The following is a 55693-nucleotide window of genomic DNA, read 5'->3' as shown; positions in this document are numbered from 1 at the left end:
TGGGCAGCGCCCTGGTCGGCCTCGCCGCGGGCTTCCTGATCGGTGCCGTGGTCGGGATCGGCCTGATGGCTGCCGGGCGGGCCGGGCGGGGCGCCAAGGTGCCGCACGGGCCGTTCATGCTGGCCGGGGCGGCCGTCGGCATGTTCGCCGGGACCGCGATCGCGGACGGCTACCTGGGGCTGGTCGGGCTGGGGTAGCCGGGGTGCTGCGGGTGCGGCGCCTTCGCGCGCCCCATTCGGATTGGTCGGGTTTCGGGCGAATTCACGACCAATCCGAATGGGGCGCGCAAAAGCCTCAGCCCGCCGGCGGCTCGTCCCGCTCCAGCCAGCCCCGGAACGCCTCCAGGTTCTTGGTCGACTCGCCCCGCTCGATCCGCCACTCCCACTCCTTGCGGATCGAGGAGGCGAAACCGAGCTCGAGGATCGCGTTGAACGACTCGTCGGCGTAGGTGAGCACCGACCCGAGCAGCCGGTCGAGGTCCTCGGCGTTCACCGAGGAGAGCGGCATCCGGGCATCGAGATAGATGTCGCCGTGGTGATCCAGGGCGAACGCGACGCCGTACATCTTCAGGTTCCGCTCGAGCAGCCAGCGGTAGACCCGCTCATGCTCCTCGTCGGGGCGGCGGCAGACGAAGGCGTGCACCCCGAGGGCGTGTGGCCCGAGGTCGAGCCGGACCGGGGTCTGCAGCTTCCGCTCGCCCGGGAGGGAGAAGGTGAACAGGCCGGGACCGGGCTCGTCGTACTCGATGCCGGCGTCGGTCAGGTGGTCCCGGATCACCTGGGCGGGGCCCTCGGGGACGGTGCGCTCGGGGGTGCCGGTGCTGGAGCTCATGGGACGAGCCTGCCACCCGATCGGTGATCCGCGGACCCGCCGCGCGTCACGCCGCGTTCAGCCCACGAGCTCGCGCATCAGCGCGCCGGCCCTGCTGTAGACCTCGAGGGTGCGGGCGGCGGTCGCCTCCCAGGTGAACTCCTCGGCCTGCCGCACGGCTCCGTCGGCCAGCGTCGCGGCCAGCGCGGGATCGGCCAGCACCCGCTCCAGCGCGTGCGCCCACTCGCGCGGCTCGTGGCCGTCGACCAGCAGCCCGCTGCGACCGTCCGCGACGACCGTGGTCAACCCACCGACCGCGGCGGCCACGACGGGGGTCCCGCACGCCTGCGCCTCCGCGGCGACCAGGCCGAACGACTCGTTGTAGGACGGTACGGCGACCAGCGTTGCCGCCGCGTACCAGCCGGCCAGGTCGCTCTGCTTGACCGGCGGCACGAACCGCACCAGGTCGGCGACGCCGAGCTCGTCGGCCAGCGCGGCCAGCGCGGTCGGCCGCTCCAGGCCGCTGCCCGAGGGCCCACCCACGATCGGCACCACCAGCCGCGAACGCAGGTCGGGCCGTCGCCCGACCAGCTCGGCGATCGCCTTCAGCAGCACGTCGGGGGCCTTCAACGGCTGGATCCGGCCCGCGAAGAGCACCACCAGGGCGTCGTCGGACAGGTCGCGCTCGGCGCGCGCCGCCGCCCGGTCCTGCGGCCGGAAGACCGTGGTGTCGACGCCCGGCAGCACGACCTCCACGCGGCCGGCCTCGGCGTCGTACAGGTTGATCAGCTGCTTGGCCTCGAGGTCGGTGTTGGCGATCAGCAGGTCCGCCGCCTCGACCACCTGCTGCTCCCCGATCTCCCGGGCGGCCGGCTCCGGGCTGTCGCCCTCGGCCAGCGCCAGGTTCTTCACCTTGGCCATCGTGTGCATCGAGTGCACCAGCGGGACGCCCCAGCGGTCGCGGGCGAGTGCGCCGACCTGGCCGGACAGCCAGTAGTGCGAGTGCACCAGGTCGTAGTAGCCGGCCGGGTGGGCGGCCTCGGTGCGCAACACCTCGCGTGCGAAGGCGCACAGCTGCCCGGGCAGCTCGTTCTTGGTGAGTCCCTCGAACGGGCCGGCGTGCACGTGGTGCACCCGCACCCCGTCCTCGCACGCGCCGGTGACCGGGTCGAGCAGCGGCACCACCGGCTCGAGCGCGGAGCCGGTGGCGCGGGTGAAGATGTCGACCTCGACGCCGCGGCGGGCCAGCCGGCGCGCGACCTCGACGACGTAGACGTTCATGCCGCCGGCGTCCCCGGTGCCCGGCTGGTCCAGCGGCGAGGTGTGCAGACAGATCATGGCGAGCCGACGGACCGGCGTCGACAGCGTCATCCGCGTTCCTCACTTCCTGCACGGGGCCGGGCACCACGTGTCCGCCATCGTCAACGACCTGCCGACGGCCGGCATTCCCCGACCGGTGAGAATGGTGGCATGACCTCACGCACCGCCGTCGTGACCGGAGCCTCCAGCGGGATCGGCGAGGCGACCGCCCGCCAGCTCGCCGACCAGGGTTTCAAGGTGTTCTGCGCAGCTCGTCGCGTCGACCGGATCGAGGCGCTCGCCGCCGAGATCGGCGGCGTCGCGGTGGCCTGCGACGTGACCTCCGCCGAGGACGTGGACCGCCTTGCCGAGGTGGTCGGCGAGCGCCTCGACGTGCTGGTCAACAACGCCGGCGGCGCGTTCGGAATGTCCCCGGTCGCCGAGTCCGACAGCGACCAGTGGCGTCGGATGTACGACGTCAACGTGATCGGCCTGATGCAGGTCACCCGTGCCCTGCTGCCGGCCCTCGTCGCCTCCGGCGCCGGGGTGATCGTGAACGTCGGCTCCACCGCCGGCCGGATCGCCTACGAGGGCGGTGCGGGCTACACGGCCGCCAAGCACGGCACCAAGGTGGTCACCGAGACGCTGCGGCTGGAGCTCTTCGACCAGCCGGTCCGGGTCTGCGAGGTGGCGCCCGGGATGGTGGCGACCGAGGAGTTCTCCGTGGTTCGGTTCGGCGGGGACCGGAGCAAGGCCGATGCGGTCTACGCCGGGGTGGAGAACCCGCTGGTCGCCGACGACGTCGCCGATGCGATCACCTGGGTGGCCACCCGACCCGCGCACGTGAACATCGACTCGCTGGTGATCAAGCCGCGGGCGCAGGCGGCGCAGCACAAGGTGCACCGGGTGTGACGACGTACCTGCGCTGATGCGCGGGGGTGCGTCCGGGTGCTCGGGGTGCTCGGGGTGCTCGGGGTGGGAGCGGGCTCGGGCGAGGTCGGGCGGCGGAACCTGTCGGCGTAAACCCGCACGACACGCCGAGGCCCACCGGCGTGTCGTGCGGGTTTCCCCGGCTGACCGGTGAAACCCGCACCCCCTCACACGTGGTGACAGGCCACGAACCGCCCCTCACCCACCTCCCGCAGCACGGGCTCCTCACCCGCACAGCGGTCCGTGGCGAGGGGGCAGCGGGTGCGGAAACGACATCCCGACGGCGGGTCCAGGGGCGACGGGAGCTCCCCGGGGGCACCGGCCCCCGGCACCTCGGCGACGCCGGCCCCGCCGACGCCGGCCCCGCCCACCTGCTCCCCCGCCGCCGGCACCTCGGGCACCGAGGCCAGCAACAGCCGGGTGTAGGGATGCCGGGCACCGTCGGCGAGGTCGTCGGCGCCGATCACCTCGCACACCTTGCCGAGGTACATCACCATCACCCGGTCGCTGACGTTCTTCACCACCACGACGTCGTGAGCGATGAACACCATCGACAGCGCGTGGCTCTCCTTGGTGTCGGCCAGCAGGTTGAGGATCTGGGCCTGCACGGAGACGTCCAGGCTGGAGACCGGCTCGTCGCAGATCAGCACCTTCGGCTCCAGCATCAGGGCGCGGGCGATGCAGAGCCGTTGGCACTGGCCGCCGGAGAGCTCGTGGGGTCTCCGGTCGCCGACCACCTCCAGGTCGAGCCCGACGGCGGCGAGCGCCTCGCGGATCTGCTGCTCGCTCACCTTCTGCCCCCGCATCCTCGGTCCCTCGGCGACCAGGTCGCGCACCCTGCGCCGCGGGTTCAGCGAGGAGATCGGGTCCTCGAAGATCATCTGCATCGCGGCTCGCGCCTCGCGCACCGCGCGCCGCGGCAGCCCGGTCAGCTCGCGTCCCTCCAGCCGGACCCGGCCGGAGGTGGGCGGCGGCAGTTGCATCAGGGCGCGGCCGGCACTCGACTTGCCGCATCCGGACTCGCCGAGGATGCCGAGGGTCTCGCCGGCCAGCAGGTCGAAGCTGATCCCGGAGACGGCGTGCACCCGGGCGCCGCGGGCGGCCGGGAACTCCACCACCAGGTCGTCGACGGTGAGCAGGGCGGAGTCCTCGTCGCGCAGGTGGTCGTTGCCGGTGCCGGCCATCAGTGTTCCTCCCCATGCGGTGCGGCGTCCCCGAGCGGTGCGCTGTTCGGGTGCAGGCAGGCGGCCCGGTGCTGGGCCCCGGGGTTCGCGGGGGCCGGGCGGCCGAGCGGGAGCAGCGCGGGCTGCGTCGTACGGCAGTCGTCCTGTACGGCGGGGCAGCGCGGCGCGAAGCGACAGCCCGCCGACGGGCGCGCCAGGTCCGGAGGTGCGCCGTCGATGGCGCGCAGGCGCCGGTGCGCCGGGTCGTGCAACCGCGGGATCGCGGAGAGCAGCGCACCGGTGTAGGGGTGCGCCGGTGCCGCGAACACCTCACCCGCGGCCGCCGTCTCCACGACCCGCCCGCCGTACATCACCGCCACCCGCTCGGCCCTTCCGGCCACCACCCCGAGGTTGTGGCTGATCAGCAGGATGGCCAGGCCGAGCTCGGCCTGGAGCCGATCGAGCAGGTCGAGGATCTGCGACTGGACGGTCACGTCGAGCGCCGTGGTCGGCTCGTCGGCGATCACCAACGCCGGGTCGTTGGCCAGCGCCATCGCGATCACCACTCGCTGCCGCATGCCTCCGGAGAGCTCGTGCGGATACTGCTCGGCACGACGACGCGGGTCGGGGATCCCGACCAGGCCCAGCAGGTCCACGGCACGGGTCCGCGCCCACCGGGCGGAGACGTCCTGATGCCGCCGCAACGTCTCGGTGAGGTGCCGGCCGATCCGCTTCACCGGGTTCAGCGCGGTCAGTGGGTCCTGGAAGACCATCCCGATCCCGCTGCCCCACAGCGCTCTCAGGTCGTGGGGCGCCATCGCGTGCACGTCGCGGTCCTCGAAGAGCACCTGGCCCGAGACGGTCATCGCCGACCCGCTGCGATACAGCCCCATGATGCTGCGGCCCAGCACGGACTTGCCCGACCCGGACTCACCCACCAGGCCCAGCGTCTCCCCGCGGCGCAGGGTGAGCGAGACGCCGTCGACCGCCCGCACCGGACCACGTGGGGTGTGGATCACGGTGCGCAGGTCGTCCACCCGCAGCACCGTCGGTCGGTCGGCGTCTGTCGCGACGGTCCGGCCGATCGGCAGCGCGCTCATCGGGACTCCCCCAGCTGGGAGCGGCGGGGGTCGAAGTGGCGCCGGGCCCGCTCCCCGAGGCAGTTGAACGAGAAGACGGTCAGGAAGAGGACGGTGCCGGGCACCAGCACGATGTGCGGGTGGTCGCGGAAGACCGTGCCCTCGCCCTCGGCGATCATGTTGCCCCACGACGGGGCGGGTGCCTGGATGCCCAGCCCGAGGAAGCTCAGCGACGCCTCCGCCACGATCAGCACCGACACCATCACCATCCCGTACGACGCCAGCGGCATCACCACGTTCGGCAGCAGCTCGCGCAGCATCACGTGCGGCCCGCTCGCCCCCATCGACCGGGCGGCGGTGACGAACTCGCGCTGGGCGAGCGCGATCGTGGTGGCCCGCGCCATCCGGATCATGCTCGGGGTGGCCAGGGTGGCCAGCCCGAGCGAGATGTTGCGCAGGTTGGGCTCGAGCACCGTGGCCAGCGCGATCAGCAGGATCAGCGGCGGCACCGCGAGCAGCGCGTTGGTGAGGATCCCGATCACCACGTCCACCGCGCCGCGGAAGTAGCCGGCCAGGATGCCGAGGGTGCCGCCGACCGCCATCCCGATCAGCACGGCGCCGAGGGCGGTGACCAGCGACGCCCGGGCACCGTAGAGGACCCGCGCGAGCAGGTCGAGCCCGAAGTTGTTGGTGCCCAGCGGGTGGTTGGTGACCAGGTCGGGGCGGGCCAGGATCGGCTCCCCGAGCGCACCGGTGAGGTCCTCGTGCTCGGGCAGCGCCAGCAGCGGCGCCAGGACGGCCGCCACCACGAGCAGCAGCAGCCACGCGCCGCACAGCCACAGGGTGAGGTCGAAGCCGGGCCCGAACCGGCGGCGGCCCCAGCGGCTGGCTCCGGCATGGGCGAGCACCAGGCCGGCCAGGGCCACCCCCGCCTGCAGCCAGCCGGCGCCGCGCAGGCCGACGACCGCGGCGACGAGGATGCCGAGACCGGCGAGGAGCAGGCCGGGGCCGAGCAGCGCGCCGGCGGGGCGTCGTACCGGGGTGTCGGGGGTGGGGACGAGGTCGTCGGTGCCTGACCGGGTCGGGGTGATCAGATCGGTCATCGGGCCCTCCGGATGCGGGGGTCGAGGTAGCCGTAGGAGACGTCGATGGCGGCGTTGGTCACCACGTAGATCGCTGCGATCACCAGCACCGCCCCCTGCACCATCACGAAGTCACCGGTCTGCGCGGCGGAGACGGTCAGCGAGCCCATCCCGGGCAGGCCGAAGAGGTATTCGACGACGACGGTGGAGCCGATCAGGCGGCCCATCGAGATCCCCATCAGCGTGACCAGGGAGAGCGAGGACGGACGCAGCGCGTCCCCGACCAGCACCTGGGTCGGGGACATCCCCTTCGCCCGCGCGGCCAGGATGAAGTCCTCCTGCAGTGTGGTGATCAGGTCGTTGCGGAGCACCCGGGTGAACATCGCCGCCTCCGCGAGCGCGATGGTCAGTGCGGGCAGGAACGCGTGGTAGAGGTTCTGGTGGATCCCCTCGTCGCCGATCCGCGCCCACTGAGCCCGCGGGAACCAGCCGAGCTCGTTGGCGAGCACCATGATCACGATCAGGCCGAGCAGGAAGCTGGGCAGCGACAGCACGCCGACGGTCATCGCGCTGATCGCCCGGTCGACCCGGCCGCCGGGACGGTTGGCCGACCACAGGGCCGCCGGGATCGCGATCAGCAGCGCCATCCCCATGCCGAGCAGCGCCAGCTCCACGCTGACCGGCAGCGCGTCGCCGATGCGGTCGGCCACGTCGCTGTAGGGCGGCACCACCGAGGTGCCCAGATCGCCGGTGACGGCGTGGCCGAGCCACTGCGCATAGCGGGTCAGCAGGGGTTGGTCGAGTCCGAGGTCCTGGCGCACCTCGTCGTACTCGGCTTCGGTGTGGCCCTCACCGAGCACGCTGACCGCCGGGTCGACGTCCATCATCGACACCAGCAGGAAGGTGCCGAAGCTGACCAGGGCGAGTACCGCGACGAGCTCGCCGAGGATGCGCGCACCCCGTCGCCAGGTCATCGTGCTCAGCCCTCCCGGTCGTCCCGGTCGGCCCGGTCGTCCCGGTCGGCCCGGTCGTCCCGGTCGACCCGGTCGTCGCGGAAGCGGGCCGGCCGCCCCTCCTGGCGGGCGCGGGTGGCCTCCTCGAAGTTGTCGGTCAGCATCCGCAGGTAGAGCTGCCCGATCCCCTCGACGGGCATGTAGGACTCCAGCGAGCCCGCCGCGATGCCCGCGTGCAGCGACCGTTTGGTCATCTCGATGCCGGGCTGGGAGAGCTCCGCGATCCGGGTGCCGATCGCCACCGCCTCGGTCAGCACCGGGTCCGCGACCCGGGAGACCAGTCCGATCCTCGCGGCCTCGGCGGCGTCCACGTCCCGGCCGGTGAACATCAGGTCCGCCGCGTGGCTGGACCCGACGGCCCGCGGCAGCAGATAGCTCAGCCCCAGCTCGCTGGCGGTCAGACCGTTGTTGATCCCGGCCGCCCGGAAGTAGGCCTGCGTGGATGCGATCCGGATGTCGCAGGCCAGGGCCAGGCAGAGGCCGCCGCCGATCGCCGCCCCGTTGACCGCCGCGATCACCGGCTGGTGCAGGCGACGCAGTGTGGCCACCACGTCCTCCAGCACCTCCAGCGACCGCAACGCGTACGCCGGACGCGGCAACCCGTCCGCATGCGGTGGCCGGCCGGCCGAGCGTTGGTCCGCACCGGAGCAGAACCCGCGTCCGGCCCCGGTGAGGACGATGGCGCGCACGGTGTTGTCACGGCCCACCTCGGCCAGGGCGTCGCGGACCGGCACCATCACGTCGAACGCCATCGCGTTCATCCGCTCCGGTCGGTTCAGGGTGACGACCGCGACACCCTCGACGGGCCTGTCGACGAGGACGAAGGAGGTCACTGCGTCACCCACGCGTCGCCGTACAACACCATCGAGTCGACGTGCGGCTCGATGCCGCCGACCTGGTCGCCCCAGGCGACGAGCTCGGGCTGGGCGCCGAACACGATGGCCGGGATGGACTCGTTCCATTCGGTCTGGATGTCGGTGAGGATCTCCTGCTGCTCCTCCTCGGAGGTGGCGGCGCCGAGGTCGTCGATCAGACCGTCCATGGTGTCGCTGGCGTAGCCACCGGCGTTGGAGCTCGACTCGGAGTGGAAGCTCTCGAAGAGCTCGGGGTAGACGCCGGCGTCCGGGGTGCCGAAGGACCAACCGGCCAGGTCGAAGTCACGATCCACGAAGACCCGCTCGATCACCTCGGCGGCGCCGGGGACGTACTCCGCCTCGACGTCGATGCCGACCTCGCCGAGCATCGCCTCGATGGCCAAGCCGGTGTTCTGGGAGACCTTCTGGATGCCGAGGTAGCCGATGGTGCCGTCGAACCCCTTGTCCTTGGCCTCCTCGACCAGCTCCCTGGCCTCGTCCAGGTCGATGTCGGGGCCGTCGCCGGCGCCGTGCCAGGTCGACTCCTCGGGGAACATCTCGGTGCCGGGCAGCCCCACGCCGTCATAGCTGCGCTGGATGATGGTGTCCGGGTCCAAGGTGTGCGCGATCGCCTGCCGGACCAACTCGTCGGCGGTGTCGCGGCCCTCGCGACTGTTGACGATCAGGCCGACCCCCATGCTGACCACGTTCATCGAACCGGCCAGGTCGGCGTCGACGGCGTCCTTGATCACGTTGGGCTCACGCAGCACGCCCAGGTCCGCATCGCCGGACTGGACGACCTCCAGGGTGCCCTGCGCGGTCTGCACCGTGCGGAACCGGAGCTCGGCGAGGTGCGGGGCGCCCTCGAAGTAGTCGGGGTTGGCCTTCAGCAGCAGCTCCTCGCCGGGGCGGTAGTGCACGAAGGTGAACGGGCCGGCGCCGATCGGGGTGAACTCGCCGCCCTTGTCCACGCCGGGGGCGACGATCATCCCCGGTGCGGTGGCCAGCATGTAGGGGAAGTCCAGCCACGGCTCGGTGAGGGTGAAGGTGACGGTCCGCTCGTCGGTGGCCGTCGTCGTCCCGACCTTGCGGCTCCACAGCGACGCCTGCCCGCCGCCGTTGTCCAGATAGCGCCCGATGCTGGCGACCACCGCGTCGGCGTCCAGCGGGCTGCCGTCGCTGAACGTGACGCCGTCACGGAGCGTGAGCGTCCACTCGGAGGCGTCCTCGTTGCTCTCGACCCCCTCGGCGAGCTGACCCTCGTACTCGCCGGCCTCGGGGTCGTAGCGCAGCAGCACGTCATAGATCGCGGCCAGCTCCGACCCACCGGAGAGGCCGTTGGCGATCACGTCGACGGGGTCCATGCTGCGGACCTCGGTGTAGGCGGAGACGTCCAGCATCCCGCCGTCGACCGGGTCGCCGCCGGTCTCGTCGCCGACCATGCCGATCTGGAAGACGGCGGGGTCCCGGTCGGCCTCGGTGTCGACCCCCTCGCTCTCCGCGCAGCTGGTCAGCAGACCGGCGGAGAGGGCGAGGACGGCCAGGGTGGAGGTACGGAGCAGGCGTGAGGAGGTGCGGATCACGGTGCGAGCTCGCTTTCTCGGGTGGGGGCGTCGAAGGACTCCGAGATCTCCCGGGCCCTGCGGTAGTCCGCCTTGCCGGTGACATGGCGGGGGATGGTGGGGACGGAGTGCAGGGTGCGCGGCACCTTGTAGCCCGACAGCCGGGTGCGGAGGTGGCGTCGTACGTCGTCGAAGTCGAGGTCGGCGCCGGGGCGGGGCTCCACGAGTGCGGCCACCTGCTGGCCGTAGACCGGGTCGGGCAGGCCCAGCACGAGCGTGTCGAAGACGTCGGGGTGCGACTTGAGGGCGACCTCGACCTCCTCCGGGTAGACCTTCTCCCCACCGGTGTTGATGCAGTTGGAGCCGCGCCCGAGCAGGGTCAGCCGGCGACCGGGCTCGATCTGCACGTAGTCGCCGGGGACGGCGTACCGGGTGCCGTCGATGTGCACGAACGTGCGGGCCGTCTTCTCCGGGTCGCCGAAGTAGCCGATCGGGATGCTGCCGCGGCGGGCCATCCGGCCGATCGCGCCGACGTCGGTGTCCGGGTCGAGGACCCGGTCGTCGTCGGAGAGGACGACGGTCTCGGGCCCGATGCCGACCAGGCTGCCCTTGTCCGCGAGGTTCTCGTGCAGGATCCGCCCGTTGCCGGTGAAGCCCGTCTCCGAGGCACCGATGATGTCCATCACCACCACCTGCGGCAGCAGGTCCAGCCAGCGCTGCTTCACCTCGACGGAGAAGATCGCGGCGGCGCTGGTCAGCGTGGTGAGGCCGGAGCCGTCGTAGTCGCCGCGGGCGTACTCCTCGATCAGCGGGCGGGCCATCGCGTCCCCGATCAGCGAGATCGTGTTGACCCGTTCGGACTCGATGGTGCGCCACACCTGGGCCGGGTCGAACTTCGGCAGCAGCACGTTGGTGTGGCCGGTGAAGAAGCGCAGCAGCATCCCCCACTGCCCGTTGGCGTGCATGATCGGGCCGAACTGGAGGCAGGTGAGCGGCTCGATGGTCGCCGCGGTGCGGGACTGGTCGTACTCGGTGAGGTAGTCGCGGGTGGCGAAGTCGATGCCTCCGCCGAGGGTCCGCCAGACGTCCTCGTGCCGCCACATCACGCCCTTGGGATAGCCGGTGGTGCCGCCGGTGTAGACGATGAAGACGTCGTCGGGGCTGCGCTCGCCGAAGCCTCGGGTGCTGGGCTGGTCGGCCAGGACTGCGGCCCAGTCGACGGCGTCGTACGACGTCGGCCGGGCGTCGCTGCCGTCCTCGATCACCACCACGTGCCGGAGCCGGTGGTGGCCGGGCACCACGTCGTCGAGGACGGCCGCGTAGCGGGCCTCGTGGATCAGGGCGACCATCTCGGAGTTGTCGACCAGGTAGTCGAGCTCGGCCTGCACGTAGCGGTAGTTGATGTTGATCGGCACGGCGCGCACCTTGAAGCAGCCCAGCATCGCGGCGACGTGCTCGACGGTGTTGCGCGCCATCAGGCCGACGTGGTCACCGGGAACGATGCCGGCCGCGACCAGGTGGTGGGCGATCCGGTTGGCCTCCGCGTCGAGCTCGGCGTAGGTCAGCCGACGCTCCCCGATCACCAGGGCGGTGCGGTCCGGGACGACGTCGACGACGTGCTCGAAGAGGTCGGCGATGTGGAGTGCCATGCACTCCAGCGTCTTGACGGCGAGTGGGCTGTGTCACACTCGGTTCCGACCAGCGGAACCTGGAGGGACCCCCATGAACGACCCTTCCTCGGCCGGCCCCGCGGCCCGCGCCCGGCGCCCCGGCGTGGTGGAACGCTTCACGCAGATCCTGGACGTCTTCGTGATCGGACCCGACGTCCTGCACCTCGAGGAGATCGCGGCCCTGGCGGAGCTGCCGAAGACGACCGTCTTCCGTCTGCTCACCCAGCTCGTGGACATGGCGTGGCTGGACCACGACCAGCACGGCTACCGGCTCGGTGCGCGGGCCCAGGGCATCGCCCGCCGGGTGGAGAACCACCTGCCGTTGCGAGCAGCCGCGGCCGAGGCGCTGCACGAGCTGCACGCGGCGACGTCGGCGATCATCCACCTCGCGGTGCTCGACGGCGGCACCGTGGAGATGCTGGACAAGGTGGGCGGGGTCAACGCCCGCGAGATCCCCACCACGGTGGGCATCCGCTATCGCGCCGAGTGCGCGGTCGTCGGACGGGCGATGCTGGCCGGCCTGCCGCCGGAGGCGGTCGACGAGCGCCTGGTCGGCAACCGCGCCACCGGTCAGCTGCACGAACGGCTGCACACCATCCGGGGCCGCAAGGGGCTGGCGATCACCACCGACGACATGCCGTGGGACCTGCGGGGTGTGGGCGCGGCGATCATCGGACCCACCGGTCCGGTGGGGGCGATCTCGGTGGGGTTGCCCGGGAAGTCGTCGAACGTGGAGCAGTTCGTGCCGCACCTGGCCCGGGCGGTGCAGTCCACCTCGCGGCGGCTCTTCTCCGGGACGGCCGAGCTCAACCGGGCGGGCTGAGTCGCACGCGGCCCGCGCGGGCCGCGCGGGCGGGTCTCAGCACAGGGCGCGGGGGTCGGGCGGCGGAACCTGTCGGCGTAAACCCGCACGACACGCCGATGGGCTTCGGCGTGTCGTGCGGGTTTCACCGGCTGACCGGTGAAACCCGCACCCCCTCAGCGCAGCGCGCGGTCGAGCGCCGCCTCGACGTGCAGCGTGGTGCACCCGAAGACGGGGATCTCGGAGTCGGCCTGGTGCACCAACAGCTCCAGCTCGCCGCCGGCGAGCACGACGCCGCCGGCGCCGGCGTCCCAGAGCTCGGAGATCATCGAGACCACCGTGCGGCGTGACTGGTCGAGGACCTTCCCGTGCACCAGCTCCTCGTAGATGATCCGGTTGAGCTCGTCGTGGTGCTTCGCGTCGGGCACCAGCACCTTCAGCCCGTGCGAGGCGATCCGGTCGGTGAAGAACGAGCGCGACATCGCGAACGCGGTCCCGAGCAGCGCGACGCTCTCCACACCGGCCGCGCGCGTGGCCTCGGCGACCACGTCGCCCTGGTGCAGCAGCGGGATGTCGACCGCGTCGGCGACCTGGTCGGCGACCCGGTGGAACGTGGTGGTGCAGAGCATCAGGAAGTCGGCGCCGGCCCGCTCCACCGAGCGGCCCGCCTCGGTCAGCACGGCGGCGACCCCGTCCCAGTCCTCGCGCTCCTGCAGGGCGGTGACGTCGGCGAAGTCCACCGACGCCATCACGGTGCGGGCGGAGTGGAGCCCGCCGAGTCGCTCTTCCGTGCCCCGGTTCAACAGCTCGTAGTACGCCGCGCTGCTCTCCCAGGACATCCCGCCGATGAGGCCGATGGTCTGCATCGGGCCAGTCTCCCCGACCGCGGCTGCGGGGCCAACAGCCGTGCCACCATCCGGGCTCGCCGCCCGCGGTGGCCGCGCCGACGTCACTCCGCGGCGAGCACCCGCTCGCTCGGGTCGAGCGCGCCGGTCTGCACGTCCCACAGTGCGGCGTAGGAGCCGCCCGCGGCGACCAGCTCGTCGTGGCTGCCGGCCTCGAGCACGCGTCCGGCGTCGAGCACCCAGATCCGGTCGGCGTGCCGCACGGTGGAGAGCCGGTGGGCGACCACGATCGTGGTGCACCGCTCGCCGGCCTTGCGCAGCGAGGTCTGGATCGCCGCCTCGGTCTCGTTGTCCACCGCGCTGGTGGCCTCGTCGAGCACCAGGATCGCGGGCTCGCGCAGCAGCGCCCGGGCCAGCGCGATCCGCTGACGCTGGCCGCCGGACAGGGTGACGCCGCGCTCCCCCACCCACGTGTCGTAGCCGTCGGCCAACCCCTCGATGAAGTCGCCGACGGCCGCTGCCTCCGCCGCGGCCCGGATCTCCGCCGCGGAAGCCTCTGGGCGACCGTAGGCGATGTTGTCGGCGATCGAGCCGGCGAAGAGGTAGACGTCCTGGGAGACGTAGCCCATCGAGCCGCGCAGCGAGTCCCAGTCGAGGTCGCGGACGTCGGTGCCGTCGAGCAGCACCTGGCCCGAGCGCGGGTCGGCGAAGCGGAGGATCAGGCGCAGCAGGGAGGACTTGCCGGCGCCGGTGGACCCGACGATGGCGTGGGTCTCGCCGGCCGGCACCACGAGGTCGATCCCGTGCAGCACGTCCGGCCCGTCGGCGTACCCGGCCCGGACGCCGGCGAGCTCGACCCGCCCGGAGACCGGACGCTCCAGCGCGACGCTGCCCGCGGGGGTGGTCACCGGCTCGTCGAGCAGCCGCAGGATCCGCCCGGCCGAGGCGCGTCCGCGCTGGTAGAGGTCCAGCACGGTGGCAACATCGGTCAGCGGCCACAGCAGCCGCTGGGTCATGAAGACCAGCACCGAGTAGAGGCCGACCTCGAGCGTGCCGTCGAGGGTGAGCCAGCCGCCGAGCAGCAGGGTGCAGGTGAAGCCGGCCAGGATGGCCATCCGGACCAGCGGCACGAAGGCGGCCGAGGAGCGGATCGCGCTCAGGTTGGCGTCGCGGTAGGCGGCCGACGCCGCCTCCACCCGGTCACGCTCGCGGTCCTCGGCGGTGAACGCCTTGATCGTGCCGATGCCGCCCAGGTTGGCGGCGAGCATCCCGGAGAGCTCGGCGACCGTCGTACGAACCCGCTCGTAGAGCGGCTCGAGCCGGCGCTGGAAGATCAGGGAGCCGGCGATGATCACCGGGATCGGCAGGAACGCGAAGACCAGCAGCTGCCAGGAGGCGACCGCGAAGACCGCGCCGACCAGCACGATGTTGAGCGCGGTCTGCAGGATCCGGCTGGCGCCGATGTCGAGGAACCGCTCGAGCTGGTTGATGTCGTCGTTGAGCGTCGCCAGCGTCGCACCCTGCGGCCGCGCCTCGTGCCAGCTCAGGTCGAGGTGCTGGACGTGGTCGTAGGCCTCGACCCGCAGCGAGTGCTCGACGCCCTGGGCGAGTCCGCGCCAGAGCACGTCGGCGGCGTACTCGGTGGCCGACTCGACCATCCACACCACCACGTTGATCGCCGCCAGCCAGCCGAGCTGCGCGTAGCGGGACTCCACCCCCAGCAGGTCGCCGACGAAGGAGTCCGAGCCTCGGACCACCACGTCGACGGCCGCACCGATCAGCAGCTCGGGGACGATGTCGGCGACCTTGTTGACGGTGGTCACCGCCACCGCGAGCAGGAACCGGGCGCGGAACGCGCGGTAGCGCTGCCACAGCGCGGTCAACGGACGGTCGGCGGCCGTGGCGGCGCTCATCGGGCACTCCTGGCGGTGGAACGGGGAAAGACTCCGCGACTCTAAGCGAGGGTGCCCTAACTTCTCGCTTTCGCACGGATGCGGGTCCGGGGCGCCTGCGCCGATATCCTGGACGACGGCCCTCTCCGGCCGCACGCCCGGCGCCGAGCCGCGGCAGCGCCGGACCACCCACGCACGAGAGCGGACGCCGTACCTCCCATGTCCCAGACTGCAACCACGCAGACCCGACGCAACGACCTGCGCAACGTGGCCATCGTGGCCCACGTCGACCACGGCAAGACCACCCTGGTCGACGCGATGCTGCACCAGGCCGGGGCGTTCAGCGCGCACCAGGCCGAGGGCGTCGCCGAGCGGGTCATGGACTCCGGTGACCTCGAGCGCGAGAAGGGGATCACGATCCTCGCGAAGAACACCGCGATCCGCTACGTCGGCCAGCACGCCCCCGAGGGCGGGATGACCATCAACATCATCGACACCCCGGGCCACGCCGACTTCGGTGGCGAGGTGGAGCGCGGCCTGTCGATGGTGGACGGCATCGTGCTCCTGGTCGACGCCTCCGAGGGCCCGCTGCCGCAGACCCGCTTCGTGCTGCGCAAGGCGCTCAACGCCGACATGCCGGTGATCCTGGTGGTCAACAAGACCGACCGCTCCGACGCCCGGATCGACGAGGTCGTCGACGAGACCTACGAGCTGTTCATGGACCTGCTCGACGACACCCACAGCCAGGACGCGCTCGACTTCCCGGTCGTCTTCGCCTCCGGCAAGGCCGGCATCGCCTCGCTGGAGAAGCCCGAGAACGGCGGCCTGCCCGAGGGCGACAACCTCGAGCCGCTCTTCGAGACGATCCTCAACACCATCCCCGCGCCCGAGTACGACGAGGGCGCGCCGCTGCAGGCCCACGTCACCAACCTCGACGCGTCCCCCTTCCTCGGCCGCCTCGCCCTGCTGCGGATCAAGCAGGGTGAGATCCGCAAGGGTCAGCAGGTCGCCTGGATGCGCCGTGACGGGTCGGTCAAGAACGTGAAGATCACCGAGCTGCTGATCACCCGCGGCCTGGAGCGCCAGCCCGGTGAGAAGGCGGGCCCCGGTGACATCGTCGCCGTGGCCGGCATCCCCGACATCACCATCGGTGAGACCCTGGCCGACCCGGAGAGCCCGGTCGCGCTGCCGCTGATCCACGTCGACGAGCCGGCCATCTCGATGACCATCGGCACCAACACCTCCCCGCTGGTCGGCAAGGGCGGCAAGGGTCACAAGGTGACCGCCCGCCTGGTCAAGGACCGGCTGGACGCCGAGCTGATCGGCAACGTCTCGCTGCGGGTGCTGCCCACCGAGCGTCCCGACGCCTGGGAGGTGCAGGGCCGCGGCGAGCTGGCGCTGGCGATCCTGGTGGAGCAGATGCGGCGCGAGGGCTACGAGCTGACCGTCGGCAAGCCGCAGGTGGTCACCCGTGAGATCGACGGCAAGGTGCACGAGCCGTTCGAGCGCCTGACCATCGACGCCCCGGAGGAGTTCCTCGGCACCATCACCGAGCTGCTCGCCAACCGCAAGGGCCGGATGGAGGGCATGACCAACCACGGCACCGGCTGGGTGCGGATGGAGTTCGTCGTCCCGGCTCGCGGCCTGATCGGCTTCCGCACCGACTTCCTCACCGAGACCCGAGGCACCGGCATCGCCCACCACATCTCCGAGGGCTACTTCCCGTGGGCCGGCGAGATCCGCTCGCGGGCCTCCGGCTCGCTGGTCGCCGACCGCTCCGGTGCCGCGACCGCCTACGCGATGACCTCGCTGCAGGAGCGCGGCGTGATGTTCGTGGAGCCCTCCACCGAGGTCTACGAGGGCATGATCGTCGGCGAGAACTCCCGCGCCGACGACATGGACGTCAACATCACCAAGGAGAAGCAGCAGACCAACATCCGGTCCGCCACCTCCGACAACTTCGAGAAGCTGATCCCGCCGAAGAAGCTCTCCCTCGAGCAGTGCCTGGAGTTCTGCCGCGAGGACGAGTGCGTGGAGATCACCCCGGAGACGGTGCGGATCCGCAAGGTCGTGCTCGACTCAGGAGAGCGCGGGAAGATGGCGAGCCGAGCGCGTAAGGCGAACAAGTAACCCGCCCCCGCGCACATGATGACCCCGCCCACAACATTTGGGCGGGGTCATTCGTTCGTCTTCTGCGAGGCGAACAAGTAGGCGGCGCGGGACCCTCGGGAGCCAGGCACCCGAGGACGTGACCGTCACGAGGGGGGAACCCATCCCATCCGAGCCGAGATACGGTCCGCTGCCGCCACCAAGGCAGTGCTCAACTCGGCCTCCCGTTCCTCCAGCGTGGACTTCAGCGCGCCGAGGCTGATCGCGCCGATTGCAAACCCCTGGGCATTCCGGATAGCGGCGCCGAACGCCCCCACCCCCTGCGTCACGTCCTCCATGCTCCGCGAGTAACCCAGGCTTCTTGTCTCGTCGATCCGGCGCCGGATTTCGTCGTGGGACACGACATGTCCGTCCGGCGCGACGCACGGGCCGGACGCCAGCAGAGCCGGCAACAGGTCGTTCTCCCTTGCTGTCAGGAGTGCGACCGGCCCGCCGCCAACGAAGAGCGGCAGGGACTTCCCGATATCGAGCACCATGACATGCACGGGGGTACGACCTTCGATGCGCTCCAGACACACCGCCCGTGGGCCGTCAGGCACCACCAGGTAGACGTCCTCGCCGTGTTCGGCCGCCAACTCGGACATCACGTGACTCGCTTCGTGCCGCAACTGAATGCCGCTCACCGCAGTGGAGCCCAACCGGAACACCCGGAGCGCCAATCGGTACCGATCTCCAGAACGGTCGACCCAGCCCACGAGTTCCAACGTGCCCAGCAACCGATGGGTCGTTGTACGGGAGAAACCGCTCAGTTCCACGAGTTGCCCGAAGGACAGTGACGGCTCACCGTCCGTGAACAGCTCCAGGAGGCGAACTGCCTTCACCACCGAGGCGACATGGTTCTTCGGATCCACCTCCACACCGGGTTCGAACATCACGCCGCACGACCTTTCGTCCTTGACAACTGGATGTAACCACGGCCACACTCAACCGCATTCCGGATCTTATATCCGGAATCCGGAATACTCGAGACCGGTGGCACCGCTGCCGCCGGCTCGCATCACCCAGGGAGGCACCATGACGACCCGACGGATCTCTCGAAGCACACACGGACGCGCGGTGGCTGCCCTCGCCACCACCTCGGTTCTCGCACTCTCCGCGTGCGGCGCCGAGGCTGAGACCGGCTCCGCAGACTTCCCCGAGGAGACGATCGAGATCATCATCGGCTTCGACGCGGGCGGGTCCACCGACGTCAACACCCGGGCCCTGGCGGCCGCCGCCGAGGAAACCTGCGACACGAACATCATCATCAGCAACCAGCCCGGAGGGTCGGGAGCCATCGCCCTCGACGCCGTACGGCGCGCCGAGCCGGACGGCTACACCCTGGGCACCACACCGACCGAGATCAGCGCCCTCGAGCACATGGGTCTCTCCGACGTCACCTACGAGGACTTCGCCCCGGTGCTGCGTTTCATCCTCGACCCGCACGGGTTCTTCGTCCGCCCGGACTCTCCGTACCAGTCGATGGCTGATGTCATCGAGGCGGCCGAATCCGGCGAGCGGATCAGAATCGCGACATCGGGTCCCGCCAGCCCCTACGCGATCACCTTCCAGGACGTTGCCCGCACCGCCGGCGTTTCCGGCCAGCTCGTGAACGTCCCGTTCACCGGTGACGCCGAGGCCATTCCCGCCGTGCTCGGCGGCGAGGTGGACGTCCTGGTCTCCAACGCGTCGAACGTCATCGGCCAGGTCGAGTCCGGCGACCTGCTCCCCCTCGCTGTGGCCGGCGAAGAGCGCATCGACGCGCTGCCGGACACCCCGACCCTCCAAGAGGAGGGGATCGACGTCGAGGGCGGCTCCATCTACGGACTGGCTGCGCCGGCCGACACCCCCGACGAGGTCGTCGACATCCTCGACGAGTGCTTCGGCAAAGCATACGCGAGCGAGGAGTTCCAGGAGTTCCTCGAGTCGCAGAATAGCAACGGCTCCTACCTCGATGCCGATGACTTCACCGGCTACCTCAAGAGCGAGTACGAGCGCTACGGCGGCCTGCTCGACGAGCTGGGACTCTCGGAAGACTCGTGAGCACCACGACCGATCCGAGCACGGTCGGCGCCCGGGGCTCCTGGGTGCCGCCGCTGCTCACCCTGCTCCTCGGTGTCGCCGCGCTGATCGTGGCTTCCGACATCCCTGCCGGTCGGCTGGACAACGACCCGGGGCCGGCCTTCTTGCCGCAGTTGGCCGGAATCGTGCTCCTGGTCGCCTCGGCGTGGCTGGTCTGGCGGCGCGAGCCGCATGACTCGATGCCCCGGGGAGCAGGATTGACCAGGGTCGCCGTCACCGCCTTGCTGGCCCTCGCCTACGTGCTTGCCATCGAGCCGATGGGCTTTCCGACGGCGACATTCCTCTTCCTCCTGGTCGAGATGTACCTCGTCGGGCTGCGACGACTCGTTCTTCTGGTGCCCGCGGCCCTCCTGCTTGCCGTGGGCGTCTACGCACTGTTCCGCTACGGGCTCGAGGTTCCCTTGCCCGGAATTCAGATCGGAGGGCGGGTCCTGTGAGCGGATGGACTCAAGGCCTGGAGGGCCTTCTCGACGGCAGCGTGCTGATCATGATCCCGCTGGGGGTGCTGATCGGCATCGCTGTGGGCGCCATCCCTGGCCTGTCCGCCACTGTCGGTATGGCGCTCTTCCTCCCCTTCGCTTTCAGCCTCGACCCGTTGACAGGCCTGGTCCTGCTCCTCGGGATCTACAACGGGGCCTGCTACGCCGGAGCGATCCCAGCCGTACTTATCAGAACACCTGGCACGCCCTCGTCGGCCGCCACGTCGCTCGACGGCTTCCCGATGGCACAGTCCGGGCGTGCGGGGCAGGCACTCACGATCTCCCTATTCGCCAGCGTTGTCGGAGGACTGATCGGAACCGTCCTGCTGTCGCTGTTCTCGCCGGTCCTGGCGGACTACGCGCTGAATTTCGGTTCGCCGGAGTACTTCGCAATCGCTGTTCTCGCCCTCACCATCATCGCCTCCATCGGAGGGGACGCCTCCATGGCGCGGGGTTTCGTGAGTGCTGGAATCGGCCTCCTGGTGGTCTCGATTGGGTTCGACCCGATCGCGGGATTCCCCCGACTCACCTTCGGGAACGGTGACCTCGCCGGCGGCGTGCAGGTGATCCCGCTTCTCGTGGGGATGTTCGGTGTCGCGGAGGCCCTGGTCCAGATCGAGAAGCTGCAGATCGGATCGGAGATCAAGCAACGCATCGGCGCGTTCCGCCTCTCCAGGCGGGAGGTCCGGGCTCTGGGTCCCACCACCGCCGGCTCGACCGCTATCGGATTCGTCACCGGGATGCTGCCCGGGGTGGGCGGCGACATCGGTGGCTACATGGCCTACAACGAGACCAGAAGATTCGCGAAGGACCGCTCGCAGTTCGGCAAGGGCGATCCCCGCGGTGTCGCGGCGGCCGAGGCGGCGAACAACGCATCAAACATGGGTTCGCTGGTCCCGACATTCGCTCTGGGCATTCCTGGGAACACCCAGGCTGCGGTGCTGCTCGGCGCCTTGCTCATCGCAGGCGTTCAGCCCGGTCCTGGACTTTTCGACAGCAATCCAGAGCTCGTCTTCGGATCGTTCCTGGCGATGACGCTCGCATATGTCTGCATGCTCGGCATCGGCTTGGTCGGAATCCGCGCGTGGGTGCGCATCATCCAGGTGCCGGCCGCCTATCTGTGGCCCCTCGTCCTGGTGTTCTCCGTGGTCGGCTCCTACGCCGTCCGCACCAGCACCTTCGACGTCGTCGTCACGATCACGGCCGGTGTGGTGGGCTACCTGCTCACCAAGGGCGGCTTCCCGTTGGCCCCGCTTCTCATCGCGGTCATCGTCGGTCCGCTCGCGGAGGAGAACTTCCGCCGAGCGATGATCAACAACGACGGCAGCGCCAGTTGGCTCTTGCAGCCGCTCACCGCAAGCATCCTCGCCCTCGCCGCACTGTCCGTCGTCGTGGCTGTCGTACGCCAGCGCCGGGAACGCCAACGCGCAAACCTGCAGGAAGAACCCACGACCGAGACCCGCGAGGTGCACGATGCCTGACCGAACCGAACGCCTCCGGACTGCCCTGGTGACCGGAGGCGCCCAGGGCCTGGGCCTCTCCATGGCCGCGGCCCTCTCCGACGTCGGCTACCGCGTCTGTCTGAGTGACCTGACCGACGAAGCGTTGACAGAGTCGGGACGGTCGCTGCGCACCACCCGGCCCCAGGCCGACGTGTTGACGGTGGCCTGTGACGTCACCGACGACGGCGCCGTCGACATGCTGATGGGCAAGGTACGCGACTGGGCCGACGGCTCACTGGACGTGCTGGTCAACAACGCAGGCATTATTGCTCGCAGCCCGACCCAGGACCTCGACACCGAGACCTGGGCTCGGACCCTCGACGTGAACCTGAGCGGCAGTTTCCGGTGCGCGCGAGCGGCCCACCCGCTGCTGCGCGGAGGGATCGCTCCGACGGTCATCAACCTTGGCTCGCTGGGCTCGACCCTCGGCATGCCTCAGCGGGCGGCCTACAACGCCGCGAAGACCGGACTGGTCGGACTCACCCGAACTCTCGCAGCGGAGTGGGGGCCTGACGGAATCCGGGTCAATGCCGTCGCACCGGGGTTCATCGAGACCTCAATGATGCGGTCGGGGTTCCAGAAGGGTCTGCTCGACGAGGAGCAGATGAAGAGACGCATCCCGCTGCGCAGACTCGGTGAGCCCGCGGAGATCTCGGCCGCGGTCCTCTTCCTCGCCTCGCCTGCGGCCTCCTACGTCAACGGCGTGGTTCTGCCCGTGGACGGCGGCACCGTCGTCGACGGCACCTTCTTCTGAACGACCAGCCCTACTCCTTCCCGATCACCCACCCTCTCGAAAGGAACCAGATGACCATCAGTGTCGCGACGCAAGTCGAGGTGCGACACCTCGAACAGCGCGCCCACTCGCTCCGACGCCGGATGCTCCGCATGGCCGCCGACAAGGGCGAGGGCTACATCGCCCAGGGCTTGGGCATCGCCGACCTGCTCGCGGTGGTGTATTTCCGCGAACTCCGGCACGACCCGGCACGGCCTGAGGACCCCGGCCGGGACCGATTCGTGATGTCGACCGGCCACTACTCCATCGCTCTCTACTCCGCGCTCGCGGAGTGCGGGGTGCTCGCGGAAGAGGATCTGGCCACCTATGCATTGAACGGCAGCTCCCTCCCGATGAGCACGTTCGACGAGACCCCTGGCGTCGAGATCACGAGCGGGTCCCTCGGCCACGGTCTCGGGCAAGGCGTGGGGATGGCCCTCGGTCTGCGACTGGACCGGTCGGACGCGAAGGTGGTGGTGGAACTCTCCGACGGCGAGCTCCAAGAGGGGTCCACCTGGGAGTCGGCAATGTCGGCATCGAACTTCCGGCTCGACAACCTGTGGGCGATCGTCGATTGCAACGGGATTCAGGCCGATGGGCCGATGGTCCTCGACATCGAACCGGTTGCCGACAAGTGGCAGGCCTTCGGGTGGCAGGTGCGCGAGGTGGACGGCAACGACATCGCGGCACTTGTCGAGGCCTTCGACGAGCTGCGTCCCCTTCCCGGACCCAAGGTCATCGTGATGCGCACCACCCCCGGCAGCGGCGTGCCGACGATCGTCGCGCGCGAACGAGCGCACTTCGTACGGGTCGCCGACGACGAATGGAACCGACTCATCGACGAACTGGAGGAGAACCGACGTGATTGAGACCGGCAACCGCACCGGCAGCATGGGCGAGGTGGCCGAGGTCGTCGGCCCCTATGAGGTCGCGCCGTTCGGTCACACGCTGCGTGAACTCGCCCGAACCGACGATCGGATCGTCGGCATCACCGCCGACATGGGTCGCTACAGCGACATCCTTCCCTTCCGGGACGCCCACCCCGATCGCTACTTCAACGCAGGTGTCGCCGAACAGAACACCATCATGCTCGCGGCGGGGCTCGCGAAGGTCGGCAAGGTCGCCTTCGCTGCGACGTACGCCGCGTTCCTGACCCGTCGCGCGTTGGACTTCATGGCGGTGGCGTGCGCGCACAGCAAGGCGGACGTGAAGGTGATAGGCGGTGCGCCGGGCCTGGTGAACCCCTACGGCGGAACCCACCAGGCTCTGGAGGACCTCGCCGTGATGCGGTCAATACCCGATGTCACGGTGATCGATCCTTGCGACGCCACCGAACTGCGGCAGGTTGTCACTCTGGCAGCGCGCACGGCCGGCACCTTCTACATCCGAAATCTGCGCGGAAAGGTACCGGTGGTCCTCGACGACTCGACATACGACTTCCGAATTGGAAAGGCGCGAGAGGTGCGCGCCGGTTCGGACGTGGGGATCATTAGCACAGGCTTCATGACTGCCCGCGCGCTGGAGGCCGCGGACCGTGCGGCAGAGCACGGGGTGAGTGTCGGTGTCCTGCACGTGCCGACCATCAAGCCGTTCGATCGCGATGGTGTCCTCGAGTTCGCAGCATCGAAGCAGCGTTTGGTCACCGCGGAGAACCACCTGCGCATCGGTGGTCTCGGCTCGCTGGTGCTCGAGGAGCTGTACGACGCGGGAGAGGCTGGTCGACCGACCATCCGGATCGGCCTCCGAGACCGGTTCCACCCCTGCGGTTCCCAGGACTACCTGGACGCCATGTTCGGGCTCGATGTCCCCTCCCTGACGACAGCGGCGGTCGAGGGACGGTGGGAGCACTGACATCGCCTCCACCGGATCCGGGCAGCATCGTAGGACTGCCCGGCCGGACCTTCGTCTCGCCGGCTCGCTACGTCCAGGGTCCCGGCGTGCTCGGACAGTTGGGCGCACACCTGGCGCCCCGGCACTCCCGGGTGACCGTGCTGGTCGATGCTCCGCTCCTCGACCGGCTCGGACCCGGGATCGAGGTGAGCCTCGAAAAGAGCGGAATCGTCCATCAGTTGCGAGCAGTCCAGGGTGAGGTGACTCCGGGCCACATCGAGCACCTGGCGTCAGATGCTGCCTCCGATCGTCCGTCCGCCGTCGTCGGAGTCGGCGGGGGCAAGGTTCTCGACCTGGCCAAGGGCGTATCCCGGGCGCTGCGAACAGCGATGGTTTCCCTGCCGACCATCGCATCCAACGACGGGCCCACGTCCCGCGTCATCGCGATGTACAACGAGGACCACCTGTTGGTCGACACCCCGCACCTCTCGATGAACCCCGAACTCGTTCTGGTGGACACCCAGATCATCTGCTCGGCTCCGCCCAGGTTCCTCCGTTCAGGCATCGGGGATGCCCTCGCGAAGTACTTCGAGGCCAGGGCATGTCGAGTCGCCCAAGGCAAGGCCACCACCGGTCAGGAGCCGCTGGCGGTCGCAGGCATCGTGGCCGCCGGATGCCGCAGCATCCTGGTCGCGGATGCTGAGAAGGCACTCGCGTCTCTGGGGCGGGACACTCCGTCACCCGAACTGGAACGAACGATCGAGGCCGTCGTACTGCTCTCCGGTCTGGCGTTCGAAAACGGCGGTCTGTCAATGGCGCACGCCCTGACGAGGGGCCTGATGATCACCCCTGGGGCCGACCGCCACCTGCACGGATACCACGTGGCGTACGGGTTGCTCGTCCAGTTAGCACACGAGGGAGATACGGAGTCCCTGGCCGAGGTCGCCGCCCTCCTGGGTGCGGTGGAGTTGCCGCAATCTCTCCACGATCTCGACGTCGACCTCTCCCCTGGCCCGGTCGGAGATGAGGTGTTGCAGCGGCTCGCCATGGCCGTCACCAACTCGCCCCACGTCGCCAACTGCGTTCCCGCGCCGACCACGGACTCCGTTGTCCGCGCGCTGACCGCGGTGGAGGCACTTCCGCGCCAGACCCCGAGGAGGGCATCGTGACCACCACCAGCAGACCGCCGACACCGAATGGCGTCGAGCCGTTCCGCGGCAAGCAACCGGCCGACATAGTCGAGGACCTCGTGATCACCGGCGCCCTCGAACTCGATGAGGGCGACGAGCGGCTCTGGGTTCCGCAGACCGAGGGCGTGTCGTTCCGTCCGCTGTTGCTGTCGGTGACCCAGGGATACTTCGTCAACCTTCTCCGTGTCCGTCGTGCCGGCGTCCTCTCCCGCCACCGACACGCCGGCCCGGTGCACGCCTTCCCGCTCCGCGGCCGTTGGTATTACCTCGAGCACGACTGGGTGGCGACGACCTTCGGCTACGCCTTCGAGCCACCCGGCGAGACCCACACCCTGGTGGTGCCCGACGACGTGGACGAGATGATCACGCTCTTCCATGTCACGGGGACCTACGTCTACGTCGACCCGGACGGGAACGCGGTCGGCTACGAGGACGTCTTCACCAAGCTCGAGGCGGCTCGACGCCACTACCAACAGGTCGGACTCGGTGCCGACTACGTTGAACGCTATGTCCGTTGACCAGCCCTCCCTCGTCGACGCCTGGCGGGCCCGGGTCGACCGCGACCCGACCGAGGTGGCGCTCACCTACTTCGACGGCCGGCTGACGGCCGAGCAGCTCGACAGCCACGCCGACGCCCTCGCCGCGGCCCTCCAGGAGCGAGGGGTCGGCAAGGGCGACCGCGTCGGGCTCTACCTGCAGAACGTGCCCGCCTATCCGCTGGCGCTCCTCGCCCTCTGGCGGATCGGTGCGGCGGCGGTGCTGCTCAACCCGATGTACCGGGGTGAGGAGCTGCGCCGCATCCTCGACGACTCGGGGGCGAGCGGGATCGTCTGCGGCGCCCCGTTGGCGACCGAGGCACGGGCCGTGGCGGACGGGAGATGGCTGATCACCGCGGCCGACACCGACTTCCAGACCCGCAACGACGAGCGGGTGCTCAGCGCCGCGGAGGGTGACCTCCGCGGGCTCCTCGAGGAGCACCAGGGCAGCACACCGACGAGCGTCGAGGTGCGGGCCGACGACCTCGCCCTGCTCACCTACACCTCCGGCACGACCGGCCCGCCCAAGGGTGCGATGAACACCCACGCCAACCTGCTGGCCGTGATCGACAGCTACGGCGAGGCGGTCGAGCTGAGCGAGAGGGACGTCGTCCTCGCCATCGCCCCGCTGTTCCACATCACCGGCGTGGTGATCAACGCGACCATCGCGCTGGTCCACGGCGCCCCTCTCGTGCTCACCCACCGGTTCCATCCCGAGGTGGTGCTCGAGGCGTGCGCGGAGCACGGTGTGACGTTCACGATCGGATCGATCACGGCGTTCAACTCTCTGGCCCAGAGCGCCGGCGACGACGCCTCCGCGTTCGCCAGCTCCCGGGCGCTCTACTCCGGCGGAGCCCCGATCCCGCCATCGACCGTGGAGCGATTCGAGGAGCGCTACGGCCTCTACGTCCACAACGTCTACGGCATGACGGAGACCAGCTCCGCGGTGATCGCCGTACCGCTGGGCGAACGGGCTCCGGTCGACGAGGCCAGCGGCACCCTCTCGGTGGGCAAGCCGCTTTCCGGCCTGACCGTCCGCACACTCGGTGCCGACGGGGAGGAGACCGTTCCGGGCGAGCAGGGCGAGCTGGAGATCTGTGGGCCGCAGGTCGTGCCCGGCTACTGGCGCAACGAGGAGGCGACCCGCCAGACGATGCCCGGTGGTCGGCTGCGCACCGGCGACGTCGCCGTCATCGACGCGGACGGCTGGGTCTATCTCGTCGATCGCCTCAAGGACCAGATCAACGTCTCCGGCTATAAGGTGTGGCCGCGCGAGGTCGAGGACGCCCTGGTCAGCCACGACGCCGTCCTCGAGGCAGCGGTCGTGGGGCGACCCGACGACTACCAAGGCGAGTCGGTCGTCGCCTACGTCGCTCTCCGGGACGGTACGACGGCCGAGCCCGACGAGGTCCGCGCCCACGTCAAGGCCCGCCTCGCGGCGTACAAGGTCCCCCGCGAGGTGCACGTCGTCGAGGAGCTCCCCAAGACGCAGACGGGCAAGATCCGCCGCAACGCGCTCCGGGACGGCGACGACGTCAGGGGCTGAGCCAGTCCTCGACCCGGGGGCGAGGACCCCCGAGCCTGCTTCTTCCTTGATGTCTTCCTCGGCATCAGTCATTCTTTACTCATGGCGCTCAACATCAAGGACGCGGAGACCGACCGCCTGGCACGCGAGCTCGCCGAGCTGACCGGGCAGTCGATCACCGTCGCACTGCGCGAAGCACTGCAGGACAAGCTCGCAGTTGCGCGAGCCCGGCGCGCAGTCGCCGGGACCGACGACTTGCAGGCCATCATCGACCGCGGGCGTGCGCGACGCATCCTCGACGACCGCACGAGCGAGGACATCGTCGGGTACGACGAGCACGGCCTGCCCGCATGATCGTCGCGGACACCTCACCCCTGGTGGCCATCGTCCTCGGCGAGAGCGACGCGGAGCGCCATCTCACCGAGCTGGTCCGGGAACGGTGCCTGATCTCGGCGGCTTCGGTGGTCGAGGCGACGATCGTCGTCGAAGCACGACAGGGACCTGACGCCACGCGGGATCTCGAACATCTCATTGGCTCGGTGGCCGATCGCATCGTGCCGGTCGATGCCGACCACGCAGCGGTCGCGGTCGGCGCATGGCGCCGCTTCGGCAAGGGACGTCACCCCGCAGGGCTGAACTATGGCGATTGCTTCTCCTACGCCACCGCCCGAATCGCCGGGCTCCCGCTGCTGTTCAAGGGAGACGACTTCGGCCAGACCGATATCGCGAGCGCGCTATGACCGGCGCACCGGGCGACGAGGCTCAGCCGCGCAGCACCTTCTCCATCGCCTTGCCCTTGGCCAACTCGTCCACGAGCTTGTCCAGGTAGCGGATCTTCTTCATCAGCGGGTCCTCGATCTCCGCGATCCTCACCCCGCAGATGCTGCCGGTGATGAGCTCGGCGGCCGGGTTGAGCTCGGCCGCGTCGAAGAAGTCCGCGAAGGTCGTCTCCTCGGCCAGGTGACGGTCGAGCTCGGTCTGGTCGAACCCGGTGAGCCAGGTGATCACCTCGTCCACCTCCGCCTTGGTGCGCCCCTTGCGCTCCGCCTTCGCGACGTAGTGGGGATACACGGAGGCGACGCTGGTGGTGAAGATGCGGTGCATGGGGAGAGCCTAGGGGTCTGCGGCAGCACGGTCACCGGGTTGCCCCGGCACGGATGATCCGTCATCCTGATATCTAAACGCTCGTTCGGTTTTCTGGCCGGACCGGCCGCCAACCAGCAGCAGGAGGCACCATGCCCACGGTGGATCAGATCGTCAGCGCGACCGAGGAGCTCATCCGCACCCGGGTGCTCCCCGTCGACGACGAGTACGACGGCGACATCGCCGCCGCCGGAGGGGACGCGGCGCGACTGCAGCTGCAGGAGGCCGCGCGCGAGGCCGGCGTCTTCGCCCCGCACGCGTCCCGCGAGCTGGGCGGGCTCGGCCTCGGGATGGTGGACCGCGCCCCGGTCTTCGAGGCGGCCGGCTACTCGCTGTTCGGCCCCGTCGCACTGAACATCAACGCTCCCGACGAGGGCAACGTGCACCTGCTCGACCACCTCGCCACCGCTCAGCAGCGCGATCGCTACCTGGGCCCGCTGGCGCGCGGCGAGGTGCGCTCCGGCTTCGCGATGACCGAGCCCTCCCCCGGTGCCGGCTCGGACCCGGCGGCCCTGGCCACCACCGCGGAGAAGGCGGACGGCGGCTGGGTGATCAACGGGGAGAAGCACTTCATCACCGGCGCCGACGGCGCCGGGTTCTTCATCATCATGGCGCGCACCGGCGAGCACGCGACGATGTTCCTCGCCCCGTCCGACCGCGAGGGCCTCGAGGTCGGGCGGCACCTGAAGAGCCTGGACACCTCGATGCTCGGCGGCCACTGCCAGATGCGGTTCACCGACCTCTTCGTCCCGGACGAGGACGTGCTCGGCGACGTCGACCGCGGCTTCGCCGGAGCCCAGATCCGGCTCGGACCGGCCCGGATGACCCACGTGATGCGCTGGCTCGGCGCCGCCCGCCGCGCCCACGAGGTCGCGGTCACCCACGTCGCCGGCCGCGAGGCGTTCGGGACCCGCCTGGCCGACCTGGGCATGATGCAGCAGATGATCGCGGACAACGAGATCGACATCGCGGCGACCCGGGCGCTGTTGCTGGAGGCGTGCCGGGTGCTCGACGACGGGGGCCGGGCCAGCAAGGAGACCTCGATCGCGAAGACCTTCGCCGGGGAGGCGCTGCACCGGATCGCCGACCGGGCGGTGCAGATGTGCGGCGGCCTGGGCACCACGCACGAGCTGCCGGTGGCCAAGATCGCCCGCGAGATCCGCCCCTTCCGGATCTACGACGGACCGTCCGAGGTGCACCGGTGGTCCCTGGCGAAGCGGGCGGTCCGGGAGATCACCCGATGAGCGGCACGACCGGGGACCTCGGCGACGGCGCGGAGACCGGGGAGCTGCTCAGCACCGAGGAGCTCGCCGCCGTCGCCGGCGTGATGTCCGACGCCGGTACGACGCCGGCCGCGCCGCTCACCGCCCGACTGATCGCCGGCGGCAAGTCGAACCTGACCTTCCGGCTCACCGACGGCGCGTCCTCCTGGGTGATGCGGACCCCGCCCCGCGCCGGCCGCACCCCCTCGGCCCACGACGTGGTGCGTGAGTATCGGGTCGTCGACGCCCTCGGCCCGACCGCCGTGCCGGTCGCGCCGGCGGTGGCGTCGTACGCGGAGGAGGACCTGATCGGCGGCGCGTTCGCGATCTGCGACTTCGTCGAGGGGCGCACCGTGCAGACCGCCGACCAGCTCGCCGACCTCTCCGACGCCCAGGTCACCTCGGCGATCGACGCGCTGACCCGGACCCTGGCCGCCCTGCACGCCGTGGACCACGTCGCCGTGGGTCTCGAGCGGTTCGGCCGGCCCGACGGCTACGCCGCGCGTCAGCTCAAGCGGTGGACCGGCCAGTGGGAGATCGTCGGGGAGCACTTCTCCGGCGACGTCCGCTCCGCCGCAGACCGTCTCGCCGCCCGGCTCGGCGAGGGGCTGCCCACCCAGCACGCCACCGGCATCGTGCACGGCGACTACCGGCTGGACAACACCCTGATCCGCACCGGCGCGGGCCCGGAGGTCACGGTCGCGGCGGTGGTGGACTGGGAGCTCTCCACGATCGGTGACCCGGTCGCGGACGTCGCGATGATGTGCACCTACCGGGACCCGTCCTTCGACCTGATCATCGGCTCCCCCTGCGCGTGGACGAGTCCGCGGTTGCCGGACGCCGAGACGCTGGCGGCGTCGTACGAGAGCGCGGGCGGGGTGCCGCTGCGCGACTTCGACGCGCACCTGGCCCTGGCTCACTACAAGCTCGCCGTGATCGCGGCCGGGATCGACCATCGCTACCGCGCCGGCGCCACCCACGGCGCCGGGTTCGACACCGCCGGGGACGCGGTCGGGCCGCTGCTCGAGGCGGGGCTGCGGCGGCTCTGACCCCCGCCGGCGACCGGGCCCTCAGGCTCCGGCGCGGACGGTGCCGAGCGCGAAGTCGCGGTAGCGCTCGGCCATCTGCTCGGGCGTGACGTCGCCACCGTCGGGGCGATACCAGGTCGAGACGGCCGACCCCATGTTGAGGATCGCCCGCGCCGCCTCCCGGGGGTACGGCGTCGCGAACGCGCCGGACTCGACGCCGTCGGTCACGATGCCGCGGAACAGGTCCTCCTGCTCGTCGCGCATTCCGATCACCAGCGCTCGGCCCTCACCCTCCAGGCTGCGGATCTCCGAGGCACCGATCAGCGCCTCGGGCTGGCGGCTGGTGTGGAAGTGCACCCAGGTGTCGACGACCGCTCCGAGGCGCGCCGCCGGCTCCTCCGCCGCCTCGGCGGCAGCTCGGCGGGTGAGCGCGAGCAGGTCCGCCATGGTGCCGGACATGATGTGCACCAGCACATCCTGCTTGGACGGGAAGTGGTGGTAGATGCTGGCCACCGTCACGCCGGCCGCGGAGGCGATGTCCCGCATCGAGGTGCCGTGATAGCCGCGCTCGGTGAAGTGTCCGATGGCGGCATCCACGATCGGCCCGCGTCCGCTGCGCACCTGCTTCCCCGGATTGGCGCTGCGCACCTGCTTCCCCGGGTTGGCTGCGCTCCTCGTGGTCACCACCGGGACAGTGTGACACTGCGTAGCGGGCTGCGCGGGTCAACGGCTGCACGGGTTCACGGCCGCACGGGCGTCGACCTAGGCGCGGGCCTGCGACAGGTCGGCCGCTGGCTCCGCCGCCGGCGAGCGCCGTAGCTCCGGCACCAGCGCGAACAGCGCGAGCAAGGGCAGCGCGGCGAGCACCAGGAGGCTCCCGTCCACCCCGATCAGCTCACCGAGGCCACCGACCATCGCCGAGCCGACCGAACCACCGGTCATGAACACCAGGGTCGCCACGCCCAGGGCGACCCCGCGGACGTGCACCTGGACGGCGTCCCCGACCGCCGCCCCGAGGGCCGGTTGACCGACGCCGAACGCGACGCAGACCACCAGCAGCGTGAAGGCGAGCATCACCGGCGAGACGAAGTGGGCACCCGCCGCACCGATCAGCATCGCCACCGACGCCACGGAGGCGGCGACGCCGATGGTCCGGGCCGGGCCGAGGGTCGCGATCAGGCGCCCGGCCAACCGCGGCAGGGTCAGCGACAGCAGCGAGGCCGGGAGCAGCAGCAGACCGACCTGATAGGGCTCCCATCCTTCGCCCACGAGCACCGTCGGCACCGCGATCAGCGAAGCGAACCAGGCCGCCGGGATGGCGGCGGCCGCCGCCGCGCACCGCACCACGGAACCATTGCGGATCACGTCGAGCGGCAGGAAGCCGTCAGGCCGGCGGCGCACCCAGAAGGTGACTGCGGGGACCCCGAGGAGGACGAGCAGCGCGCCCGCGACCGCCACGAGCAGACCGCTCGAGGGCGACTGCACCAGCAGCACCACACCGCCGGCGGTGAGAGCGACGAGCAGCGCGCCGAAGACGTCGAGCGCGGCGCCGGTGCCCTGGTCGGTCAGCGCCCGCCAGATGAACGGGACCACCAGCATGCCGAGGACGGGCAGCGCCATCACCGCCCGCCACCCGAAGGCGGCCTCGACGACGCCGCCGACCAGCGGGCCGAGGGCGCTGATCGCGGCGGCCATGCCGGCGAGGCGACCGAGGGCGAGCCCGCGGACCTCGTCCACATAACGAGCGCTGATGATGGCCACGCCCAAGGTCGGGACCGCCGCGGCGCCCGCTCCTTGGAAGAGGCGGGCGAGCAGGAGCACCTCGAAGGTCGGCGCGAGTGCCGCGACCACCGCCCCGGCCGCCATCAGGCTGATCCCGATCAGCAGCGGCAGCTTGATGCCCATCAGGTCCGCCAGCCGGCCGTAGGTCGCGGTGGTGACCGCGAGCATCAGCGCGTAGAGGCTGATCGTCCAGGTGGCGGCGCCCACGGAGACCCCGAGATCCGGGCCGAGCAGCGGCAGCGCGACCGCTGCCGACGACGACCCCATGCCCGCCAGCCCGAAGAGCAGGCCGAGCAGCAGCGCGATGCGGCGGGAGTCGTTGGGCACGCTTGGTGGCAACAGCCGGACCGCCCACCGCATTCCCCCCCGGCCGGCTGCCGGGCCCTCCCCCGCCGACGGGGACGGCATCTGCAGGCGGAGAGAATGACCGCCGTGACGACGACGGAGGACCGCTGGCAGCTGTCCGCGTTGGCCGCCGTCATCACCGTCACGGCGATCGTCAGCAGCCTGGGCGCACCGTTGGTCCCGCAGATCGCGGAGTCCTACGACGTCTCCGTGCTCACCGCCCAGTGGACGTTGACCGCGACGCTGATCACCGGCGCCGTGGCGACCCCGATCCTGGGTCGGCTGGGCAGCGGCCGGCTGCGGCGGCCGGTCATCCTGGGCGGCCTGCTCGTCGTCCTGGCCGGCACCGTGCTCTCGGCGCTGCCGCTCGGCTTCCCGCTGCTCGTCACCGGTCGGACCCTGCAAGGAGTGGGGCTGGCGCTGGTGCCGCTGGCGCTCGCGGTCGCCCGCGACGCGTGGACCGGCCGCACCCTCACCACACGCCTGTCGCTGCTGTCGGTGACGACGGTGGCCGGCGCGGGCCTCGGCTATCCGATCACCTCGACGGTCGCCAGCCTCGCGGGGACCTCCGGCGCGTTCGCCTTCGGAGCGGTGCTGGTGGCGGCGACGTGGGCGCTCGCCGTACGGTTCCTGCCCGGGACGGATGCCGGCGCGCCGCAACCGGTCGACCTGGTCGGCGCGGCCCTGCTGACCGCCGGCACGATCTGCCTGCTGCTCGGCATCACCGAGGGCGAGCACGCAGGATGGGCCAGCGCCGGGACGCTGACGCTCTTCGCCGTCGGTGCGGCACTCATGGCCACCTGGATCGGCTGGACCCTACGGGTGGAGCGGCGCGGCGGCCACCCGCTGGTCGACCTCGCCCTGGCGGCCCGTCCGGGAGTCGTGGGGCCGCACGTGGTCACCTTCGCCCTCGGCTGGGCATGTACGGGATGCTCGCGCTGGTGGTGCTGGTGGTCCAGGCGGACGGGAGCTCCGGCTACGGGCTCGGGTACGGCGTCGCCGTGGCGGGCCTGATCCTGGTGCCGTACTCGCTGCTCAGCGTCAGTGGCAGCCGGCTCGCCCGCGCAGTGGCGTCGCGGTGGTCGCCCGCGTTGCTGCTGCCGACGGGGTGCACCGTCTTCGCGTGCGCGATGGCGTTCCTGGCCCTCCGCCACGACGCGCTGTGGCAGGTGCTGCTGGCGATGGCGGTCGGCGGGCTGGGCAGCGGCTTCACCTTCTCCTCCCTGCCGGGCCTGATCGTGCCGCACGTGCCGCAGGCCGAGACCGGCAGCGTGCTGGCGTTCAACCAGCTGCTCCGCTACCTGGGCTTCTCGCTGGGATCAGCGAGCAGTGTGGCGCTGCTGGAGCTGTTCGGCGGTGACGGGCGCGCCTTCACGCTGGCCGCGATGTCACTGGCGGCGGTGTGTGCCGCGGCGGGAGCGGGAAGTGCAGCGGCCGGAGCACGCCGGGCCGGGTGACGAGGCGGCGGCAACGCTCATCGACTCCCCGCGCCACCACCGACGGCACTCACCCCAACCGCAGACCGGTCTCCCCGTCGAAGACATGCACCCGCTCGGGGTCCGGGACCAGCCGCACGGTGTCCCCCTGCCGCAGCGACGGCCGCCCTTCGAGCCGCACCACCACCTGCGGTACGACGTCCTCGCCGGCCCCGTCCGCGCCGGGGACCCCGACCGGGGTCTCCACGGCGGCCGCGGCGCCGGCCCCGGACGGGGTGGCGTAGAGGTAGCCGTCGGCGCCGAGCTCCTCGACCACCTGCACGGTGACGGGGTAGCCGTCCTCGTCGGCGCCGGCCAGACGCCAGCACTCGGGACGGATCCCGAGGGTCACCTCGCCGGAGGAGGACGCGGCGACCGAGCGCGGGATCGCGACCGCGTGCCCGTCGACGAGGGCCATCCCGTCGCCGGCGGTCTTGGCGCGCAGCAGGTTCATCGCGGGTGAGCCGATGAAGCCGGCGACGAACGCGTTGGCGGGGCGGTCGTAGAGGGCGAGGGGGGTGTCGACCTGCTGCAGCTCGCCGTCCTTCATCACCGCGACCCGGTCCCCCATCGTCATCGCCTCGACCTGGTCGTGGGTGACGTAGACGGTGGTCACCCCCAGCCTCCGCTGCAGCGCGGCGATCTGGGTGCGGGTGGAGACGCGCAGCTTGGCGTCGAGGTTGGAGAGGGGCTCGTCCATCAGGAAGACCTGCGGTTGGCGCACGATCGCGCGGCCCATCGCGACGCGCTGGCGCTGCCCCCCGGAGAGTGCCTTGGGCTTGCGCTCGAGCAGCTCGGTGAGGTCGAGCAGCTTGGCGGCCTCGGCGACCCGTTCGCGCCGCTCGGCCTTGGAGATCCCGGCCACCCGCAGCGCGAAGGCCATGTTCTCGGCGACCGTCATGTGCGGGTAGAGCGCGTAGTTCTGGAAGACCATCGCGATGTCGCGGTCCTTGGGGGCGACCTGGGAGACGTCGTGGTCGCCGATGTGGATCGACCCGGAGGTGGTCTCCTCCAGACCGGCCAGCATCCGCAGCGAGGTCGACTTCCCGCACCCGGACGGGCCGACGAGGACCATGAACTCCCCGTCCTCTATCTCGAGGTCGAGCTCGCAGACCGCAGCACGGTCGGCCCCGGATAGACGTGCGAGGCCTTCTCGAAGCGCACCTGCGCCATGTCCGTTCCCTTTCGCTCCTACGGCGGTGCCGGGCGGTGGGTCGAGGTCGACCGCGACGTGCCGGGCATCGTGACTGCGCTCACAGTACGTCGCCGCCATCGCCCCGTCTAGTGGAAGCGCTCCCATACTTTCCACGGGTGCCTTCCACGGCCACCTGCCGCGGACCACGCTCAGATTTGGTGATTCCTCGCGGAAGCATTGACGACTCATGTGACGCATGTCATGGTGAGCACCGATCAAGAAGTGGAAGCGCTCTCACAACGTTCCATCCGGTTTCACCCGCAGCACCCAGTTCCATCCGGGAGTTCCACCACCTCAGTCCAACGTCGTACGCCAAGGCAGGAGTCCCATCCGTGCGCACCACCAACCACCGGCCCCGGTCCGGGTCGGCCATCACCGGCTCGAGCCGGCGCAACCGTTTCCTGGCGGCCTCGGCCGTCACCGCTCTCGTGCTCGGTGTCACGAGCGCCTGCGGTGGGGGCAGCGACCCCACCGAGTCCGCGGAGCAGGAGGAGCTCTCCGAGGGCGAGACCCTGACCATCACCACCTTCGGTGAGTTCGGCTACGACGCGCTGATCGAGGAGTGGAACAGCGCCAACCCCGACGTCCAGGTCGAGCAGACCAAGGTCTCCCTCTGGGACGACTGGAAGAACGAGCTCAACACCCTGCTCCAGGCCAACGAGGGTCTGCCGGACGTGGTCGCCATCGAGGGCGACTTCATGCCGGCCATCGTCGCCGCGCCCGACCGCTGGGTCGACCTCTCCTCCGACGAGGTCGACGGCCGATGGCTGGAGTTCAAGTCCGAGGCCGCCACCACCTCCGACGGCGCCCTGCTCGGCTACGCGACCGACGCCGGCCCCGAGGCGATCTGCTACCGCGCCGACCTCTTCAAGAAGGCCGGACTGCCCACCGACCGGGAGGAGGTGGCCGGGATGATGACCACCTGGGACGACTACTACGCCCTCGGCGAGAAGTTCGTGAAGGCCGTCCCCGAGACCGCCTGGTACGACGCCTCCGGCTCGATCGCCCAGGCCATGCTGAACCAGGTCGAGTACCCCTTCGAGGAGGCCGACAACACCGTCAACGTCGAGAACCCCGAGCTCGAGGCGGTCTACAAGACGGTCACCTCCCACACCGAGGCGCTCTCCACCAAGAACGCCCAGTGGAGCGACGACTGGAACGCCAGCTACACCAACGACGGCTTCGCCACCATCCCCTGCCCGGGCTGGATGCGCGCCAACATCAAGACCAACACCGGGGAGCCCGCGCCCAAGGGCGTGGTCTGGGACATCGCCGACGCCTTCCCCGGCGGCGGCGGCAACTGGGGCGGCTCCTACCTGACCGTCCCCAAGACCTCCACCCACCAGGACGAGGCCCAGGAGTTCGCCGCCTGGATCACCGCGCCCGAGCAGCAGGCCAAGGTGTTCGAGGTGACCGGCAACTTCCCCTCGCAGGTCGAGGCGCTCGAGGACCCGGTGGTGCTGGAGTCCACGGACGAGTACTTCAACGACGCACCGGCCGGTGAGATCTACAGCAACCGCGCCGACGCGATCGACGTGCAGCCCTACCACGGTCCGCTGTACTCCGACATCCTCGGCAAGTTCCAGGACGCCATCAACCGCGTCGACCAGGGCACCGACCCCGACGAGTCGTGGGACAAGTTCGTCTCCGAGGTCGAAGCACTCCAGTGAGACGAGGGTGAGCCCGGCCTCCCCCGGGCTCACCCCGCTCCACCGCCCACCTGCCAGTGACCCTGTGAGACCCACGAGGACTGACGAGCACCCATGACGCACCACGCCGAACCGCCCGCCGGAGACGTCGCCACCGCGACCGACCCGGCGGGCGGGCCGTCCTCCCCCGGCGGTCGCGGTCGTCGTACCGCCCCCTCCGGCTCCGGTACGACGACAGCGGCCGACACCCGACGGCTGATCCGCCGACAGCGCCGGTCCCGGTGGGACCTCAAGCTGAGCCCCTATCTCTACATCTCGCCGTTCTTCATCCTGTTCGGCCTGGTCGGGCTCTACCCGCTGCTCTACACCGGCTACCTCTCCCTCTTCGACTGGAACCGCGCCTACTACGTGCGCGGCGACTTCATCGGTCTGGAGAACTACCGGTTCGTGCTGGGTGACCCGGTCTTCATCAAGTCGCTGGTCAACACGTTCTCCATCTTCCTGATGTCGTCGGTGCCGCAGGTGATCGTCGCGGTCAGCGTGGCGGCCCTGCTGGACCGCCACCTGCGGGCCAAGACCTTCTGGCGGATGAGCGTGCTGCTCCCGTTCGTGGTCGCGCCGACCGCCGTCGTGCTGATCTTCGGCAGTCTCTTCGCCGACCAGTACGGCCTGATCAACCAGCTGCTGGAGTCGATCGGCCTGGAGCCGATCCGGTGGCACGTGGACCGCTGGTGGAGCCACCTGGCCATCTCCGGGATGGTGAACTGGCGCTGGACGGGCTACAACACCCTGATCTTCCTGGCCGCGATGCAGGCGGTGCCGCGCGAGCTCTACGAGTCCGCGGCGATCGACGGCGCCGGACGGATCCGGCAGTTCTTCTCGGTGACGCTGCCGCTGATCCGGCCGACGATGATCTTCGTCATCATCACCTCCACCATCGGTGGCCTGCAGATCTTCACCGAGCCGCGGCTCTTCGACAACACCCCCAACCGCGAGGGCGGGCCGGACCACCAGTACATGACCTCGACGCTCTACATCTACGTCAAGGGCATCGAGGACCAGTTCTACGGCCGGGCCAGCGCCGCGGCGTGGGTGCTGTTCCTGATCATCGTCGGGATCGCGATCCTCAACTTCGCGATCACCCGGCTGCTCACCCGCAGGAGTGCCTCGTGAACGCCCGCACCCGTTACTCCGACCGTCCCGGCTTCCTCGTCTACGGCCTGCTCACCGCGTTCGTGATCGGCTCCGCGCTGCCGCTGTACTGGTCGTTCGTGATCGGCTCCCACACCAAGCAGGAGGCCGACAGCTTCCCGCCCCCGATCCTGCCCGGGGCCACTTCCTGGAGAACGCCCAGCGGGTGCTGGACACCGTCGACTTCTGGCAGGCGATGCTCAACAGCATCATCGTCTCGACCGTCTGCGCGGTCTCGGTGGTCTTCTTCTCCACCCTCGCCGGCTACGCCTTCGCCAAGCTGCAATTCCGCGGCTCCAACGCGCTGATGGCGTTCGTGGTGCTCACCATGGCGGTGCCGGTGCAGCTGGCGATGGTGCCGCTGTTCATCCTGATGCGCGACTACAACCTGCTCGACACCCTGGCCGCGGTCGCGCTGCCCACCCTGGTCACCGCGTTCGGCGTCTTCTTCATGCGTCAGTACCTCGTCGACGCAGTGCCGACCGAGCTGATCGAGGCCGCCCGGGTCGACGGCTGCACCCAGATCCGCACCTTCTGGACGGTCGCGATGCCGGCCGCCAGGCCCGCGATGGCGATCCTGTTCCTGTTCACCTTCATGCAGGTCTGGACCGACTACATGTGGCCGCTGGTCGCGCTGCAGAAGACCGAGACCCTGCAGCTCGCGCTCGACCGGCTGGCGCTGACCGGCCAGGGGCAGACCACCGACTACGCCCTCGTCCTCGCCGGCACCGGGATGGCCACCATCCCGCTGCTGCTGCTGTTCGTCGTCGCCGGCCGCCAGCTCGTGGCCGGCATCATGCAAGGAGCCGTCAAGGGATGAACCCACCCACCAGCACCTCCACCGGCACCCGCTTTCCGGCCGACTTCGTCTGGGGCGCCGCCACGGCGTCGTACCAGATCGAGGGGGCGGTCGACGCCGACGGACGCACCACCTCCATCTGGGACACCTTCGCCCGCGTGCCGGGCGCGGTCATCGACGGCGACACCGGCGACGTGGCCTGCGACCACTACCACCGCTACCCCACCGACGTGGCGCTGATCAAGGAGCTCGGCTTCGGCGCCTACCGGTTCTCGGTGGCGTGGCCGCGGGTCCGCCCCGACGGCGGGGCGCCGAACCCGGCCGGCATCGCGTTCTACGACCGGCTGGTCGACGAGCTGCTCGGCGCCGGCGTCGCGCCCTGGCTGACCCTCTACCACTGGGACCTGCCCCAGGCCCTCGAGGACGCCGGCGGCTGGACCGACCGCGACACGACGGACCGGTTCGTCGACTACGCGCTCACCCTGTACGACGCCCTCGGCGACCGCGTCGACCGGTGGACCACCCTCAACGAGCCCTGGTGCTCGGCGTTCCTCGGCTACACCGGCGGGCAGCACGCGCCGGGACGCCAGGAGGGGATCGCGGGGATCGTCGCCGCCCACCACCTGATGCTCGCCCACGGCAAGGCCACCGCGGCGCTGCGGGAGCGGATGGGCGCGCGGTCGGCGGGTGCCGGGGGCGACCAGGAGGTGGGGATCACGCTCAACCTGACCGTCCCGGAGCCGTTCGACCCGTCCCGTCCCGGCGACGTCGAGGCGGCCGCCGACGTCGACACGTTCTGGAACCGGATGTTCCTCGACCCGATCTTCACCGGGACCTACGAGCCCCGCCTCGCCGAGCGCACCGAGGGCCGGACCTGGCAGGGCAGCAAGTGGCAGGAGTTCGTGCGCGACGGCGACCTGGAGGTCATCTCCGCCCCGCTGGACTTCCTCGGCGTGAACTACTACCACGGCGACGCGCCCTCCACCGCCGAGCACACCCCGGAGGACCTGGTCGACACGCGGGGCCGGCGCCCCGATCGGCCCACCGTGTCGCCCTACCCGGCGGGCGTGCCGATGTCGTTCCCGCGGCGGGGCCTGCCCACCACCGGTCAGGACTGGGAGATCCAGCCCGACGGGCTGCGGGTGCTGCTGCAGCGGCTGCGCGACGACTACCTGGCGCCGCTGGCGGACAGGCAGCAGGTGCCGCCGATCTACATCACCGAGAACGGCGCGGCCTTCCCCGACGACACCGTGGTGGACGGCCGGGTCGACGACGCGGACCGGTGTGACTTCTTCGAGGGACACCTGCGCGCGACGGCGGCGGCGATCGACGCCGGCGTGGACGTGCGCGGCTACTTCGCGTGGTCGCTGCTGGACAACTTCGAGTGGGCCTACGGCTACGGCCAGCGGTTCGGGATCGTGCACGTCGACTACGAGACGCAGGTGCGCACACCGAAGTCGAGCGCGCTGTGGTTCAGCGCGGTGATCGGCGCGGGTGGGCTGCCCGGGGTCGCTCCAGGGGTGGACTAACGTGCCGCGGGTGACCACACCGCCGTCCGAGGCTCCCGACGGCGGGCACGGCTCCGGCAGCGGCACCGGCAGCACCGGCAGCGGCGGCGGCACCGGCACCGCCGCGAGCAACGGCTCTGGTGCCCCGACCCTGGACGAGGTGGCCCGCCTGGCCGGGGTGTCCCGGGCGACCGCGTCCCGGGCGATCAACGGCGGCAACCGGGTCTCCGCCGCGGCGCAGGCCGCCGTCGACGCCGCGGTGACGACGCTGGGCTACACGCCGAATCCGGCGGCGCGGAGCCTGGTCACGCGTCGTACCGACTCGGTGGCGCTGGTGGTGCCCGAGCCCGACGAGCGGGTCTTCTCCGACCCGTTCTTCATCCACACCCTGCGCTCGGTCAACCGGGTGCTCGCGCCGAAGGACCTGCAGCTGGTGCTGCTGCTCGCCCAGCCGGGCGAGGAGGAGCGGCGGATGCTGCGCTACCTGCGGCGCCGGCACATCGACGGCGCCATCGTGGTCTCCCACCACCGCAGCGACCGGCTCCCCGACCACCTGGCCGCGCTCGGCCTGCCGTGCGTCTTCGTGGGCCGGCCGTGGACCAGCGCCGACAAGGTCGCCTACGTCGACACCGACAACCTCGGCGGTGGCCGCGCGGCCACCGAGCTCCTCGTGGAGCAGGGGTGCGCGCGGATCGCGAACATCGCCGGCCCCGACGACATGGCCGCCGGCCGGGACCGGCTGGACGGGTGGCGCAGCGCGATGCGGGCGGCGGGTCTGGCCGACGACCTGGTCGAGCCGGGCGACTTCACCGAGGCCGGCGGCGGCGCCGCGGCCGAGGCCCTGCTGGAGCGCTGCCCCGACCTGGACGGCATCGTCGCCGCCTCGGACCTGATGGCCGCCGGCGCCCTCCGGGTGCTCGAGGCCGCCGGCCGGAGGGTGCCGCAGGACGTGCGCGTGGTCGGGTACGACGACCTCGGCCTCGCCGAGACCTCATCGCTGACCACCGTGCGCAACCCGATCGGCGAGATGGCCGAGCAGGCCACCCGGATGCTGCTGGAGCAGATCGACGACGAGCGGGTGCCGCGGGCGCTGCGGGTGATCTTCCCGCCGGCGCTGGTGCGGCGCGGCAGCGCGTAGCCGCGTCCGGCCGGTGCGGTGGTTGCGGTGGTGTGGCGCGCCCCATTCGAATTGGCTGGCTTTCGGGCCAATTCCCAGCCAATCCGAATGGTGCGCGCCGCTGTCCGGCCCCGCTGTGGATAGCCGATACCCACGACCTCGATCCGGGCGGACCCTGTGGTCGTGGACCTGCACCTCACCCGCCCCGGCGTGGTCGCGCCCGTCCGGATCGACCCCACCGGCCGGGCCGGACCGCGCCGAGGCGAGGCCCGCGGCCGCCGATGGCGTACGACGTCGCCCCGCCGCGTCGTACCCGCGGAGGTCGACGCCGGCAACGCCCACCAGCGGATCGCGGAGCGCGTGGCCGCGATGCCGGCCGGCTGCGCGGCGACGGGGTGGGCCGCCCTGCACTGGCAGGGCGAGCGCTGGTTCAACGGGATCGACGCGGGTGGTGAGCCGCTCGCAGTGCCGATCGCGACGGGCGACCAGGTCGGACTGCGCCAGCGGGACGGGCTGGAGCTGCTGCACGGGTGGCTCTTCGACGACGACGTGATCGCGGTCGACGGACTCCCGATCACCCGACCCGAGCGGTCGGTGTTCAACGCGGTCACCCGTGCCCCCTGGTTCGAGCTCGGCCTCCAGGTCGCTGCGATGGCGTGCGCGGCCGACCTGGTCTCGCTGCGGGAGCTCGCCCGCTACACCGCGCGCCTGGGATCTCGGCAGCACATCCGACGGATGCGGATGACCGTCGAGCTGGCCGACGAGAACCTGTGGTCGCCGATGGAGGCGACGATGCTGCTGCGATGGATCGAGCGCGGCCACCCCCGCCCCCTCGCCAACCGGCCGGTCTTCGACCGCGACGGCCGCCACCTGCTGACGCCCGACCTGCTCGACCCGGCGGCCGGGGTGGTCGGCCAGTACGACGGCACCGTCCACGATCTTCGCGAGGTGCGCCGCCGTGACCTCGCGAAGGAGGAGACCTGTCGCGAGCTCGGTCTGCAGGTGGTCACCATGATCTCGACGGACCTGCGTGACGAGCAGGCGTTCGGCCGGCGGCTGGATGCGGCGTACCGCCGAGCAGGGGAGGTGCGCGGTCGCCGCCGCGCGTGGACCATCGAGCAGCCACCCCGGTGGGTCGACACCTCCACCGTCGCGCTGCGACGAGGTCTGGACGACGAGCAGCGTCGGCGCTGGCTGGGCTGGCGGGTGGGGTGAGCGGGGTGCGTGGGTGGCGGGCGTTTCGCGCGCCCCATTCCGATGGGCTGGGTTTTCGGCGATCTCCCAGCCAATCCGAATGGGGCGCGCCACACCCCACCCACCCCCACCACCCGCTGTGGTGCGGATCACTAGGCTGCGCCCATGAGCGACGCCACCCTCGTCTCCACGATCGCCAACGCCCGCCAGCACGCCCTCGGCGACCTCCCGCGCCGCACCGCACAGCGGGTCCCCGACAAGCTCGCCATCATCGACGGCGACCAGCGGATCACCTTCGCCGAGCTCGAGGGGTACGTCGACCGCGCGGCCGCCGCGATCACCGCGGCCGGTCTCGGCAAGGGTGACCGGCTGGCGCTGCTGAGCCACAACTGCTGGCAGTTCGCGGTGCTGGACTTCGCGGCCGCGCGCGCCGGCGTCGTACTGGTGCCGGTGAACTTCATGCTGGGCGCGGAGGAGATCGCGTTCATCCTCGACCACTCCGGCGCCACCGGGTTCGTGGTCGAGGACGCGCTGGTCGGGACCGCGGAGGCGGCGATCGCCGCGGCCGAGCGTCCGCAAATCACCACCCGGCAGGTGATCACCTTCCCGGGCGCCGAGCACCCGACCCCCGAGGGCTGGAGCGACCTGACCGGTTGGCTCGAACACGACGGCCCGCGCGGCGAGCCGGTGCCGATGGGTGACGACGACCCGGTCCGGATGATGTTCACCTCCGGCACCGAGTCGCGTCCGAAGGGGCCTTGCTGAGCAGCCGGGCGCTGATGTGGCAGTACGTCTCGTGCGTGATCGACGGCGAGATGTCCGCCGACGACGTCGAGCTGCACACGCTGCCGCTCTACCACTGCGCACAGCTGGACTGCTTCCTCGGCGTCGACGTCTACCTGGGCGCGACCAGCGTCATCCTGCCCGGCCCCGACCCGGCGACGGTGCTGCGCACGATCCAGACCCACCGGATCACCAAGTACTTCGCGCCGCCCACGGTGTGGATCGGACTGCTGCGCCACCCGGACTTCGACTCCACCGACCTCTCCAGCCTGCGCAAGGGCTACTACGGCGCCAGCCCGATGCCGGTGGAGGTGCTCAAGGAGCTGCGCGAGCGACTCCCCGAGGTCAGCCTGTGGAACTTCTACGGGCAGACCGAGATGTCGCCGCTGGCCACGATCCTCGGCCCCGACGAGCAGCTCGCCTACGCCGGCTCCGCGGGCCGCGCCTCCATCAACGTGGAGACCCGGATCGTCGACGACAACGACGAGCCGGTGCCGGCCGGGACGGTCGGGGAGATCGTGCACCGCAGCCCGCACGCGACGCTCGGCTACTACGAGGACGAGGCGAAGACGGCCGAGGCGTTCCGCGGGGGCTGGTTCCACTCCGGCGACCTCGGCTACGTGGACGGGACCGGCCACCTGTTCGTGGTGGACCGGAAGAAGGACATGATCAAGACCGGCGGCGAGAACGTGGCGAGCCGTGAGGTCGAGGAGGCGATCTACACCCTCGACGGGGTGGCGGAGGTCGCCGTCTTCGGGGTGAGTCACCCGCGCTGGGTGGAGGCGGTGGCTGCGGTCGTCGTACCGAAGGAGGGGTGGCGCTGACCTCGGAGGCGGTGCTCGAGCACGCGCGGTCGGTGCTCGCGGGCTACAAGGCGCCGAAGTACGTGGTCGTCGCCGAGGCGCTGCCGAAGAACCCGAGCGGCAAGATCCTCAAGCGGCAGCTGCGCGACGCGCACGCGGACCTGGCTGTGGGCGAGTGAGCCCGGCGAGCCCCATTCGGATTGGCTCGGAAATCGCCGAAAAGTCAGCCAATCCGAATGGGGCGCCGAGCGACCGCAACCACCGAGGAGTCCCACGATGAAGCTCGACCTCCAGCTCGACGGCCGACCCGACGAGGCGCTCGCCCGTGCCCGCGAACTCACCGAGGCCGGGGCCGACGGGCTCTTCACGTTCGAAGGACCGCACGACGTCTTCACCCCCTGGCCGCGATCGCGGGGCAGGTCGACGCCGACCTGATGACCAACGTCGCGATCGCGATGCCGCGCAGCCCGATGCACCTGGCTCACACCGCGTGGGACCTGCAGTTGATGAGCCGTGGCCGGTTCCGGCTGGGGCTCGGCAGCCAGATCCGCCCCCACATCGAGAAGCGGTACGGCGCCACGTGGTCGCCGCCCGCGGCTCGGATGCGGGAGATCGTGGGTGCGGTCAAGGCGATCCTGCGGTCGTGGGAGACCGGTGAGCGACTGGAGTTCCGCGGCAAGCACACCACCCACACGCTGATGCCGCCGACGTTCGTGCCGGGTCCGAACCCCTTCGGCCCTCCCCCGGTGCTGCTCGGTGCGTTGGGGCCCTTGATGACCCGGACCGCCGCCGAGGTGGCCGACGGCGTGCTGGTGATGCCGTTCCACACCGAGCGCCACTTCCGCGAGCGGACGATGCCGGCAGTGGCCGAGGGCCTCGAACGGGCGCAGCGCAGCCCCGACGACCTCGCCGTGCTGCCCGCGGCGATCACCGCGATGTACCGCACCGAGGAGGAGCGGGAGGCCGCGATCACCGGTGTCCGCGGGCTGATCGCCTTCTACGCCTCGACGCCGGCGTACCTCCCGGTGCTGGAGGTGGAGGGATGGGCTCAGATCCAGCCGGAGCTCAACCGGCTCTCCAAGGTCGGGGACGTGGCCAGCATGTTCGGCCTGGTCGACGACGCGATGGTGGCCACGATCGGCGTGGTCGGCACCCCGGAGGAGTGCGCCGCGGAGATCCACCGACGCTTCGGCGAGGAGGCGGACAGGATCTGCTGCTACTTCCCCGGCTACCAACCGCCGGCCGAGCAGATCGCGGCGCTCGCGGCCGCGTTGGACGGTTGAACAGCGTCAGTCCCAGAGCGTGTGCTCCGGAATCGCCGCTCGGATCACCCGATCGCGCGTCGCGAGGTGCGCACCGGCGGCCAGTGCCTGCGCCGCGATCATCCGGTCGAAGACATCCCGGGTCCATCCCACCTGCGCTGCGACGGCCACGACGTCGCTGAACGGGGTCGCGTCCTCGACGACGCCGATCAGCCGCGCCAGCCCGTCGAGCACCCGCTCCGCGGCGTGTGTGCTCCTGCCGACCTCATGAAGGTAGGCGAGTTCGAGGCGCACCATCGGCGAGACCGCGAGATCGTCGGACTCGAGCCGGGACTTGAGGCGCGCGGGCAGCCGATCCAACTCACCGACCCACAGCCACATGGCGACGTGGGTGTCGAGATGGATCACGGGTTGAGGGCCCGATCGGGATCCCAATCGGCCATCCAGTCGATCTCCACGAGATCCTCCGGGTCCCCCACGATGACCTCAGGCTGGGGCCGCAGTCTGGACAACTTGCCCTCCCCGTGGTCTGGCACCAACCGCAACGTCCTTCCCTTCCGCTCGATCACCAAGGGCTCACCGGTCTCGAGCACGGCGTCGATCAGGCGGTAGATGTCTGCCCGCAGCTGCGATGGAGTCACGCTCGTTCCCATACCCACGACGATACGCCGTACGTACGACTCATCCCATCCGGACGTACGTCACCGACCGAAGGCCGGCTTCTCCTTCGCCAGGAACGCCCGCACGCCCTCGGCGAAGTCCGCACCGCCGTAGACCTCGCGCAGGATCGCCTCCTCGTTCGGCATCGACGCCTCCGCGCGGGTGGCCCGCACCCGCAGCTGCGTCTTGGTGGTCTCCAGCGTCGCGGTCGAGGCCTGGCTGATCCCCTCGACCAGCGCCAGCACCTCGGCATCGAGCGCGGCGACGTCGTCCACGGCGGCGACGAGCGCGCCGACGCCGTACGCGCGATCCGCGCCGATCAGCCGCGAGGCGAGCAGCATCTCGCGGGTCAGCGACTCCCCGAAGATCGACTGGCAGCGGTAGAGGACGGTGCCGGAGAGCGCGTTGCCCAAGGTCCGTGCGATCGGGTAGCCGAACCGCGACGCCGTCGTCGCCACCCGCAGGTCGCAGTGGGTCGCCACCGCCAGGCCGCCGCCGACGCAGACCCCGTCGATCGCGGCGATGGTGACCTGGGGCAGGGCCCAGAGCCGCTCGAACATCTCGCGGATCCAGTTCTCGTAGTCCACCGGGTCCGCCGCGAGGAAGTCGGAGATCTCGTTCCCGGCCGCGAACGCCTTGCCGCCGGCGCCACGCAGCACCACCACCCGCACCGAACGGTCCCCGGCGAGGTCGGTGAAGAGGTCGAGCATCTGCTGGTACATCCCCTGCGTGAACGCGTTGCGCCGCTCGGGGCGGTTGAAGGTCACCTCGAGCACCCCGGGCGCCATACGGTCGCGGTGGATCAGCAGGTCGGCGGTCTCGGCGGCGTCGGCGAAGGCGGCGGTCTCGTCAGGCACGGCGACGAGGGTACGGCGAACCCCGCCCGCCTGCTCGACCCGGCGGCCCCGCGAGACGCGTCCAGTGCCCCGCGCCCCGCGCCCCGCGCCCCGCGCCCAGGTGCGGCGTACTGTGGAAAGCAATCAGCCGTCAACCCACGACCCGTCGGGTCGCCAGGACGGCACGGAAGGTGGACGTCATGACGACGTCACCAGCTCAGCCCGTCGCGACCACCCCCACGGACGAGCTCCGGCTCCGGTTCGAGGTGCAGGACCGGATGCCGACCGGTGGCGTCGACGGCGCGTGGTGGCCACGGTCGCGCGACTTCCAGCGTGAGGCGGCCGACCTGGTCGACCACTTCCCGCCGTCCGGCCGCATCGCCCGGCTGCTCTTCTCCCGCCCCGACTGGGACGCCGCGCCGGGCCGGCCGTCGGTCCGCCACGTGCTGACGGCCCGCGGGCCGGTCAAGGTCGGGTCGTTCCCGCGCGACGACACCCACGTGATGTCGGTGAAGATGCTCACCGGGCAGCTGATCGAGCTGTTGGTGATCCCGCCGGAGACCAGCCCGGCCCGCGCCGATCGGCTGATGCGCTGGGCCAGCGACCAGAAGGACTTCCGTACGGCGAACGAGCTGCTCGCCGCGGAGGACCCGGCCGAGGGCCTCGGGCGTGACCTGTGGGACAGCGAGGGTGGGATGGCCGCGCCCTGATCGCGTCGCGACGCCTGGGACGGCTCAGGCGTCGGCCGGCCTGGCCGGCACCCCGAGCACGGTCGATCCGACGGTGACGTCGCGCACGACGGCCGCACCCATCCCCACCGTCGATCCGCGGCCGAGCTGCACACCCTGACGGATCGAGGCACCGGTCCCGACGAACACCTCGTCCTTCATCACCACGTTGCCGGAGACCGCCACCAGCGGACTGACCGTGCTGTGGTCACCGAGGACCGTGTCGTGCCCGACGGTGCTGTTCTGGTTGACGTGCACGTGCCGTCCGACGCGGATGTGGTTCTCCATGCTGACGTGCGAGCAGATCACGCTCCCTGGCCCGAGACGTACGTCGAACCCCCGGTGCACGTTGGGGTGCACCAGCACCGGCGAGGGGCGGCCGATCACGGACAGCCTCTCGTCGAGGCGGCGCTTCACAGCGGTGTTCGCGATCCCGATCAGATAGCCGACCTCGGTCGGGAGATCCTCCAGTGCATTCACCCCGCCGAGGAGGTCGACACCGCGTGCCGCCAGCAGGTCCGGGTCCGGGTCGCCGTCGTCGACGACACCGATCACCTCGTACGCCGGGCTCGGCTGCGCCTCGTTCACCGCATCGATCACGTCGAGGACGCAGCGGCCCATGCCGCCCGCACCGACGACCACCACCGGTTGGGTCATGGGCTCAGCCTAGAGATCGTGCCTAGAGATCGTGCCCAGAGATCGCAAGCGCGGCGGTGGCGACCAGACCGACCAGCGCCGCCGCCAACCGCGACGGTCAGTCGTGTCCGACCTTCCAGAACTTCCTGACCACCCGCCGGTCGCGGAACTCGACCGTCGAGAGGCCCCAGAACGCCATCATCTCGTAGGTGCGCCACATGGTCCCGGCGTACGAAGTGCCCCAGCCGTCGTAGCCGATGATCCTCGTGACCTGCGAGCGGGTCATCCCTCGCTTGATCCGCTTGAACTCGGACCGGGTGACGGTGGTCGCGTGCGTCTTCTCCTTCACTCGAACGGTCTCCACCCGGGTGGCGGTCCGCCGACCACACCTCGCCTTGGTCGCGAGCTCGTAGCGGCCGACCGCGACCCGCGGGAAGAACATGCCCGGCAGCGTGCCGCGGTAGCGCCACACGACGTGGAAATCAGTGTCGAGGCCGGTGACCTCGGTGCGGATGCGCGGCTCCTGACCCGAGGGGCACCACACCACCGGGTTCATCAGCCCACCCTTCTTGCCGATCGGGGCGCGCTCGACCCGGGTGTCGCCGATCTGCGGCTTCGCGCTGGCCGATGCTCCGGCGACCGGCGCGTCGAATCCGGCGATGAGCAACAGCGCTGAGCACAGCACCGCGACGAGACGTGCCATGGAACCTCCTCCGAACCAGGCCTCCAGGCTAAGCAGCACCACCGACGCAATGCAGGACTTCCGACGCATTGGAGATGGTGAGCGGAGAAGGAGAGCCGAAGCCGCTTCCGCCGACGGCGTCAGCGCCAGCCGACGACCCAGTACGCCACCCCGAACGGCGTCGCGTCGTAGAGCATCTCGCCGGCACCGAGCCCGTCGACGGCCGCCAGCGCCCCGACGTCGGCCCACAGCTCGTCGGCCAGGGCGGCGTCCACCGCGACCGTCCCGCCGCGCAGCCCTGCCGCGAGCGCGGCGTCGAACGCCTCGGCCCGCTCGTCGAGGTGACCCGGCGCCTTCTCGGTCCGCTTCGCCGAGCCGTTGCCGACCAGCAGCACGCCGGTCTCCCCGTCGTCGACGACCTGCCCGGCGGATGCTTCGACCAGAGCCGCACCCACCCGCCCGCCTGACGGCGCCGAGGCGACCACCCGCACCCGCGGGCCCAGCCGCTCGACCGCGGTCCGGCACGCCGCTCGCAGGTCGGCCACCGGGTCCTCCAGCGACGCATACTCCGGCAGCAGCGCCGGCACCCCCGGCACCAACACCACCGGCACCACCGACGCCGTCGACCGCGCCGGTGCACCGGTGGGCGGTGGAACCGCGTTCACTGGATCCCCCGGATCGCCCGCAGCGGCGGTCGCCGTCCCGCGATGGAGGCGACCATGTCGACGGTCTGGCGGGTCTCGGTGACCTGGTGCACGCGGTAGATCCGGGCGCCGGCCTGGGCGCACCAGGCGGTCGCCGCCAGCGTCCCGATCAGCCGGTCACCGACCTCCATCCCCAGGGTCTCGCCGACGAAGTCCTTGTTGGACAGCGACACCAGCACCGGCCACCCGGTCTCCACCATCTCGCCGAGGCGGCGGGTCACCTCGAGGGAGTGGAAGGTGTTCTTGCCGAAGTCGTGGGCCGGGTCGATCACGATCGACTCGCGGGCCACGCCCGCCGCCAGCGCGCGCTCCGCATAGCCGAGGCAGTCGGAGAGCACCGAACCCATCAGGTCCGCGTACTCGATCCGGTAGGGGCGGGTCCGCGGGGTCACCCCGCCGGTGTGGGTGCAGATGATGCCGGCGTCGTACTGGGCCGCGACGTCGACGAGCTCGGGGTCCGCGCCGCCCCAGGCGTCGTTGAGGATGTCGGCCCCGGCCTCGCAGACCGCGGCGCCGACCGAGGCGCGCCACGTGTCGACGGAGATCACCAGGTCGGGGAAGGACGCGCGGACCCGGGCGACGAAGTCGACCACCCGCGCCCGCTCCTCCTCGGGCCCGATCTCGACGCCCGGAGCGGCCTTGATGCCGCCGATGTCGACGATCTCCGCGCCCTCGGCCACCACCGACTCGACCCGTGCGAACGCGGCGTCCTCGGCCCAGGTCGCGCCCTTGTCGAAGAAGGAGTCGGGGGTGCGGTTCACGATCGCCATCATCAGGTCGGCGTCGGCGTCGACGTGGTGCCGTCGGAACCTCATCGGGCCGCTCACAGATACTCCTCCGCTGGTGGTCGCTCGTCGGTCGGTACGGCGCGGTCGTGCGGTGTGGGGCCGCCGTCCATCCGGAACTGCCGCAGCGTGGCCGGTGTCGTCGGCGCGCCACCACCAGCACCACCGGACCGCGCCAACCCCGCCGCCAGGATCTGCGTCGCCATCCCACCGAGGTCGTGCAGCGCCTGGTGCTGATGAGCCCGTACGCCGAGATCCACCTGCGCGATCGTCTCGACCCCCCGCAGCCGCACGGTGTCGACCAGTGCGGCGAGCTCCACGGCATAGCCGGTCGGGACGGTCAGGGTGGCGAAGAGCGAGCGTCGTACCGCCCACTCGCCGGCGAGCGGCTGCACCAGCCCGGCCAGGTCGGGGAAGAGCAGCGCGATCAGCGGCCGGGCGACGAGCTCGGTGACCCTGCCACCGTCGAGCGGTCCCCCGACGCCGGGCCGTGCGTAGAAGCCCTTGACCAGCTCGACCGCGGAGCCGGGCTCCAGCAGCGGCCCGAGCAGGCCGGGCACGAAGTGGGTGTCCCAGTCGGTGAGGTCGGCGTCCATGAAGACCAGCACGTCGCCGCTGGTGACGAAGAGCGACTTCCACATCGCCTCGCCCTTGCCGGGGCGGGTGCCGAGGTCGGGGCGGATCTCGGCGGCACGGTGCACCACCGCGCCGGCCGAGGCGGCCACCTCGAACGTGGCGTCGGTGGAGTCGGAGTCGATCACCACGATCTCGTCGAGCAGGTCGACGGTCTCCACCAGCGCGGACCGCACCCGGCTGACCACGTCGCCGACGGTGGCGGCCTCGTTGCGGGCAGGGACCACCAGGCTGACCCGCCGGTCGCCCTTGGCCGCGATCAGCTGTTCGATCGTCCAGTCGTCCCAGTGCGCGGTGCGGACGTCGGACATGGCTGCGACCCTATGCGACCGCTCCGCCGCCTCCGCGGCGACGTCGGCGCAGGACGTTCGTCCCGTTCCGTCCCGCCTCGCCCGCAACCGCCCGCACGCCGTGCCGCCGCGTGCCAGCATGGCGTCCTCGGGAGAACACGTTGCACACCGAGGCGGAGAAGGTCGATGTCAGCACGTTTCCGGCGGTGGCGCCGCAAGGTCCGGTGCCGGCGCAAGTACGGCGACCGGTGCCCGCACCTGGAGCCGCACGGCAGGAGGAGGCGTCCCTGACGCCCCCGGTCTACCCGAGATAGTCCTCGACGGCCGCGGCCACGGCCAGCGCGTAGGTGCGCTGCCCCCGGTCGGAGACCATCCGGGCCGCGTCGGCCGGGTCGCGCATGTTGCCCAGCTCGACCATCACCGACGGGATCCGGGCGAGGTTGAGGGTGCCCAGGTCGTCACGTGTGTGGAGCCCCGCTGGGCGGTGTAGGTCGAGATCGGCAGCTTCGCCGCGGCGAGGGCGTCGCGGACGTCACGGCCCAGCCGCCACGAGCTGCGCGCCACCGCGTCGTCACCGGCCGGCGCGATCACGTGGAACCCGCGCGCGTCGGCGCCGAGGTTGCCGTCGGCGTGCAGGCTGATCTTGAGGTTGGCGGTCGGCCCGGGCTCCCCGGGTTTCCGGCGCGACCTCGTACGTCGATGCACGGCCCCCACTCCTCCGCACTGTTGCGGGCGCGGGTGAGCACCACGGTCGCGCCGCGCTCCTCCAGCCGTGCCCGCACTCGGGCGGCGACCTCCCAGACGAGGGTCGCCTCGGGGTAGCCGTCGTCGGTGGCGGTGCCGGTGGAGTTGCAGGCCTTGCTGAAGCCGCCGGCGTCGACCGGGGCGTTGGTCTCGGTCGGGAAGCGGGCGTTGCCGAGCTGGTGGCCGGGGTCGAGCACGACCACCTTGCCGGCCAGCGGCCGCGCCGGCTCGGCGTGCCGCTCGGCGCGGGCCGCCTCGGGCCCCGCCGGTCCCGCGGCCGCCTCGTCGCCGGAGCCGCGGGTGGGTGCGCCGGTGGCCTCCATGGTCGGCGCCACCGGTTGCGCGCCGCACCCCGTGGAGAGCGCGACCGCCGCCAGGAGCGCGACCATCGGGGTCACCGCGAGTCGGATCCGCGGTCGCCGGGCACGCCCCACCACTGCACTCGATCCCCGTCGCACCGGGCGAAACCTACCGGTCCGTAGGTGGTCGGGGCGAGCCCGCCCCGACCACCTCGCTCATCACCCGCTCCGTCAGCGGCGGACCCGGTAGACCAGCGTCCTGGCGGCCGACCGCTGTGTGCCGTCCGAGCCGAGGTAGGCGACCCGGACGGTCTGCCGGCCCTTGCCGCGGGCGGTGAAGGTGAGGCTGGCGCGCCCGTTGCGCAGCGTTCGGACGACCGGCGTGGCTCCGCTGCGCCGGATCCGCACCTTGCCGTCGGCCTTCACCGGACCGGTGAGGACCCGCACCTTGAGCCGCATTTTCTTCCCGGGCTTGACGATCTTCCGGTTCAGCGTGGCGCGGGTGAGGCTCGCACGCTTGGTGACCCGTGCGGTCGGCTCGGAGGTGGCCATCCCGGCCGCGTCGCCGGCGGTCGCGGTGACCTGCACCGACAGCCGCGCCCGTACGTCGTCCGCGACGACCCGGTAGGTCCGACCGGTGGCCCCGTCGATCGGGGTCCCGTCCCGCAGCCACTGGCGGGTGAGGGTGAGGCCGTCGCGGTCCCACTCCCCGTCGGTGGCCCGCAGCCGGGCGCCGACGGTGGCGTCCCCGCCGATGGTGGGCGGCGCGGTGGCCGCCGGGGTCTCGCCGGCGTCCGGGTCGCAGATCTCGAGCAGCTCGTCGGCGAGCTCGACGTCCTCGACGGTCGAGACCACGTGGCAGCCGGTGGCGACGCCGGGACGGTCAGGTAGCCGCCCTCGGGGGTGACCTGCTGGGCGACGCCGTCGACGTACACGGTGGTCTCGGTCTCGGCGGTGGTCGGCAGCGAGACGGTGCCGACCGCGTTGCCGGGCACCGCAGTGACCACGGTCATCGCACCCTCCGAGCCGCCCGTCGCGCCGCCGTCGGAGCCGCCCTGGCGGGTGTCGAACCCGACGCCGACGTCACCGCGCACCGTGGGCGTGCGGATGGTGGCCCACTCCAGCTCGCCGGGCTGCGGCTTGACCTGGAAGGTGGCGTAGCCGGGCTCGGTGGGCCGGATGCCGAAGGTGCCGGCGGGGATGTTGAACGCCGGCGAGGCGGCCCACGGGTGGGAGTAGGTCAGGTTGCTCTTCAGCGACGGGTCCCAGGCCTCCATCGTGGCGCCGGCGCCGAGCCGGATCATGTTCAGCCAGCTGCGCACCCCGGTGCCGTCGGTGAGCATGTTCAGCGCGTCCTGGCCGCGGTCGCCGTCGTAGAGGCCCTTCACCAGGAACGCCGCGCAGTAAACGCTGCAGGACATCCCGCGCGAGGCCACGTAGGTGGCGACGTCACCGGCGATGTCCGCCGTCGGCACCCCGAAGGCGAGCGCGAACGCGCTGGCGTGCAGCGAGTAGTGGCCGGTCAGGTTCTGCCCGGCGTCCATGCCGTCGTCGTACGCGCCGGTCTCGGTGTTGTAGAAGGTGTCGTTGACGGCGCTGCGCAACCGCTCGGCCCGCTCCGTGTACGACGCAGCGTCGGCGTCCTCGCCGAGCTCGGTGGCGATCTGCGCCATGTCGGTGAACGCGCGGTAGTAGATCGAGTTGATCACCGTGTTGTACGGCCGGAACTGGTAGCCGTCGCGCTCGCTGGTGGGCCAGTCGACGATGTCGTCGTCGGTCTTGCTGTTGCCGCCGTTGGAGCCGCTGTCCTTGCGGATCAGCCCGGTGGACTCCTCCAGCCAGCCGCGCTCGAGCTTGTTCTGCAGCTCGGGGTAGTAGTCGGCGAGCTCGGAGGTGTCACCGGTCTGGCGCCAGGCGTCGGCGACGGCGAGGATCACGTAGATCGGCCACTCGGTGGGCCAGGTCCGGTTGGAACGGAAGTAGTTCATCGAGTACCGGGCCAGCGAGAGGTCGTCCATCAGGTACATCGACGACATCTGCTGCAGGTAGGCGTCGGCCTCGTAGTTGATCCGCTCGCGGGTCCAGGAGTCGGTGTAGAAGTTGAGGTTGAGCGCCTCGATGGAGTGCTTGGAGAGCTCGTAGACGTCGACCAGGTCGCTGTCCGAGGCGGCGAACTCCGAGGCCTCGGCGTCGAACGGGTAGACCATCGCCAGGGCCTGGAGGTTGTCGGCGGTGACCGGCTCGGGGGCACCGACGATCTCGACGTAGCGGAAGACGCGCGCGCCCCAGGTCTCCAGGGCCTGCTCGCCGTCACGCAGGGTGACGATGTCCTGGTAGGTGTTGGTGGTGTTGAGGTTGTAGCGCACGGTGTTCTCGGCGGAGGTGGTCTCGCCGAAGCGGATGTCGACGCGGTCGCCGGCGGTGCCGTCGGCCACGGTGTAGCGCACGCCGCCGATCCAGCTGCGACCGAAGTCGACGAAGTAGTTGCCGTCGCCCTTGTCGACGATCTTCACCGGCTCGTGGAGCTGCTCGACCACCTTGTCGGTCGGGGTGGCCTTCAGCTCCTCGAAGTCGTCCTTCACCTCGACCGGCGACCAGCCCGCCTCGGCGGCGGCGTCGAAGCCGGGCTCGGCGTAGCCGGTGGGCCAGGCGCGGGCGTCGAGGTCCTCCTGGGGCGCCTTGAACGACCAGGTGCCGATGTCGCCGGCCTCCGGGTAGACCGCGCTGCCGGGCATCCCGGTCCACGCCTCGCCGGTGCCGAAGGTCTCCGTGGTGCCGTCGGCGTAGCCGACCACGAGCTCGGCGAGGAACCGCTGGTCGGAGGTGGTGTAGGCGAGGGCCCCGAGGGCGAGGGTCTCCCCGCGACCGACCTGGTCGGTCACGTCGAAGCCGTCGTAGCGGACCTCGCTGCCGATCGGGTTCGTCGGGCCCATGCCGACGAACTCGCCGTCGAGGTAGAGCTTGTAGACGTACTGCTTGGCGGGCTTGGGGCTGGCGCCGGTGGCGTAGACCGACGCCCAGGCGACGTCCTTGTCCGCGACGGTGACCTCGTCGCGGAGGAACGACCAGTCGGCGTTCTCGACGGCCATCTGGCA

55 protein-coding genes and 2 pseudogenes (2 of these 57 cut by a window edge) are annotated in these 55693 nt (G+C 70.9%); 29 read left to right on the top strand and 28 right to left on the bottom strand.

Translation table 11 applies throughout. From position 1 onward, the window contains the following. Nucleotides 1-197, top strand: partial view of a prepilin peptidase gene (locus tag FIV43_RS20470; RefSeq protein ID WP_231123565.1) — the end only. Its footprint begins 616 nt before the window's first position; the window shows 197 of its 813 coding nt (coding positions 617-813); the start codon falls outside the window, past its left edge; its stop codon occupies nt 195-197. Between the two features lie 97 nt (nt 198-294). Here the strand turns inward: FIV43_RS20470 and FIV43_RS20465 are convergent, their stop codons facing one another. Next, entirely contained in the window at nt 295-831 is a 537-nt protein-coding gene (locus tag FIV43_RS20465) for a type III secretion system chaperone family protein (protein ID WP_141015607.1), read from the bottom strand. A gap of 57 nt (nt 832-888) precedes the next feature. Then, nucleotides 889-2181, bottom strand: a complete 1293-nt coding sequence (mshA, locus tag FIV43_RS20460) for a D-inositol-3-phosphate glycosyltransferase (protein ID WP_141015606.1) — start codon at nt 2179-2181, stop codon at nt 889-891. Between the two features lie 99 nt (nt 2182-2280). Between mshA and FIV43_RS20455 the strand changes: the two genes are divergently transcribed. Next, nucleotides 2281-3021 carry an SDR family NAD(P)-dependent oxidoreductase gene (locus FIV43_RS20455; protein ID WP_141015605.1) on the top strand — a complete coding sequence of 247 codons (741 nt, stop codon included), beginning with the start codon at nt 2281-2283 and terminating at the stop codon, nt 3019-3021. 185 nt (nt 3022-3206) lie between these two features. Here FIV43_RS20455 and FIV43_RS20450 read toward each other — a convergent pair whose 3' ends face one another. The 7 genes from FIV43_RS20450 to FIV43_RS20420 are packed head-to-tail and all read right to left on the bottom strand — an operon-like array spanning nt 3207 to nt 11441. Beyond that, nucleotides 3207-4223 (bottom strand): oligopeptide/dipeptide ABC transporter ATP-binding protein, encoded by a 1017-nt coding sequence (locus FIV43_RS20450; protein WP_141015604.1) that lies wholly within the window; start codon nt 4221-4223, stop codon nt 3207-3209. Further along, a complete protein-coding gene (locus tag FIV43_RS20445; RefSeq protein ID WP_141015603.1) occupies nt 4223-5302 on the bottom strand; it encodes an ABC transporter ATP-binding protein in 1080 nt (359 codons plus the stop codon). Before FIV43_RS20445 ends, FIV43_RS20450 begins: the two co-directional genes overlap by 1 nt. After that, nucleotides 5299-6384 (bottom strand): ABC transporter permease, encoded by a 1086-nt coding sequence (locus FIV43_RS20440; protein WP_141015602.1) that lies wholly within the window; start codon nt 6382-6384, stop codon nt 5299-5301. The genes FIV43_RS20445 and FIV43_RS20440 overlap by 4 nt, the downstream gene beginning before the upstream one ends. After that, the gene (locus FIV43_RS20435) at nt 6381-7337 is read right to left on the bottom strand and encodes an ABC transporter permease (RefSeq protein WP_141015601.1); all 957 of its coding nucleotides are present in this window, start codon (nt 7335-7337) and stop codon (nt 6381-6383) included. Before FIV43_RS20435 ends, FIV43_RS20440 begins: the two co-directional genes overlap by 4 nt. A gap of 5 nt (nt 7338-7342) precedes the next feature. Further along, nucleotides 7343-8221, bottom strand: coding sequence for an enoyl-CoA hydratase (locus FIV43_RS20430; RefSeq protein WP_196780914.1), 879 nt, complete (start codon nt 8219-8221; stop codon nt 7343-7345). Continuing rightward, nucleotides 8206-9813 carry an ABC transporter substrate-binding protein gene (locus FIV43_RS21765; RefSeq protein ID WP_141015599.1) on the bottom strand — a complete coding sequence of 536 codons (1608 nt, stop codon included), beginning with the start codon at nt 9811-9813 and terminating at the stop codon, nt 8206-8208. The genes FIV43_RS20430 and FIV43_RS21765 overlap by 16 nt, the downstream gene beginning before the upstream one ends. Further along, entirely contained in the window at nt 9810-11441 is a 1632-nt protein-coding gene (locus tag FIV43_RS20420; protein ID WP_141015598.1) for an acyl-CoA synthetase, read from the bottom strand. Before FIV43_RS20420 ends, FIV43_RS21765 begins: the two co-directional genes overlap by 4 nt. A gap of 73 nt (nt 11442-11514) precedes the next feature. Here FIV43_RS20420 and FIV43_RS20415 point away from each other — a divergent pair, with 73 nt between their 5' ends. Beyond that, nucleotides 11515-12285 carry an IclR family transcriptional regulator gene (locus tag FIV43_RS20415; protein WP_181407620.1) on the top strand — a complete coding sequence of 257 codons (771 nt, stop codon included), beginning with the start codon at nt 11515-11517 and terminating at the stop codon, nt 12283-12285. Between the two features lie 155 nt (nt 12286-12440). On the opposite strand, the gene FIV43_RS20410 is transcribed toward FIV43_RS20415, so the two are convergent. Continuing rightward, entirely contained in the window at nt 12441-13130 is a 690-nt protein-coding gene (locus FIV43_RS20410) for an aspartate/glutamate racemase family protein (protein WP_141015596.1), read from the bottom strand. Between the two features lie 83 nt (nt 13131-13213). Then, the gene (locus tag FIV43_RS20405) at nt 13214-15022 is read right to left on the bottom strand and encodes an ABC transporter ATP-binding protein (RefSeq protein ID WP_141015595.1); all 1809 of its coding nucleotides are present in this window, start codon (nt 15020-15022) and stop codon (nt 13214-13216) included. A gap of 198 nt (nt 15023-15220) precedes the next feature. Between FIV43_RS20405 and typA the strand changes: the two genes are divergently transcribed. Further along, nucleotides 15221-17131, top strand: a complete 1911-nt coding sequence (typA, locus tag FIV43_RS20400; protein ID WP_141015594.1) for a translational GTPase TypA — start codon at nt 15221-15223, stop codon at nt 17129-17131. A gap of 125 nt (nt 17132-17256) precedes the next feature. On the opposite strand, the gene FIV43_RS20395 is transcribed toward typA, so the two are convergent. Beyond that, entirely contained in the window at nt 17257-18042 is a 786-nt protein-coding gene (locus tag FIV43_RS20395; protein WP_141016104.1) for an IclR family transcriptional regulator, read from the bottom strand. A gap of 184 nt (nt 18043-18226) precedes the next feature. On the opposite strand from FIV43_RS20395, the gene FIV43_RS20390 reads away from it, so the two are divergent. The 11 genes from FIV43_RS20390 to FIV43_RS20340 all read left to right on the top strand — a co-directional run bounded on the left by FIV43_RS20390 (nt 18227) and on the right by FIV43_RS20340 (nt 27805). Further along, nucleotides 18227-19192, top strand: a complete 966-nt coding sequence (locus FIV43_RS20390) for a tripartite tricarboxylate transporter substrate binding protein (RefSeq protein WP_181407619.1) — start codon at nt 18227-18229, stop codon at nt 19190-19192. Further along, a complete protein-coding gene (locus FIV43_RS20385) occupies nt 19189-19668 on the top strand; it encodes a tripartite tricarboxylate transporter TctB family protein (RefSeq protein WP_141015592.1) in 480 nt (159 codons plus the stop codon). The genes FIV43_RS20390 and FIV43_RS20385 overlap by 4 nt, the downstream gene beginning before the upstream one ends. After that, nucleotides 19665-21191, top strand: a complete 1527-nt coding sequence (locus FIV43_RS20380; RefSeq protein WP_141015591.1) for a tripartite tricarboxylate transporter permease — start codon at nt 19665-19667, stop codon at nt 21189-21191. The genes FIV43_RS20385 and FIV43_RS20380 overlap by 4 nt, the downstream gene beginning before the upstream one ends. Then, nucleotides 21184-21966 (top strand): SDR family NAD(P)-dependent oxidoreductase, encoded by a 783-nt coding sequence (locus FIV43_RS20375; RefSeq protein ID WP_141015590.1) that lies wholly within the window; start codon nt 21184-21186, stop codon nt 21964-21966. Before FIV43_RS20380 ends, FIV43_RS20375 begins: the two co-directional genes overlap by 8 nt. 50 nt (nt 21967-22016) lie before the next feature. Continuing rightward, nucleotides 22017-22853 (top strand): transketolase, encoded by an 837-nt coding sequence (locus FIV43_RS20370; protein ID WP_141015589.1) that lies wholly within the window; start codon nt 22017-22019, stop codon nt 22851-22853. After that, on the top strand, nt 22846-23835 hold the full coding sequence (locus FIV43_RS20365) for a transketolase family protein (RefSeq protein WP_141015588.1): 990 nt from the start codon (nt 22846-22848) through the stop codon (nt 23833-23835). The genes FIV43_RS20370 and FIV43_RS20365 overlap by 8 nt, the downstream gene beginning before the upstream one ends. Further along, on the top strand, nt 23823-24983 hold the full coding sequence (locus FIV43_RS20360) for an iron-containing alcohol dehydrogenase (protein ID WP_269204046.1): 1161 nt from the start codon (nt 23823-23825) through the stop codon (nt 24981-24983). Before FIV43_RS20365 ends, FIV43_RS20360 begins: the two co-directional genes overlap by 13 nt. Beyond that, complete coding sequence (locus FIV43_RS20355) at nt 24980-25522, top strand: 2,4'-dihydroxyacetophenone dioxygenase family protein (protein WP_141015586.1); 543 nt, start codon at nt 24980-24982, stop codon at nt 25520-25522. Before FIV43_RS20360 ends, FIV43_RS20355 begins: the two co-directional genes overlap by 4 nt. Next, nucleotides 25512-27086, top strand: coding sequence for a class I adenylate-forming enzyme family protein (locus FIV43_RS20350; protein ID WP_141015585.1), 1575 nt, complete (start codon nt 25512-25514; stop codon nt 27084-27086). The genes FIV43_RS20355 and FIV43_RS20350 overlap by 11 nt, the downstream gene beginning before the upstream one ends. Before the next feature lie 81 nt (nt 27087-27167). Continuing rightward, nucleotides 27168-27419, top strand: a complete 252-nt coding sequence (locus FIV43_RS20345) for a type II toxin-antitoxin system VapB family antitoxin (protein WP_141015584.1) — start codon at nt 27168-27170, stop codon at nt 27417-27419. Beyond that, nucleotides 27416-27805: a type II toxin-antitoxin system VapC family toxin gene (locus FIV43_RS20340; protein ID WP_141015583.1), complete on the top strand. Its 390-nt coding sequence runs from the start codon at nt 27416-27418 to the stop codon at nt 27803-27805. The genes FIV43_RS20345 and FIV43_RS20340 overlap by 4 nt, the downstream gene beginning before the upstream one ends. Before the next feature lie 22 nt (nt 27806-27827). Here the strand turns inward: FIV43_RS20340 and FIV43_RS20335 are convergent, their stop codons facing one another. Further along, nucleotides 27828-28169, bottom strand: a complete 342-nt coding sequence (locus tag FIV43_RS20335; RefSeq protein ID WP_141015582.1) for a DUF2200 domain-containing protein — start codon at nt 28167-28169, stop codon at nt 27828-27830. 131 nt (nt 28170-28300) lie between these two features. Between FIV43_RS20335 and FIV43_RS20330 the strand changes: the two genes are divergently transcribed. Both FIV43_RS20330 and FIV43_RS20325 read left to right on the top strand, forming a co-directional pair. Then, a complete protein-coding gene (locus FIV43_RS20330) occupies nt 28301-29452 on the top strand; it encodes an acyl-CoA dehydrogenase family protein (protein WP_141015581.1) in 1152 nt (383 codons plus the stop codon). Beyond that, the gene (locus tag FIV43_RS20325) at nt 29449-30519 is read left to right on the top strand and encodes a phosphotransferase family protein (RefSeq protein ID WP_141015580.1); all 1071 of its coding nucleotides are present in this window, start codon (nt 29449-29451) and stop codon (nt 30517-30519) included. The genes FIV43_RS20330 and FIV43_RS20325 overlap by 4 nt, the downstream gene beginning before the upstream one ends. Nucleotides 30520-30540: 21 nt before the next feature. On the opposite strand, the gene FIV43_RS20320 is transcribed toward FIV43_RS20325, so the two are convergent. Further along, complete coding sequence (locus FIV43_RS20320) at nt 30541-31185, bottom strand: TetR/AcrR family transcriptional regulator (RefSeq protein WP_196780912.1); 645 nt, start codon at nt 31183-31185, stop codon at nt 30541-30543. Nucleotides 31186-31260: 75 nt separating this feature from the next. Further along, entirely contained in the window at nt 31261-32607 is a 1347-nt protein-coding gene (locus FIV43_RS20315; RefSeq protein ID WP_181407617.1) for an MFS transporter, read from the bottom strand. 105 nt (nt 32608-32712) lie between these two features. Here FIV43_RS20315 and FIV43_RS20310 point away from each other — a divergent pair, with 105 nt between their 5' ends. Then, the gene (locus FIV43_RS20310) at nt 32713-33639 is read left to right on the top strand and encodes an MFS transporter (RefSeq protein WP_181407616.1); all 927 of its coding nucleotides are present in this window, start codon (nt 32713-32715) and stop codon (nt 33637-33639) included. Then, nucleotides 33555-34082, top strand: coding sequence for an MFS transporter (locus tag FIV43_RS20305; protein WP_181407615.1), 528 nt, complete (start codon nt 33555-33557; stop codon nt 34080-34082). The genes FIV43_RS20310 and FIV43_RS20305 overlap by 85 nt, the downstream gene beginning before the upstream one ends. Before the next feature lie 49 nt (nt 34083-34131). On the opposite strand, the pseudogene FIV43_RS20300 reads toward FIV43_RS20305, so the two are convergent. Next, nucleotides 34132-35273: pseudogene (locus tag FIV43_RS20300) on the bottom strand (ABC transporter ATP-binding protein). Nucleotides 35274-35627: 354 nt separating this feature from the next. On the opposite strand from FIV43_RS20300, the gene FIV43_RS20295 reads away from it, so the two are divergent. The 9 genes and pseudogenes from FIV43_RS20295 to FIV43_RS20260 all read left to right on the top strand — a co-directional run bounded on the left by FIV43_RS20295 (nt 35628) and on the right by FIV43_RS20260 (nt 45622). Continuing rightward, nucleotides 35628-36965, top strand: a complete 1338-nt coding sequence (locus tag FIV43_RS20295; protein WP_231123564.1) for an ABC transporter substrate-binding protein — start codon at nt 35628-35630, stop codon at nt 36963-36965. A 93-nt stretch (nt 36966-37058) separates the two neighbouring features. Next, the gene (locus FIV43_RS20290) at nt 37059-38117 is read left to right on the top strand and encodes a carbohydrate ABC transporter permease (protein ID WP_141015575.1); all 1059 of its coding nucleotides are present in this window, start codon (nt 37059-37061) and stop codon (nt 38115-38117) included. Nucleotides 38118-38301: 184 nt separating this feature from the next. Beyond that, on the top strand, nt 38302-38955 hold the full coding sequence (locus FIV43_RS20285; protein ID WP_196780911.1) for a carbohydrate ABC transporter permease: 654 nt from the start codon (nt 38302-38304) through the stop codon (nt 38953-38955). Continuing rightward, a complete protein-coding gene (locus FIV43_RS20280; RefSeq protein WP_141015574.1) occupies nt 38952-40463 on the top strand; it encodes a GH1 family beta-glucosidase in 1512 nt (503 codons plus the stop codon). Before FIV43_RS20285 ends, FIV43_RS20280 begins: the two co-directional genes overlap by 4 nt. A 10-nt stretch (nt 40464-40473) precedes the next feature. Further along, nucleotides 40474-41580 (top strand): LacI family DNA-binding transcriptional regulator, encoded by a 1107-nt coding sequence (locus tag FIV43_RS20275; RefSeq protein ID WP_141015573.1) that lies wholly within the window; start codon nt 40474-40476, stop codon nt 41578-41580. A gap of 162 nt (nt 41581-41742) precedes the next feature. After that, nucleotides 41743-42774: a hypothetical protein gene (locus FIV43_RS20270; RefSeq protein WP_231123563.1), complete on the top strand. Its 1032-nt coding sequence runs from the start codon at nt 41743-41745 to the stop codon at nt 42772-42774. Nucleotides 42775-42918: 144 nt separating this feature from the next. Continuing rightward, nucleotides 42919-44518 (top strand): annotated as a pseudogene (locus FIV43_RS24005) (fatty acyl-CoA synthetase). A gap of 97 nt (nt 44519-44615) precedes the next feature. Continuing rightward, nucleotides 44616-44774 carry a hypothetical protein gene (locus tag FIV43_RS21745; RefSeq protein ID WP_196780907.1) on the top strand — a complete coding sequence of 53 codons (159 nt, stop codon included), beginning with the start codon at nt 44616-44618 and terminating at the stop codon, nt 44772-44774. Then, a complete protein-coding gene (locus FIV43_RS20260) occupies nt 44774-45622 on the top strand; it encodes a TIGR03617 family F420-dependent LLM class oxidoreductase (RefSeq protein ID WP_196780906.1) in 849 nt (282 codons plus the stop codon). The genes FIV43_RS21745 and FIV43_RS20260 overlap by 1 nt, the downstream gene beginning before the upstream one ends. 6 nt (nt 45623-45628) lie before the next feature. On the opposite strand, the gene FIV43_RS20255 is transcribed toward FIV43_RS20260, so the two are convergent. Genes FIV43_RS20255 through FIV43_RS20245 form a run of 3 tightly spaced genes read right to left on the bottom strand, consistent with a single transcriptional unit; the run spans nt 45629 to nt 47118 of the window. Then, nucleotides 45629-46009 carry a PIN domain-containing protein gene (locus tag FIV43_RS20255; protein ID WP_141015572.1) on the bottom strand — a complete coding sequence of 127 codons (381 nt, stop codon included), beginning with the start codon at nt 46007-46009 and terminating at the stop codon, nt 45629-45631. Next, nucleotides 46006-46254, bottom strand: coding sequence for a type II toxin-antitoxin system Phd/YefM family antitoxin (locus FIV43_RS20250; RefSeq protein ID WP_141015571.1), 249 nt, complete (start codon nt 46252-46254; stop codon nt 46006-46008). Before FIV43_RS20250 ends, FIV43_RS20255 begins: the two co-directional genes overlap by 4 nt. A 48-nt stretch (nt 46255-46302) precedes the next feature. Next, nucleotides 46303-47118, bottom strand: coding sequence for an enoyl-CoA hydratase-related protein (locus FIV43_RS20245; RefSeq protein WP_231123562.1), 816 nt, complete (start codon nt 47116-47118; stop codon nt 46303-46305). Between the two features lie 179 nt (nt 47119-47297). On the opposite strand from FIV43_RS20245, the gene FIV43_RS20240 reads away from it, so the two are divergent. After that, on the top strand, nt 47298-47807 hold the full coding sequence (locus tag FIV43_RS20240; protein WP_141015570.1) for a DUF5994 family protein: 510 nt from the start codon (nt 47298-47300) through the stop codon (nt 47805-47807). A 24-nt stretch (nt 47808-47831) separates the two neighbouring features. Here FIV43_RS20240 and FIV43_RS20235 read toward each other — a convergent pair whose 3' ends face one another. From FIV43_RS20235 to FIV43_RS20195, 9 genes are all read right to left on the bottom strand, one after another. Then, on the bottom strand, nt 47832-48482 hold the full coding sequence (locus FIV43_RS20235) for a NeuD/PglB/VioB family sugar acetyltransferase (protein ID WP_141015569.1): 651 nt from the start codon (nt 48480-48482) through the stop codon (nt 47832-47834). A 97-nt stretch (nt 48483-48579) separates the two neighbouring features. Further along, nucleotides 48580-49164 (bottom strand): hypothetical protein, encoded by a 585-nt coding sequence (locus FIV43_RS20230; protein ID WP_141015568.1) that lies wholly within the window; start codon nt 49162-49164, stop codon nt 48580-48582. A 119-nt stretch (nt 49165-49283) separates the two neighbouring features. Continuing rightward, the gene (locus tag FIV43_RS20225) at nt 49284-49748 is read right to left on the bottom strand and encodes a class III extradiol ring-cleavage dioxygenase family protein (protein ID WP_231123561.1); all 465 of its coding nucleotides are present in this window, start codon (nt 49746-49748) and stop codon (nt 49284-49286) included. Between the two features lie 56 nt (nt 49749-49804). Further along, complete coding sequence (folP, locus tag FIV43_RS20220; protein WP_407938849.1) at nt 49805-50674, bottom strand: dihydropteroate synthase; 870 nt, start codon at nt 50672-50674, stop codon at nt 49805-49807. Next, a complete protein-coding gene (locus tag FIV43_RS20215; RefSeq protein ID WP_141015566.1) occupies nt 50671-51576 on the bottom strand; it encodes a glucosyl-3-phosphoglycerate synthase in 906 nt (301 codons plus the stop codon). Before FIV43_RS20215 ends, folP begins: the two co-directional genes overlap by 4 nt. 280 nt (nt 51577-51856) lie before the next feature. Then, nucleotides 51857-51973 (bottom strand): hypothetical protein, encoded by a 117-nt coding sequence (locus FIV43_RS20210; RefSeq protein WP_231123993.1) that lies wholly within the window; start codon nt 51971-51973, stop codon nt 51857-51859. A 169-nt stretch (nt 51974-52142) separates the two neighbouring features. Further along, nucleotides 52143-52688 (bottom strand): N-acetylmuramoyl-L-alanine amidase family protein, encoded by a 546-nt coding sequence (locus FIV43_RS20205; protein ID WP_141015564.1) that lies wholly within the window; start codon nt 52686-52688, stop codon nt 52143-52145. 141 nt (nt 52689-52829) lie between these two features. Then, nucleotides 52830-53150, bottom strand: a complete 321-nt coding sequence (locus tag FIV43_RS20200; protein ID WP_141015563.1) for a hypothetical protein — start codon at nt 53148-53150, stop codon at nt 52830-52832. Next, a protein-coding gene (locus FIV43_RS20195; RefSeq protein ID WP_141015562.1) for a family 78 glycoside hydrolase catalytic domain crosses the window boundary here: on the bottom strand, nt 53087-55693 show its 3' portion. 1482 nt of this gene lie beyond the right edge of the window; only the last 2607 of its 4089 coding nucleotides appear in the window; its start codon lies beyond the right edge, outside the window; the stop codon is at nt 53087-53089. Before FIV43_RS20195 ends, FIV43_RS20200 begins: the two co-directional genes overlap by 64 nt.

The organism is Nocardioides sambongensis (assembly GCF_006494815.1).
GTDB classification, from domain to species: Bacteria; Actinomycetota; Actinomycetes; order Propionibacteriales; family Nocardioidaceae; genus Nocardioides; species Nocardioides sambongensis.
This window is presented reverse-complemented; position numbering and strand designations above follow the sequence as displayed.

What these genes read in the sequence shown, in the direction of transcription:
- FIV43_RS20345 (WP_141015584.1), top strand. Translation starts at nt 27,168, where the DNA reads ATGGCGCTCAACATCAAGGACGCGGAGACCGACCGCCTGGCACGCGAG.
- FIV43_RS20305 (WP_181407615.1), top strand. Translation starts at nt 33,555, where the DNA reads ATGCTCGCGCTGGTGGTGCTGGTGGTCCAGGCGGACGGGAGCTCCGGC.
- FIV43_RS20215 (WP_141015566.1), bottom strand. Translation starts at nt 51,576, where the DNA reads ATGTCCGACGTCCGCACCGCGCACTGGGACGACTGGACGATCGAACAG.
- FIV43_RS20440 (WP_141015602.1), bottom strand. Translation starts at nt 6,384, where the DNA reads ATGACCGATCTGATCACCCCGACCCGGTCAGGCACCGACGACCTCGTC.
- FIV43_RS20455 (WP_141015605.1), top strand. Translation starts at nt 2,281, where the DNA reads ATGACCTCACGCACCGCCGTCGTGACCGGAGCCTCCAGCGGGATCGGC.
- FIV43_RS20280 (WP_141015574.1), top strand. Translation starts at nt 38,952, where the DNA reads ATGAACCCACCCACCAGCACCTCCACCGGCACCCGCTTTCCGGCCGAC.
- FIV43_RS20350 (WP_141015585.1), top strand. Translation starts at nt 25,512, where the DNA reads ATGTCCGTTGACCAGCCCTCCCTCGTCGACGCCTGGCGGGCCCGGGTC.
- FIV43_RS20375 (WP_141015590.1), top strand. Translation starts at nt 21,184, where the DNA reads ATGCCTGACCGAACCGAACGCCTCCGGACTGCCCTGGTGACCGGAGGC.
- FIV43_RS20230 (WP_141015568.1), bottom strand. Translation starts at nt 49,164, where the DNA reads ATGGCACGTCTCGTCGCGGTGCTGTGCTCAGCGCTGTTGCTCATCGCC.
- FIV43_RS20330 (WP_141015581.1), top strand. Translation starts at nt 28,301, where the DNA reads ATGCCCACGGTGGATCAGATCGTCAGCGCGACCGAGGAGCTCATCCGC.
- typA (WP_141015594.1), top strand. Translation starts at nt 15,221, where the DNA reads ATGTCCCAGACTGCAACCACGCAGACCCGACGCAACGACCTGCGCAAC.
- FIV43_RS20435 (WP_141015601.1), bottom strand. Translation starts at nt 7,337, where the DNA reads ATGACCTGGCGACGGGGTGCGCGCATCCTCGGCGAGCTCGTCGCGGTA.
- mshA (WP_141015606.1), bottom strand. Translation starts at nt 2,181, where the DNA reads ATGACGCTGTCGACGCCGGTCCGTCGGCTCGCCATGATCTGTCTGCAC.
- FIV43_RS20240 (WP_141015570.1), top strand. Translation starts at nt 47,298, where the DNA reads ATGACGACGTCACCAGCTCAGCCCGTCGCGACCACCCCCACGGACGAG.
- FIV43_RS20445 (WP_141015603.1), bottom strand. Translation starts at nt 5,302, where the DNA reads ATGAGCGCGCTGCCGATCGGCCGGACCGTCGCGACAGACGCCGACCGA.
- FIV43_RS20325 (WP_141015580.1), top strand. Translation starts at nt 29,449, where the DNA reads ATGAGCGGCACGACCGGGGACCTCGGCGACGGCGCGGAGACCGGGGAG.
- FIV43_RS20420 (WP_141015598.1), bottom strand. Translation starts at nt 11,441, where the DNA reads ATGGCACTCCACATCGCCGACCTCTTCGAGCACGTCGTCGACGTCGTC.
- FIV43_RS20340 (WP_141015583.1), top strand. Translation starts at nt 27,416, where the DNA reads ATGATCGTCGCGGACACCTCACCCCTGGTGGCCATCGTCCTCGGCGAG.
- FIV43_RS20235 (WP_141015569.1), bottom strand. Translation starts at nt 48,482, where the DNA reads ATGACCCAACCGGTGGTGGTCGTCGGTGCGGGCGGCATGGGCCGCTGC.
- FIV43_RS20410 (WP_141015596.1), bottom strand. Translation starts at nt 13,130, where the DNA reads ATGCAGACCATCGGCCTCATCGGCGGGATGTCCTGGGAGAGCAGCGCG.
- FIV43_RS20250 (WP_141015571.1), bottom strand. Translation starts at nt 46,254, where the DNA reads ATGGGAACGAGCGTGACTCCATCGCAGCTGCGGGCAGACATCTACCGC.
- FIV43_RS20370 (WP_141015589.1), top strand. Translation starts at nt 22,017, where the DNA reads ATGACCATCAGTGTCGCGACGCAAGTCGAGGTGCGACACCTCGAACAG.
- FIV43_RS20405 (WP_141015595.1), bottom strand. Translation starts at nt 15,022, where the DNA reads ATGAGCGCCGCCACGGCCGCCGACCGTCCGTTGACCGCGCTGTGGCAG.
- FIV43_RS20450 (WP_141015604.1), bottom strand. Translation starts at nt 4,223, where the DNA reads ATGGCCGGCACCGGCAACGACCACCTGCGCGACGAGGACTCCGCCCTG.
- FIV43_RS20465 (WP_141015607.1), bottom strand. Translation starts at nt 831, where the DNA reads ATGAGCTCCAGCACCGGCACCCCCGAGCGCACCGTCCCCGAGGGCCCC.
- FIV43_RS20260 (WP_196780906.1), top strand. Translation starts at nt 44,774, where the DNA reads ATGACCAACGTCGCGATCGCGATGCCGCGCAGCCCGATGCACCTGGCT.
- FIV43_RS20205 (WP_141015564.1), bottom strand. Translation starts at nt 52,688, where the DNA reads ATGGTCGCGCTCCTGGCGGCGGTCGCGCTCTCCACGGGGTGCGGCGCG.
- FIV43_RS20395 (WP_141016104.1), bottom strand. Translation starts at nt 18,042, where the DNA reads ATGTTCGAACCCGGTGTGGAGGTGGATCCGAAGAACCATGTCGCCTCG.
- FIV43_RS20210 (WP_231123993.1), bottom strand. Translation starts at nt 51,973, where the DNA reads ATGGTCGAGCTGGGCAACATGCGCGACCCGGCCGACGCGGCCCGGATG.
- FIV43_RS20415 (WP_181407620.1), top strand. Translation starts at nt 11,515, where the DNA reads ATGAACGACCCTTCCTCGGCCGGCCCCGCGGCCCGCGCCCGGCGCCCC.
- FIV43_RS20200 (WP_141015563.1), bottom strand. Translation starts at nt 53,150, where the DNA reads ATGGCCACCTCCGAGCCGACCGCACGGGTCACCAAGCGTGCGAGCCTC.
- FIV43_RS20290 (WP_141015575.1), top strand. Translation starts at nt 37,059, where the DNA reads ATGACGCACCACGCCGAACCGCCCGCCGGAGACGTCGCCACCGCGACC.
- FIV43_RS20335 (WP_141015582.1), bottom strand. Translation starts at nt 28,169, where the DNA reads ATGCACCGCATCTTCACCACCAGCGTCGCCTCCGTGTATCCCCACTAC.
- FIV43_RS21745 (WP_196780907.1), top strand. Translation starts at nt 44,616, where the DNA reads ATGAAGCTCGACCTCCAGCTCGACGGCCGACCCGACGAGGCGCTCGCC.